36 protein-coding genes and 1 pseudogene are annotated in these 43687 nt (G+C 57.8%); 11 read left to right on the top strand and 26 right to left on the bottom strand.

What is annotated here, in order from left to right:
* A pseudogene (locus HMPREF1022_RS09630) lies at positions 1-479 on the top strand (IS5 family transposase); the annotation flags it as partial.
* A 348-nt stretch (positions 480-827) separates the two neighbouring features.
* Here HMPREF1022_RS09630 and HMPREF1022_RS09635 read toward each other — a convergent pair.
* Positions 828-1577, bottom strand: coding sequence for an amino acid ABC transporter ATP-binding protein (locus HMPREF1022_RS09635; protein ID WP_008681761.1), 750 nt, complete (start codon positions 1575-1577; stop codon positions 828-830).
* A 434-nt stretch (positions 1578-2011) separates the two neighbouring features.
* Between HMPREF1022_RS09635 and HMPREF1022_RS18130 the strand changes: the two genes are divergently transcribed.
* The gene (locus tag HMPREF1022_RS18130) at positions 2012-2362 is read left to right on the top strand and encodes a hypothetical protein (RefSeq protein ID WP_147568355.1); all 351 of its coding nucleotides are present in this window, start codon (positions 2012-2014) and stop codon (positions 2360-2362) included.
* A 338-nt stretch (positions 2363-2700) separates the two neighbouring features.
* On the opposite strand, the gene HMPREF1022_RS09645 is transcribed toward HMPREF1022_RS18130, so the two are convergent.
* The 3 genes from HMPREF1022_RS09645 to HMPREF1022_RS09655 all read right to left on the bottom strand — a co-directional run bounded on the left by HMPREF1022_RS09645 (position 2701) and on the right by HMPREF1022_RS09655 (position 5455).
* A complete protein-coding gene (locus tag HMPREF1022_RS09645; RefSeq protein ID WP_008681758.1) occupies positions 2701-3504 on the bottom strand; it encodes an amino acid ABC transporter permease in 804 nt (267 codons plus the stop codon).
* 246 nt (positions 3505-3750) lie between these two features.
* The gene (locus tag HMPREF1022_RS09650; RefSeq protein WP_008681757.1) at positions 3751-4494 is read right to left on the bottom strand and encodes a basic amino acid ABC transporter substrate-binding protein; all 744 of its coding nucleotides are present in this window, start codon (positions 4492-4494) and stop codon (positions 3751-3753) included.
* A gap of 316 nt (positions 4495-4810) precedes the next feature.
* On the bottom strand, positions 4811-5455 hold the full coding sequence (locus HMPREF1022_RS09655) for an NYN domain-containing protein (RefSeq protein ID WP_009302941.1): 645 nt from the start codon (positions 5453-5455) through the stop codon (positions 4811-4813).
* A gap of 175 nt (positions 5456-5630) precedes the next feature.
* On the opposite strand from HMPREF1022_RS09655, the gene HMPREF1022_RS09660 reads away from it, so the two are divergent.
* Both HMPREF1022_RS09660 and pap read left to right on the top strand, forming a co-directional pair.
* Entirely contained in the window at positions 5631-6965 is a 1335-nt protein-coding gene (locus tag HMPREF1022_RS09660) for an O-antigen ligase family protein (protein ID WP_009302943.1), read from the top strand.
* On the top strand, positions 6958-8472 hold the full coding sequence (gene pap / locus HMPREF1022_RS09665) for a polyphosphate:AMP phosphotransferase (protein WP_009302945.1): 1515 nt from the start codon (positions 6958-6960) through the stop codon (positions 8470-8472). Before HMPREF1022_RS09660 ends, pap begins: the two co-directional genes overlap by 8 nt.
* A gap of 87 nt (positions 8473-8559) precedes the next feature.
* Here pap and HMPREF1022_RS09670 read toward each other — a convergent pair whose 3' ends face one another.
* Positions 8560-9426, bottom strand: a complete 867-nt coding sequence (locus tag HMPREF1022_RS09670) for an FAD-dependent thymidylate synthase (protein ID WP_083823279.1) — start codon at positions 9424-9426, stop codon at positions 8560-8562.
* 173 nt (positions 9427-9599) lie between these two features.
* Between HMPREF1022_RS09670 and trpB the strand changes: the two genes are divergently transcribed.
* Positions 9600-10811, top strand: coding sequence for a tryptophan synthase subunit beta (gene trpB / locus HMPREF1022_RS09675; RefSeq protein ID WP_009302948.1), 1212 nt, complete (start codon positions 9600-9602; stop codon positions 10809-10811).
* A gap of 38 nt (positions 10812-10849) precedes the next feature.
* On the top strand, positions 10850-11776 hold the full coding sequence (locus tag HMPREF1022_RS09680; protein ID WP_009302950.1) for a TIGR01777 family oxidoreductase: 927 nt from the start codon (positions 10850-10852) through the stop codon (positions 11774-11776).
* Between the two features lie 87 nt (positions 11777-11863).
* On the opposite strand, the gene HMPREF1022_RS09685 is transcribed toward HMPREF1022_RS09680, so the two are convergent.
* Positions 11864-13246, bottom strand: coding sequence for a cytochrome c peroxidase (locus HMPREF1022_RS09685; protein WP_009302952.1), 1383 nt, complete (start codon positions 13244-13246; stop codon positions 11864-11866).
* Between the two features lie 501 nt (positions 13247-13747).
* Here HMPREF1022_RS09685 and HMPREF1022_RS09690 point away from each other — a divergent pair.
* Both HMPREF1022_RS09690 and uvrC read left to right on the top strand, forming a co-directional pair.
* Positions 13748-15352 carry an outer membrane homotrimeric porin gene (locus HMPREF1022_RS09690; RefSeq protein ID WP_009302954.1) on the top strand — a complete coding sequence of 535 codons (1605 nt, stop codon included), beginning with the start codon at positions 13748-13750 and terminating at the stop codon, positions 15350-15352.
* 671 nt (positions 15353-16023) lie between these two features.
* Complete coding sequence (gene uvrC, locus HMPREF1022_RS09695; RefSeq protein ID WP_009302956.1) at positions 16024-18021, top strand: excinuclease ABC subunit UvrC; 1998 nt, start codon at positions 16024-16026, stop codon at positions 18019-18021.
* Between the two features lie 584 nt (positions 18022-18605).
* Here the strand turns inward: uvrC and HMPREF1022_RS09700 are convergent.
* The 9 genes from HMPREF1022_RS09700 to HMPREF1022_RS09740 form a co-directional block, all read right to left on the bottom strand.
* Positions 18606-19175 (bottom strand): beta-class carbonic anhydrase, encoded by a 570-nt coding sequence (locus HMPREF1022_RS09700; RefSeq protein ID WP_009302959.1) that lies wholly within the window; start codon positions 19173-19175, stop codon positions 18606-18608.
* A 79-nt stretch (positions 19176-19254) separates the two neighbouring features.
* Positions 19255-20136, bottom strand: a complete 882-nt coding sequence (locus HMPREF1022_RS09705) for a DUF3298 and DUF4163 domain-containing protein (protein ID WP_009302961.1) — start codon at positions 20134-20136, stop codon at positions 19255-19257.
* A gap of 250 nt (positions 20137-20386) precedes the next feature.
* Positions 20387-21223, bottom strand: a complete 837-nt coding sequence (locus HMPREF1022_RS16620; protein WP_009302963.1) for a DUF3298 and DUF4163 domain-containing protein — start codon at positions 21221-21223, stop codon at positions 20387-20389.
* 140 nt (positions 21224-21363) lie between these two features.
* Positions 21364-22584 carry a sodium/hydrogen exchanger gene (locus HMPREF1022_RS09715; RefSeq protein ID WP_008681732.1) on the bottom strand — a complete coding sequence of 407 codons (1221 nt, stop codon included), beginning with the start codon at positions 22582-22584 and terminating at the stop codon, positions 21364-21366.
* 229 nt (positions 22585-22813) lie between these two features.
* Positions 22814-24322, bottom strand: a complete 1509-nt coding sequence (locus HMPREF1022_RS09720; RefSeq protein ID WP_009302967.1) for a tripartite tricarboxylate transporter permease — start codon at positions 24320-24322, stop codon at positions 22814-22816.
* Positions 24323-24603: 281 nt separating this feature from the next.
* Positions 24604-25116, bottom strand: coding sequence for a tripartite tricarboxylate transporter TctB family protein (locus tag HMPREF1022_RS09725; protein WP_009302969.1), 513 nt, complete (start codon positions 25114-25116; stop codon positions 24604-24606).
* 247 nt (positions 25117-25363) lie between these two features.
* On the bottom strand, positions 25364-26347 hold the full coding sequence (locus HMPREF1022_RS09730) for a Bug family tripartite tricarboxylate transporter substrate binding protein (RefSeq protein WP_008681725.1): 984 nt from the start codon (positions 26345-26347) through the stop codon (positions 25364-25366).
* A gap of 97 nt (positions 26348-26444) precedes the next feature.
* Positions 26445-28496 (bottom strand): metallophosphoesterase, encoded by a 2052-nt coding sequence (locus HMPREF1022_RS09735; protein WP_009302972.1) that lies wholly within the window; start codon positions 28494-28496, stop codon positions 26445-26447.
* A gap of 119 nt (positions 28497-28615) precedes the next feature.
* Positions 28616-29371 (bottom strand): GntR family transcriptional regulator, encoded by a 756-nt coding sequence (locus HMPREF1022_RS09740; protein ID WP_008681721.1) that lies wholly within the window; start codon positions 29369-29371, stop codon positions 28616-28618.
* Between the two features lie 373 nt (positions 29372-29744).
* On the opposite strand from HMPREF1022_RS09740, the gene HMPREF1022_RS09745 reads away from it, so the two are divergent.
* From HMPREF1022_RS09745 to HMPREF1022_RS09755, 3 genes are read left to right on the top strand one after another with little or no spacing between them, the layout of a single operon-like run.
* The gene (locus HMPREF1022_RS09745) at positions 29745-30812 is read left to right on the top strand and encodes a zinc-ribbon domain-containing protein (protein WP_009302973.1); all 1068 of its coding nucleotides are present in this window, start codon (positions 29745-29747) and stop codon (positions 30810-30812) included.
* Between the two features lie 10 nt (positions 30813-30822).
* Positions 30823-31167, top strand: coding sequence for a hypothetical protein (locus tag HMPREF1022_RS09750; protein ID WP_009302975.1), 345 nt, complete (start codon positions 30823-30825; stop codon positions 31165-31167).
* Positions 31164-31910: a hypothetical protein gene (locus tag HMPREF1022_RS09755; RefSeq protein WP_009302976.1), complete on the top strand. Its 747-nt coding sequence runs from the start codon at positions 31164-31166 to the stop codon at positions 31908-31910. The genes HMPREF1022_RS09750 and HMPREF1022_RS09755 overlap by 4 nt, the downstream gene beginning before the upstream one ends.
* 453 nt (positions 31911-32363) lie before the next feature.
* Here HMPREF1022_RS09755 and HMPREF1022_RS17370 read toward each other — a convergent pair whose 3' ends face one another.
* The 11 genes from HMPREF1022_RS17370 to HMPREF1022_RS17390 all read right to left on the bottom strand — a co-directional run.
* Positions 32364-33104, bottom strand: a complete 741-nt coding sequence (locus HMPREF1022_RS17370; RefSeq protein WP_156802915.1) for a hypothetical protein — start codon at positions 33102-33104, stop codon at positions 32364-32366.
* A 272-nt stretch (positions 33105-33376) separates the two neighbouring features.
* On the bottom strand, positions 33377-34174 hold the full coding sequence (locus HMPREF1022_RS17375) for a hypothetical protein (RefSeq protein WP_009302978.1): 798 nt from the start codon (positions 34172-34174) through the stop codon (positions 33377-33379).
* Positions 34175-34580: 406 nt separating this feature from the next.
* A complete protein-coding gene (locus HMPREF1022_RS09760; protein WP_232221586.1) occupies positions 34581-35405 on the bottom strand; it encodes a hypothetical protein in 825 nt (274 codons plus the stop codon).
* 8 nt (positions 35406-35413) lie between these two features.
* Positions 35414-38137, bottom strand: coding sequence for a hemagglutinin repeat-containing protein (locus HMPREF1022_RS09765; protein WP_009302981.1), 2724 nt, complete (start codon positions 38135-38137; stop codon positions 35414-35416).
* Between the two features lie 80 nt (positions 38138-38217).
* Complete coding sequence (locus HMPREF1022_RS18135; RefSeq protein WP_156802916.1) at positions 38218-38556, bottom strand: hypothetical protein; 339 nt, start codon at positions 38554-38556, stop codon at positions 38218-38220.
* An 80-nt stretch (positions 38557-38636) separates the two neighbouring features.
* Positions 38637-39032 carry a hypothetical protein gene (locus HMPREF1022_RS18140; protein WP_156802917.1) on the bottom strand — a complete coding sequence of 132 codons (396 nt, stop codon included), beginning with the start codon at positions 39030-39032 and terminating at the stop codon, positions 38637-38639.
* Between the two features lie 17 nt (positions 39033-39049).
* On the bottom strand, positions 39050-39388 hold the full coding sequence (locus HMPREF1022_RS09770) for a hypothetical protein (RefSeq protein ID WP_009302983.1): 339 nt from the start codon (positions 39386-39388) through the stop codon (positions 39050-39052).
* A gap of 128 nt (positions 39389-39516) precedes the next feature.
* Positions 39517-39996: a hypothetical protein gene (locus HMPREF1022_RS18145; RefSeq protein WP_156802918.1), complete on the bottom strand. Its 480-nt coding sequence runs from the start codon at positions 39994-39996 to the stop codon at positions 39517-39519.
* A gap of 428 nt (positions 39997-40424) precedes the next feature.
* On the bottom strand, positions 40425-40916 hold the full coding sequence (locus HMPREF1022_RS18150) for a hypothetical protein (RefSeq protein ID WP_156802919.1): 492 nt from the start codon (positions 40914-40916) through the stop codon (positions 40425-40427).
* 450 nt (positions 40917-41366) lie between these two features.
* Complete coding sequence (locus HMPREF1022_RS18155) at positions 41367-41816, bottom strand: hypothetical protein (protein ID WP_156802920.1); 450 nt, start codon at positions 41814-41816, stop codon at positions 41367-41369.
* A gap of 8 nt (positions 41817-41824) precedes the next feature.
* Positions 41825-43687, bottom strand: a 1863-nt coding sequence (locus HMPREF1022_RS17390; protein ID WP_009302986.1) for a hemagglutinin repeat-containing protein, incomplete at its 5' end; no start/stop codon positions are given.

Here is a 43687-nt window from a genome sequence, read left to right on the forward strand (position 1 = left end):
ACTATTGTTAAGGTTCATCCCGATGGAACAGGGGCCTTAAAAAAACAGGTCCGCAGTCCATCGGAAAGTCCAGAGGCGGCTGGACGACCAAGCTTCATATGGTTGCCGCGAATGCTGAATGCGCGTTGAATTTCAGCCTCACTCCCGGCAACGCCGGCGATGCCCCCGAGGGGCGCAGGCTGCTTGTCCAGTTGGGGCCGATGCCAGCGCCGTGCAGCTTGCTTATGGATGGCGCATATGAGGGTAATGAAACGACTCGCTTGGGACGTGAGTTGGGCTTCACTCCGGTGGTGCCGCCCAATCCCAACCGACTGAAACCGTGGGAGTATGACAAAGAGCTATACAAAAGACGTAATGAGGTAGAACGGCTTTTCAGGAGGCTCAAAGGCTTCCGCCGTGTTTTTACTCGGTTCGACAAGCTCGATGTCATGTTCCTGGCCTTTGTCGTCTTTGCGTTAATTGTTATAGCTCTGAAATAGTGTTAACAGACCCTAGAGCAGATTCGCTTTGAAATTGTGCCGATTTCAAAGCTGACGCTGTCTTCAGACTCTCGTTGCTGTCGTCATCCGTAAGCCGCCCAGCGGCAACGGCTGACGCGCGGCGGGAACGTGGTCCCGCCTTGGCTTCAGGCGCGGGCGTCCGCTCTCGCGGCCGCCAGGGCATTTCAATATTTTCAAAGTTGAAATGTCCTGAATCAGGGAGTGTTGCCTTTTCAGCGAGGAAAACGAGCTTTTTACCACGGGAGTATACTCTCACGGTATTTGGCCGGAGCAAAAAGCGACGTTTGACGAAGCTGGAATGTGAAAGAACCAATTGGGAAACAGCTCCTACAGAATCTGGTTCAGGAACTGCCTGAGTCTCGGATGGCGCGGCGCGGTGAACAGTGTGTCCGGCTTGCCCGCTTCCACGATCTGCCCCTGATCCATGAAGATCAGGCGGTCGGCCACCGTGCGGGCAAAGCCCATTTCATGGGTGACGCAGATCATGGTCATGCCTTCCTCGGCCAGGTTGACCATGACGTCCAGCACTTCGCCCACCATTTCCGGGTCCAGGGCCGATGTGGGTTCGTCAAAGAGCATGATCGCGGGCTGCATGGCCAAGGCCCGGGCGATAGCCACGCGCTGCTGCTGTCCGCCGGAAAGCATGGCCGGGTAGACGTTGGCCTTGTCGCTGATGCCCACTTTTTTGAGCAGGCCCAGAGCGCGGGCTTCGGCCTCTTCGCGGGAGAGATGAAGCAGTTTGATGGGGGCGAGGGTCAGGTTATGGAGCACGGTCTTGTGCGGAAACAGGTTGAACTGTTGAAAAACCATGCCCAGGTTGCGCCGGATGAGATTGATATTGTTCTCACGGCTCATGATGTCCTGGCCCTGCACCGTGATCTCGCCCTTGTCGATTTCTTCCAGGCGGTTGATGGAACGCAGCAGGGTGGACTTGCCCGAACCGGAAGGGCCGATGATCACTACCCGCTCGCCGGGGGCGATATCCAGGCTCACGTCCTGCAAGGCGGGCAGATGGCCGAAATATTTCCAGACGTGACTGATAGTGATGATGGGGTCGTGATCGTTACTTTCCGTCATAGTAGTCCAGCCTGGATTCTGAATGGAGATTCCACCCGGTTGAGAATAATGATTTTTTTTGAAAATCAAATAGTTACATGCAGAAATCAAACTATGGCAATCTGCGCGCCGCAGGCTATTGATATCCGCCTGTGGCGGTATGAATTCTGCTTCGACGATTGTATGGCCGTAGGGATTGGCATATGGGAATGTCGGTGTTTCGTCAAGAAATTGGCCCAAAATCGTATGTAAACCGGCAGTTGGCGACGGATTTTCACTCTTCGCCACAGAGTCAGGAGCAAGAAGACGAACGCTGTGGCTGTCCTTGATAAGGCCGTTCTCATCCCTCTTTGCTTGACAAGTCAATTTTTTCCGTATAACGTATACCCAAAGACAAAAAAGAGTGCAAGACCATGAACGCCACTCGCCGGATTTGCCTTTTCTGCGGAATATGTATGGGGATCATCACGATCTTCCTGCTGACCTGCGGACGAAACGCACCGGCCCGATCCTTGGGGCTTGTAAATTTCAAGCCGTTCATGGCATCCAGCGCCTTTCCCGCACTCCCCACCCTTTCTGTTCCCTTTCGGAAACAGGGGAGCAAACGGTGCCACCGCTCCCTGGATGGCTCAGAGCCGGGATCGCCTGATTCTCCTCTTGTCTCCGGCGTCATCCCTATCATTTTTCATCCCCATTTTTTCACGCGGTTCCTTTTTTCCCATGACATGGGCCATATTCCCGGTCTCCGTGAAATCCGGGGCATGCTGCCTTTTTCCCTTGCTCCTCCTCCCGCTCGTGCCTCCTGAACCCGTTTCCTCCACAAGTCGTCGTACGCTTCTCCTGTACGGATATATTGTGCCGGACGAGCGTGGATGACAAACCTCCATTTCAGGAACGCAAGGAGCACATCATGGATCTCGGTACGAAGGTTCTTCTCATCAGTGGTGGATTTTTTCTCTTCGCCCTTATTCTTGGTCTGTTCGGTAAGAAGATGAACGACGACTAAGCCTGTGCGCCATTATTTTCTGCGCGGGCTGCCTTTTCGGGGTGGCCCGCGTGGTTTTGCATGAAAAAACCTCTGCCGGGATTTTGCCGATCCCGGCAGAGTAGAGCAGGTTGCCTTTAAATCCGTAACGAGGCGTAGTTATTTGCCGTCATAGTAGTTCAGTCTGGATTCCATGATGCTCACAGCTTTGGAGAGCGCAAGGGTGATGATCAGATAAATCAGGGCAATAACCGTGTATGTCTCGAAGTACAGATAGGTGGTGCCCACAAAGCTGCGGGCGCGCTGCATGATGTCGGGCACGGCCATGATCGAAACCAGGGAGGTGTCCTTGAGCATGGCGATGCACTCGTTGCCCACGGGCGGCAGAATGGTGCGCCAGGCCTGGGGCAACACCACGTAAAACATGGTCTGAAAGCGGTTGAAGCCCAGGGAGCGCGCGGCTTCGCTCTGGCCTTTGGAAATCGCCATGATGCCCGCGCGGAAGACTTCGCCCATGTATGCGCCGTAACAGACGCTGATGGCAATGACCGCCGAGGTGATGCCGCTGATCTGGAAAAAGCGGGACAGTGCGTAGTAGATGTAGAAGAGCTGGACCAGGAGCGGGATGCCGCGGATGACCTCCACATAGGTGGAGGCGAGAAGATTGATTGCGCGATTGCGCGAAATGCGCCCCAGGCCGGTCAGCAGGCCCAGGGGCACGGCACAGCAGATGGACATGACCGTGATTTTGAAGGTGACCACCACGCCGTCCGGCAGATAGAGCAGAATCCGCAGATAGGGGTCCGGCCAGAGCAGACAGAGCGCGAAAAGAGCGCACACAGCGCCCACCAGGGCAATGGACCAGGCGTTGATCAGACGCCATTCGCGGGGGTCCGGGATGGACGCCCCGTCCGTGACCATGACAATATTGCCCTTGCTGTGAGTGTCGTTGGGTTCGGGCATGGACGCCGCCGCCTTTTAGTGTGTTTTACGCGTGCAATCGGCGTTTGACGGCAAAAGGAATCCGCCCTGCGCCGATAGCCGCGCGCGGATTCTTCCGAAATCCGCGCAAAGCGGTTTGCCGTTGTCACAGCCGGACCGCTCTTGTTTGTGGTGGGCGCGGGCGGGGGCTGGAGCCGCCCGCCCGCGCGTCAGGGCCGGTAAACGGCGGAAACGCGTCGCTTCCGCCGGAGAATCCGAGAATCCCGCCTAGTTGCTCTTACCCATCCACTTTTCAATCAGCTTGGCTTCCTGGCCGGATTCCTTGACCTGCTTGATGCCCTTGTTCAGCTTGTCCACCAGATCCTGGCGGCCCTTGCGCACGGTGAAGCCGTAGTATTCCTTGTCGCCGGTCTTGAAGGAAAGGTTCAGCTTGCCGGCGTAGTCGGCTTTTTTGTTCACATAGTACATGGCAACGGGGTCGTCGCAGATCACCGCGTCCAGGCGGCCGCCCACCATGTCCTGAATGGCCAGGCCCACGTCGTCGTATTCCTTGAGGTCCGCGTCCACATCGGCCTTGCGCATCACGAAAATGCCCGTGGTGCCGATCTGGCCGCCCACCTTCTTGCCCTTGAGGTCGGCAAGGCTCTTGATGCTCGTGCCCGCGGGCAGCACCACGGCCTGGACCACTTCATAATAGGGATCGGAGAAGTCGAACTGCTTCTGGCGCTCGGGCGTGATGGTCGTGGAAGAGGCCACGATGTCATATTTGCCCGTGGCTACGCCGCCGAAAATGCCGTCCCAGGCGATATTGCGGACGTCCACCTCAAAACCGGCGGCCTTGGCCACCGCGCGGATGTAATCCGTGGAATAACCTTCAGGCTGTTTCTGGGCGTTGAGCATTTCCATGGGCGGCCAGGTGCAGTCACTGGCTACGGTGTACTTTTCCGCCGCCAGGGCTTGGCCGCAGAAAAGCGTCAGCACGAGCAGGGCAAGGGAAACTCCGCGAAACATAGGGCCTCCTTAAGATTGCGAAATCAACGAGACGCGCGCCGCGCGCCGGAACATCCCTCCGGTCACAGGCCGGAGCATGCCCATCTTTAGCCGGGGGCGCAGCCGCCGTCAAGGGCGCTCCCGGCCTGTGCCGCTGCCGGGAGCGCCCTTGACGCGGCACGGCCATGCCCGCTGCCCGCAGGCTTGGGACATGGCCGTTTTGCTGCCGGGAAATCTCCGGCAAACTGCCGTTTGCTTCCTTATATATGCCGCCCGCAGCGGGAAGGCGCGGAGCGGCCGTGGTGTCCGCGGCAAGCGCCGGAACCCGGTGAAGGGCTCAACGGTTGCCGGAGGCAGAGTCGTCCTCTTCCTCATCGTTGTTCGGAGGCGCGGCCGGAGCGGCGCGGGCGGGCAGCTCGGTGTCCTCATCATCGCTGCGGTCGTCCTTGAGGGCCTGCTGCAGGAACCAATCCTCGCGGATGCGCCAGGAAGCGGCAGCGGTATACGCCGGTGAGGAATAGCCCACGGAAAGCACCAGGGTGCGCCGGGCGTGTTCCTGCAGGCGGATCAGCAGGGGGGTGAAGTCCGCGTCGCCGGACAAAATGATGAATTCATCAAAATGGGTGGAATGGGAGAGATCGTCCATGCAGTCCATAACCAGATGGATGTCCGTGCTGGTTTTGCCGCGTGAGGTCAACGGCGGACAGTCCACCACCTGAAAGGCGCTGCGGATAAACGGATTGCGGAATTCCTGATAACGTTGCGGATTCAGATAACACATCCGCTTGAGGATGCGTCGGCGCACGCCCTCGCCGTACAGAATGCGCAGGGCGTGGTTTTCAATCCAGCGAACCCAGCGGTAGGGCGCCGAGCCGAAGGTCCGGGCGGCTTCCGGGTCCGCCTCCAGAAAACGGGTATAGATATTGTCAAAATCCACATATAACGCGCTGAAAACTTCATCAAAACCGGTAAATCGTGCCATGTGCTCCTCAAAACAAGTCATAAAGTGAATACTGCAGATCACAGCATACTAGTGCCATAGCCCCGGCAACACAAGGCCGTATCGGCTTGAATTTGCCGGGCCGGGCGGCTATGCTGCAAATGTGCGGCGCGGCGACGGCATGGGGCGGCCCCGCCGCCGCATGTGAGGAGGTGTGATGCCAAAGATTTTCGCGGCCCCGGCCCTTTGGGCCGCGTCCAGGCTGGAGCCGTGGCGCGCCATGCGCCGGGAACGGCCGGGTGAATTCTGGTTTGCCTGTCTGTTCTGGTCCTTCTGGCTCTCGCTGGCTTCTTTTCCCATCGGTTACGGCATGCGCGAGGTCATGCCGGTGCTCAGTTTTATTTTTCTGCTGCTCTATTACCGCCATGAATGGCGGAACAGCGTGCTGCGCCGTCTCGACGCCCGCCCGCTGTTCTATTGCCTGTGGCTGATGGTCGGCATCGGCGTCTGTTTTTCCACGGATCCGCTTTCTTCCTTGTTGCACGCGGGCACGGGCATCAACAAGGGCTTTATCCTGCCCTTTATCGCCATGGAATGCGTGCGCGGCGAGAAGGACTTGCGCCGCCTGGTCTGGGCCTGCGTGCTGGCCTGCTCCTGGCAGGGCCTGGACGGTCTCTGGCAGGCCTTCACAGGCCGCGACTTCATCATGGGCTATGAACCCAATGCCGGGCGCTTGACCGGCAGCCTGGGCGACTACACGGTGGGCAATTATATCGCGCTGGCCCTGATCCCGGCCTTCGGCCTCTGGTTCATCCTGCGCCGTGGGCTGGACGCCGTCAGTTCCGCCTTTCTGTGTCTGACCGTCTTCTGGCCCGCCTTTTTTCTGCTCCAGGGGGCAGCCAGCCGCAGCGGCGCGCTGGCAGTGGCCTCGGCCTTCGGTTTCTGGGCCCTGCTGCGCCGACGGCGCTGGCAGTGGCGCATCCTGCTCTGGCCCTTGGCGGCTCTGGTCCTGTTCATCCTCTGCCAGCCGCAACGCCTGACGCCGGAAACACTGGCCTCTGACGGGCGCTGGAGCCTTTGGGAACTGGGCTGGCGCGTTTTTTTGGAACATCCCTGGTTCGGCGCCGGCGCCGGGCAGTACAACGCGGCCTTCCGTGCCCTGGGCCTTTCCCCGGCCGAGGACGAGATCACCATAAGCCATCCGCATAATCTCTACCTGGACATGCTCTACGCTCACGGGCTGGTAGGCTTTTGTCTGGGCATGGTCTTTCTGCTGGGCTTTCTCTGGTGGGGGTACAAGCGCATCCGTCCGCGCCTGACGGCGGAATGCGCGGGAAAAAGCCCGAACCTGTACTGGCGGCTGACCGCCTGGTTCTGGATCGGTTTCGCCGGCTGGCTGGTCAACGGCATTTTCGGGCATGACTTTTATCGCATCTGGTGGCTGGGCCTGGCCATGAGCCACCTGGGCGTCATGATCGGCGCGGTGGTCAACGGTTCGGCCCAGAGCTCGGACCCGCCGCCGCGCGAGGTAAAGGGAGAAAGCAATGTTTGAATCGGCATCCCTGGGCAGATCTTATTCTACCAAGGAATACGACGCTCTTAAAGAGGATCTGCGCGGCAGACTGTTCGCCGCGCAACGCGAGGCGCGCGAACACGACGTGCCCGCGCTGGTAATTATTGAAGGCGTGGACGGCGTGGGCAAGGACGCGGTGGTCAATCTGCTGTCGGCCTGGATGGATGCCAAAAACATCCGCAACCACACCTTCTGGCTGGAAACCGATGAGGAAAAAAAACGGCCCGAGGCCTGGCGTTACTGGCGCGCGTTACCCGGCAAGGGCGAAATGGCCGTGTTTTTCGGGGGCTGGTACAGCGAACCTGTCCGGAAGTTCTGCTGCGGCGGCCTGGACGAGAACGATTTCAACCGGCGGATGCAGCGCTGGGCCCGGCTGGAACGCGCACTGGCAGCATCGGGAACCCTGATCGTCAAATTCTGGCTGCATATCGGGAAAAAAGCCCACAAGGAACGTCTGGAACAGCGCCTGAAGCACAAGGGCCACCGCAGCTTCACGCCGTATGACAAGAAGAGTGAGGAAAATTACGAGGCCTTGGTCAGCGCGGCGGCCAAAGCCATAACCATTACCGACCGGGCCTATGCGCCCTGGACTCTCATTGACGCTTTTGATGCCAATTTCCGCAATGTGGCCGTGACCCGCGCCCTGACCAGCGCGCTTTCCAGCGCCGTGGCCGCCCGTAAGACCCTGGCGCAGGACGCGCCTGTTGTGACCGCCCAGGTGTGTCCCGAGGGGGGCAGCGGGCCGGAGCGGGACGATGCCGCCGCGTTCAATGCTCTGGACGCGGTGGATCTGAGCAGCGCGCGTGAGCACAGCGAGTATAAAAAGAAGCTGGCCGCCCTGCAGGAGGATATCTACGCCCTGACCTACAAGGCTTGGAAACACGGCATTTCCAGCACGCTGGTCTTCGAGGGATGGGACGCCGCGGGCAAGGGCGGGGCGATCCGGCGGCTTACGGCGGGCATGGATGCGCGCATTGTGCGGGTGATCCCCATCAGCGCGCCCACGGACGAGGAGCTGGCCCATCAGTATCTCTGGCGTTTCTGGCGGCATGTGCCCATGGCGGGTTTTGTGACCGTCTACGACCGCTCCTGGTATGGCCGGGTGCTGGTGGAACGGGTCGAGGGACTTACGCCGCCCTCCGACTGGAAGCGGGCTTACGCTGAAATCAACGATTTTGAGGCCCAGTTACGGGAACCCCACAATATAGTGGTTAAATACTGGCTGCATATTTCCCAGGAAGAACAGCTGCGGCGTTTCCGGGAGCGGGAAAACACGCCTTGGAAGCAGTACAAGATCACGGAAGAGGACTGGCGCAACCGGGAAAAATTCCCTGCCTACATGGAGGCCGCGGAAGAAATGTTCGCCCGTACCAGCACGGAAGAGGCTCCCTGGCATATCGTCCCGGCGGAGGACAAGAAATATGCCCGTCTGGATGTGCTGCGCATTTACCGGGACACGCTGAAAAAGGCCTTCAAGCGGATTTAGAGCGGATTACTTTAAAAGTTAATCTGCTCTAAGAACAAAACAGAAAAACGACAGGCCCCGATCTGGTAGTGGATCGGGGCCTGTCGTTTATTCTTCCTCAAATTCGCTATCGCTGGGGGGGGCCGCTTCCAGTGTGCTCCCGCTCCAGGCGGCGTTGCTCCAGGCCGCTTCCCCCCAACGGGCGGGTTTGCCTTTCGCGCCCCGTTCCCGCAGCACGGCCAGGGCTTCATCCTTGGTGATGATCCGGCCTTTGCAGCGCGCGTTCTGTAGATTGTTTTCCGGGCAATACCCCAGCTGCACGCAGTTGGGGCCCGCGCCTTCAAACAGGTCGGGCGCGGCCCCTCGGCACAGGCGCAGCATCTTCCAGGCCAGATCCCGGATTTCATGCTGGGCGTTGCGGCAGCAGCGGATGGCGAACCAGTCCAGCAGGGCATGGGCGTTCATGCCGATGATGGCTTTGAATTCCGTGGCCTGGGGTTTCAGATAGCGCAGATTTTCCTCGGGCAGTCCGGCTTCCAGGCCGGCTTCGTACCACTGGCGGGTCAACTCGGCCAGATCCCGTCCGCTGAGCGTGGCGGTGCCCCCGCCGGGCAAGGTTACGGGCGCGGAAAATTCCGCCACCTCGCGTGGGTAGACCACGGAGAAACGCCGTTTGCCGTTGAGCTCCGCCCGGCCCGATTTGATCAGATAAGAGGCCAGGCGCTTGCGTACCAGCTGGGCTTCGGTCACGCGCGAGTAGCCCTCCACGCCGAAGAGAAAATAGTCGAATTCCAAGGCCGCGCGGTGCCCGCTGGATAAAATGTTCCGCACGATCTGTCGGGAATAGGGCGAGGCCGCGATGTCCTCCAGCTCCCGCTCGCTGCGCACGAAGCGGGCCGCCAGATCCGTGTATATTTTGCCGCCGCCCGCGAGCAGCAGCACCTTGCCGTTGCCGGTGTATTTTTCTTCAAGCATGGGCTGTTTCCGGTTGAGGTGCGCCCGCACGCGGCGGGCAGAGAATGGCCGCACTATAGGCAAAAGCCCGAGCAGCGGCAAGGCGCGCGACACGTCCTCGCGCTCCCGCTCTTGACATCTCCTTCGCAAAAACGACAGAGTAAGAACCCATTTTTGCGTAAGGAGAGAACAGCATGAGCCAACAATCCGCCCTCAGCGGCAAACCCGACAGCCAGGGATTTTTCGGCGCGTACGGCGGCCAGTATGTGCCGGAACCTGTCAGGGCGCGCCTGGACGAACTGGCCGGAGCTTTTGACGCGGCTTTGAACGACGCTTCCTTCCAGCGGGAGCTGGAATATCTGTTTGTCCATTATACAGGGCGCCCGAGCCCGGTGTTCCACTGCGCCAATCTCAGCCGCATGCTGGGCGGGGCCCGGATCTGGCTCAAGCGCGAGGATCTGAATCATCTGGGCGCGCACAAGATCAACAATACGCTGGGGCAGTGCCTGCTGGCCAAACGCATGGGCAAAAAGCGGGTCATTGCCGAAACCGGGGCCGGGCAGCATGGCGTGGCCACGGCGGCGGGCGCGGCGCTCATGGGGCTGGAATGCACCATTTGCATGGGCGAAGTGGACATCGAGCGCCAGCACCTGAACGTGATCCGCATGGAAATGCTCGGCGCGCGCGTGCTGCCCGCCAAGAGCGGCCAGCGTACCCTCAAGGAAGCCGTGGACGAAGCTCTGGCCGTGTGGATTGACGATCCGGAGATGTTCTACGTGCTGGGCTCGGCGGTGGGGCCGCACCCCTATCCTTATATGGTGCGGCATTTCCAGTCCGTCATCGGGCGCGAGGCCCGCGCCCAGATGCTGGAAGAGTTGGGCCGCCTGCCCGATGCCTGCCTGGCCTGCGTGGGCGGCGGCTCCAATGCCATCGGCCTGTTCGCGGGTTTTCTGGACGACGCAGACGTGCGGCTCGTGGGCGTGGAGCCCGGCGGGCGCGGCACGGCCTACGGCGAGCATGCGGCCTCCCTCTGTCTGGGCGAGCCGGGCGTGCTGCACGGCTTTAATTCCTATATGATCAAGAATGCGCAGGGCGAGGCCGGGGAAGTCTACTCCATTTCCGCCGGGCTGGATTATCCTTCTGTGGGCCCGGAACATGCCCAGCTCAAGGATATGGGCCGGGCGGAATATGTCAGTGTCACGGACCGGGAAGCCCTGGACGCCTTTTTCGCGCTGTCCCGGCATGAAGGCGTGATTCCGGCTCTGGAGTCCTCGCATGCCCTGGCCCAGGCCATCAAGATGGCCCCGTCCATGTCCGCGGACACGGTGCTGCTGGTCAGCCTTTCGGGCCGTGGGGACAAAGACGTGGCCCAGGTGGCCGAGTTGATGCGCAAGGAGAATGCCTGAGGCGGAGAGGGCCCCGGATGTTCCTTGCGGAGGCGCATATGCGCGTTGTAATTTTAGGCGGCACGGGCTTTATCGGCTCGGCCCTGGTCAAGGCCCTGCTCCGGGCCGGACATGATGTGACGGTGAGCAGTCGCCGCGTCCGTCCCCAAGAGGACGGCGGACCGGCATACGCCCGGTGGGACGGCCAAAGCCCGCAGGCCCTGGCGGAAATCTGCAAGGGCGCGGCGGCTGTGGTCAATCTGCTGGGCGAGAATATCGGCGCCGGGCGCTGGACTGTTGCCCGGCGTGAAGCCATTATACAGAGCCGCGTCCGCGCGGGAGAAGCCGTGAGCGCTGCGTTCGCCCTGCTGGACAAGGCTGGGGATGCGTTGCCGAAAACCCTGATCCAGGCTTCGGCTTCGGGCTGGTACGGGCTCTGGCCCGATCTGGCGACGGCCCCTGACTGCACGGAAGACGCCCCTGCGGGGTCGGGCTTTCTGGCTGAAGTGGTCCGCCGCTGGGAGGCATCGTCCGCACCGGTGGAAGCCCTGGGCGTGCGCCGGGTCCGTATCCGCACCGCACCGGTGCTGGGCAAGGGCGGCGGGGTCTTGGCCAGGATGCTGCCCCTGTACCGCTGGGGTCTGGGCGGCCCGGCGGGCACTGGACGCCAGCCCTTTCCCTGGATTCATCTGGACGATGAAGCCGGGGCCATTGCCTTTTTACTGGAGCATCCGGAGATCAGCGGCCCCTGCAATCTCTGCGCGCCGGAGCAGACCGACGCGGCGGGCTTTGCCCGCGCTCTGGGCGGGGTGCTGCATCGCCCGGCGTTCTTGCGGGTGCCCGCCGTTGTCCTGCGGCTGGCCTTGGGACAAATGGCCGAGGAATTGCTGCTCAACGGCCAGCGCTACGCGCCGCGCAAGCTGCTGGAAGCGGGCTATGTCTTCCGCTATCCCAATTTGGACGGAGCGCTGGCGGCCTGCGTGTAAGCGTCTCGTATTCTCCCGGATATAACAAAGCGGGGTTCAGATCAGTCTGAACCCCGCTTTCATGATCAACGCTGTCAGCTTATAAAGCTACTTGGCCGCCACCTTGCCGGAGAGCATCTTGTGCTCGCCGGTCAGAGTGCGCAGGAAGGCCACGATCAGGTCGCGGTCGCTCTGGGGCACGTCCAGACCGGCGCAATAGACGCCCATGATCCGCACTGCTTCATCCAGCGTGTCCACGGTGCCGTCATGCAGATACGGGCCGGTCAGCTCGATATTGCGCAGATTGGGCACCTTGAAGCGGCGCATGTCCACGTCGCTCTTGGTATGGTTGTAGCGGCCCTTGTCCGAACCCAGCGCTTGGCCGCCGCGGTCGGCAAAGTAGTCCTTCTTGAGATCCATGTACTCGTAGGACTGGCCGCCTACGCTCTTGCCCACATGGCAGGAGGCGCAACGATACGCCTTGAAGCGGTTGTAGCCCTGCACTTCCTGTGCGCTGAGGGCCTTGTCGTCGCCGCGCAGCCACTTGTCGAAACGGCTGTCCGGCGTGATCAGGGTCTTTTCGTACTCGGCGATGGCGTCGGTGATGTTCCTGCCGCTCCAGCCGTCAGGATAGACGGCCGTGAACTCGGCGGTCAGGGCCGCGTCCTGGGACAGACGGCCGATGATTTCCTCCCAGCTCTTACTGCCCATTTCAATGGGATTCATGGGCGGTCCGCCGGCCTGCTCCTGCAGATCAGCCGCGCGGCCGTCCCAGAACTGGGCCAGATTGAAGGCCGCGTTGAACACCGTGGGCGGGTTCACGTCGCCGAACTGCTTGCGCACGCCTTCGGAGAAGCGCTGGTGGTCCGTGCCGCCACGGTCATAAAAGTGGCAACCGGCGCAGGACAGCGTGCTGTCCGTGGAAAGGCGCTTGTCATTGAACAGCTTGTCGCCCAAGGCCACCTTTTTGGCGTCGGTCCTGATCAGGCGCGGCAGGGGCTGCAAGGGCTCGTTGGCGTGTTTGGGCGCGGCGTCAGTGGTGTAGTGGGCCTTGCGCGAAGTCTTTACCCAATCCAAAATGTCCTTCTTGTCCTGGTCCGAAAGGCGGCTGCCCCAGTGCACCACGGCGAACTTGGCCGGAGGCATGGTGTCATTGATGATGACCCACTCCATTTTCGCCAGTACGGTTTCGCCGATGGGTTTGCCCTTGTTCTGGATCAGCTCCACATTAAGGTCCATGGCGCGGATGCCGTCACGGTAGTCTTTTTCAATGATCTGGCGGATGCCCGGCACTTTGGCGTAAAACGGCAGATCATAGCCGCGGGTGTGACAAGCCATGCATTTGTCCTGCACGACCTGGGAAACCTTGGCGAACTTGGCCATGGGCGGCATGCCCCCGGTCGCCGTTTCACTGGTGGGCGCGGCCGGCGCGGGCCCGCTGAGCAGGGCGACCATCCCCAAAGCGGCCGCTGCGACACAGGAAATCCTCATACCCATTCCTCCCTGTTGGTGTGGATTGCAGTTGTGTCCATCTTCACAATCCTCGCCCTTTTGTCAAGAAAAATTATCAATACTGAATAGGGACAAAGCCTGATCAGCACGGCATAGCCCGCGACTTGCGGATATCGTATCCGGATGCCCCCGGCGTGCGTGCGCTCCAGGACAGCCCAAAAATTTTTAAACCGCCCCGAACGGGCGTCATCAGCCCGGAAACAGGCTTTAATCGGGAATATGGATAATCTTTTCCAGGCCGCGCAAAAAAAATTTAAAAATTTTTTTCATCTCGAAAAAATTTAACAAGTTGATTTTATAATAAAATTATTTTTACACTGTTTTTTCTGCCCTAAAGAGTAAAAATTTTTGCACGAATAGACTTGCAATGCAGGCGGGGATTTCTTAAATTCAGCTCGCGGCGGGAAACCGCCCCACAGGCGTTTCCGTTACGACAACCCGTTCCCCCTTACCGGGGAGCAAAAGAAAGGAAGGTTAACCATGAAAAAGATCGCTACGCTTCTGTTGGCGGCGGGCTTGGTGTTCGGTGTTGCCACCGGCGCCAGCGCCATTGATTTCAAGGCCAAAGGCCAGTGGATCATGAGCTTTGACTATGGCCAGAACGGCGGCTTTACCGGCGGTAACGGCATGACCGGCTTCAACAAGGCCAACAAGTCGTACAAGGGCGAGGACGAATTCGAAGCCAAACAGCGCGTGCGCTTGCAGTTGGACGCCGTGGCTTCCGAGTCCCTGTCCGGCACTGTGTTCTTTGAAATCGGCGCCCAGACCTGGGGTGAGAACGGCTCCGGCGGCGCCTTGGGCGCTGACGCCAACAATGTTGTAAAGCTGAAGAATGCCTATATCGACTGGATGGTGCCCCAGACCGACCTGAAGGTACGCATGGGCATTCAGGGCATCGCCCTGCCCAGCATGACCACCGGCAGCAACGTCTTCAATGACGACGTGGCCGGCGTGGTGGCCAGCTACCAGTTCAATGAAAACGTGGGCCTCACCGCTTTCTGGGCTCGCCCCTGGAACGACAACTTCACCGGCTGGAATGACACCGTCCATGGCGATAACTATCAGTCCAACTACATGGACAATGTGGACGTTTTCGCCCTGCTGCTGCCCCTGTCCTTTGACGGCGTGAAAGTGACCCCCTGGGGCATGATGGCCGGCATCGGTCCCAACGCCTTTGCGTCGCAGACTGGTAATGCTGATGATGGTTGGGGACGTAATTACTTCGGCAATGTGTCCGGCACCTCCAACAAGTATGCTGCGGCAGGCATGTTCCCGGCGGGCGGCGCCATGCACAAGGACGGCAAGAGCGCCGCCAAGCGTCTGAACAGCTACGGCACCGCCTGGTGGGCCGGCCTGACCGGCGAAGTGACCATGTGGGATCCCTTCCGCATCGCTTGGGATTTCAACTACGGTGCCGCTCAGTATGACGACAGCCGTCTGAACCGCTCCGGCTGGTTGGCCTCTCTGCTCTTTGAATACAAGATGGATTGGGGTATTCCCGGTCTGTACGGCTGGTATGCTTCCGGCGACGACGACAATCCGGCCAACGGTTCCGAGCGTATGCCTTCGCTCAGCGTGAACAACAATAACAACGGCTTCTCCAACTTCGCTTTCAACGGCAATCCCTATATCGCCCGTGAAGGCATCTTGGGCTATAGCATGGCCGGCACCTGGGGCATCGGCGCCCGCGTGAAGGACGTGAGCTTTGTGGAAGACCTCAAGCACACCCTGCGCGTGAACTACATCGGCGGCACCAACGCCCCCAAGATGGCCAAGTATCTCGCGGGCAACGACGCTCGTGGCTATGATGGCATTAGCGGTGCTGTTAACGGCGTCACCGGCCCCAACATGCAGGGCCTGGGCATGGATCCGCTGTACATGACCACCGAGGACAGCGCCTTGGAAATCGGCCTGACCAACGAATACAAGATGTACGAAAACTTCACCATCATGCTGGACGCCGCTTACCTGGCCACCTGGATCGACCACTCCAAGTCCACCTGGGGCCGTAGCCATATGAACGGCAAGAGCGACCAGGAACGCGATCCGTGGAACGTCAACCTGAGCTTCGTGTACGCTTTCTAAGCTGCCGGTTCAGTCAGTCTTAAAAAAGGGAGCCTTCGGGCTCCCTTTTTGCGTCGGTGGAGTCAGGGGCATTCTGCTCTCCACCTGTTGTTTTATTCTGCCCTTCGGGCATTATGATTTTCGCTTCGCTGCCGTTTTGACCGCCTATCGTTGCTGTCTTCATCCGTAAGGCAGCCTTGCCGCCAACGGTGCCGCCTCTCTCCGCGCCGCGCAATGCCATCCACTGACGATCGTTGAGAAGGAGATGTCCAGCTGTTGGACGCTGACACGCGGCGATTTCGGGACACAGCGAGCCACGCGAGCAAGACCCGTGGGACGCCGCGTCAACGCGCTAGGACATACAGCAGGGGCAGGGGGTTGTAGGGGGCCTGGGGACAGCCGTCCCCGGCCCCCTGCCGCGCGCCGCGCGCTTTAGCCGTAGGCGAGCTTGCGAGCCGTACGGATAAAGACAGCAACGATAGGCGGCCCAAACGCCGGGAGGCGTAAAGCCTCTGTGCCCGCAGGGCTCGGAATACCTCATCCGTATGACAAGCCCACTAAAATAATTACCATTGAAATGTAACCTGTTATAAATACAAAATAATTCCGCATACGAAAAGAGAACGGAATGACCCTGGTCGGCCGAGTGCCAAGGGCTTGGCAGGCAGACGCCCTTCCGGTAAAACCATGGTGTGCAAAAGCCCGACCCTTCCACCATACCGCTCACGCCCGGCGTGTACCTGTACAAGGACAGCCGGGGCCGGATCATCTATGTGGGCAAGGCCCGCATTCTGCGGCGGCGCGTGCTGTCATATTTTCGGCCTGAGGGACTTCCAGCCAAGACCAGGGCCATGCTGGCCCACGCGGTCAGCCTGGAATATCTGACCACCACCACGGAAAAAGAAGCTTTGCTGCTTGAGGCAAGCCTGATCAAGAAGCACCGTCCGCACTACAATATCGTTCTGCGCGACGACAAGCAGTATGTGCTCTTCCGGCTCAACCTCAAGCATCCCTTCCCGCGCCTGGAGGTTGTGCGCCGGGCCCGTCGCGACGGCGCGCGTTATTTCGGGCCGTTCACCTCCGCTCTTTCAGCGCGGGAAACCTGGAAGCTGATTCACCGCGCCTTTCCGCTGCGCCGCTGTTCGGACCGGGCCATGAAAAACAGGGTGCGGCCCTGCCTGTACCACCATATGGGCCAGTGTCCGGCCCCTTGCATGGACCTGATTACGCCTGAGGCCTATCATCAGGCGGTGCACAAGGTCTGCGAATTGCTGCAAGGCCGGGCTGAACCTCTGCTGCGCGGCTTGCGCGCGGAAATGGAGCAGGCCGCCGAGAATCTGGAATTTGAAAAGGCCGCGACCTTGCGCGATCAGATCCGGGCCGTGGAGCGCACGGTGGAGCGCCAGGCCGCGGTTTTGCCCGGCGGCGGCGATATGGATGCCGTGGGCCTGTTCCCGGCGGACAAAGGCCTGGCTCTGGGCATTGCTTTTGTGCGAAGCGGGGCGGTCACCGACGGCCGGGCTTTTTACTGGCCGGGCCTGACGTTTGAGGACGCGCCGGAATTGTTGCGTTCCTTTGTCAGCCAGTATTACAGCCAGGTCACGCCGCCGCCGCGCATACTCCTGCCCTGGCTGCCGCCGGAATTGGAATGGGAGGCGGACGAGAGGGAAGAAGGGGCTGCTTCGTCGGATGCGGAATCAGCGGAGTCCGGCGCATCGTCCGTCGTATCGTCCGTCGTATCGGAGCCGGATGCGACCGCACCGGGCGGGGATTCGGCGCAGGGTGCCCCCAGCGGCAAGGCTTTGCTGGAGCAGGCCCTGGCCGACCGCCGGGGAGGACCGGTACGCATTGTGGCCCCCCAGAATGCCTCGGATAATCAGCTCATTGATCTGGCGCAGTCCAATGCCCGCGAAGAGGCTCGTCGCCGCCGGAATCAGGACGGCCAATCCATTCTGGAGCGGCTGGCCAAAGCCCTGCATCTGGCCGGGCCGCCGCAACGCATTGAATGCGTGGACGTGTCCCACACCGGCGGCCGGCAGACCAGAGTGGGGCTGGTGGTATTCACGGACGGCCAGCCCAGCCGCCCGGATTACCGTACCTATGCTATGCCGGACAGCGGCGACGATTACGCAACTCTGCACGCCTGGGTGGCGCGGCGGCTGGAGAGCGGCCCGCCCTGGCCGGATCTTTTGCTGATCGACGGCGGCCGGGGACAATTGGCCGTGGTGGAGCGGGCCTTGGCCGATGCCGGGCAAACCGGCCTGTTCAGCCTGGCGGCCATTGCCAAGGCCCGTGACGAGCGCGGCCAGGCCGACCGCCGGGCGGGCAACGTGGCGGATCGGATTTTTGTGCCGGGCCGGGCCAATCCCTTGCCCTTGCGCGAGGGTGGACCGGAATTGCTCTTTTTGCAGAATGTGCGCGACGCCACGCATCGCTTCGCCATCGGCCGCCACCGCCGGGCGCGCCAGGGGGCCGCGCTTTCCGGAGAGCTCATGCGCCTGCCGGGCATCGGTCCGGCCACGGCGCGGCTGCTCTGGGAAACGTTCGGCAGCGTGGAGGCCATGCGCGCGGCGAGTCTGGAGGAATTGCGCGCCCTGCCGGGCATCGGCCCGGCCAAGGCGGCGCTGTTGCAGGAAAAGCTCAAAAATCTGGGCTTGGCCCTCATTAAAACGCCGTCCGCGAAAAGCTGAATTTTTTCGGGCAGCAAGGCGCAAAGGAGAAACCGGACGAAGCTGTGCTTTAGCCGTTGTGACGAAGGAGCTTTAGCCGTAGGCGAACTTGTGAGTCGTACGGATAAAGGCAGCAACCTAGCTACGGATGAAGACAGCAATTGGTTACGCAAATATATCTAGGAAAATTGCTGTCGCGCTATCCGTAGCAGTGCTGTCCTTATCTGTACGCCGCCCTGCGGCTACAGCTAAGGCAACACGGCTTCGCCGTGAACGGTTCAGGCAAGCCGCTGGCGCGGCAACGGCCGGCGCATTTTTTAGGATTCTCCCGGCACCAGCCATCCGCCTGCGCTTCGCTCCGGCGGAGTAAAGGTAGCTTCGCCTCTTTTTTGTTCGTTCCCCGATCTATCGGGGAATAAAGACTTTTTAGATGCGTCTGCCCTGCTGCCGTGAACATACCGCAAGGTCAATTTTTTTTGCAACGCCGCTGTACGGAAAAAGGCGGCTTTGCGGCAGGCGCTTTAATGTGGGCTGAGCCTGGGCTGACCCGGCATCGCTCCGCCGGGCAAACGCGGTGGGGAGTGGAGTGTTTCAAGCAGTAAGTGCTAGTCGCGCGAGCCGTCAACCACCAGCCGAACTCTGCCGCTGGCCGGCTGCATCAACAGGCCGTGCACCACGATGTCCGGAGGAAAAGCAGGATGGGTGCGGAGCAGCCGCACCACGCGGCGGACATTTTGTTCCGGATCGGTGTGCGGATCCAGATAGGTTTCCAGAGGGCCGCGCATGGTTTCCACGGCTTCCTCGCCGATGCCGCGTTGGCGCATCTTGTCCAGCAGCACCGCCGAGGAGGCGTGGGTAAAGCCGCAGTCCTCGTGTCCCACCACTATGATCTCCTCAATATTTTGCATGAAGACAGCCACCAGCAGGCTGATGATCATGGTGCCCTCAAGCGTGCCGATGATGTTGCCGGCGTTGCGCAGCACCACGGCGTCGCCGCGTCGGATGCCCAGGGCGGGTTCCACCATTTCCACCAGGCGGGCGTCCATGCAGGTAAAGATGGCGCAGCGCCTGTGCGGAGTCTTTTTCAGAGCCACGGCCGCCGCGCGTCGGGCTTCACCCTCTTTCTCCGTAACGGCCCGATTGTGAGCCAGAATATCCTGCAATAATGTGGTCATGGTATTCCTTATGAATAAACTGTGTTTAAGGGGGACAAAAAAGAAGCGGGGAAGAATTTTCCGGTGACGGCAGGCGTGTTCAGCGGCCCCAGAGGGCCAGGAGGGGACGGGCCTGGAGCAGTTCCTCCAGAGGCATGTTGACCTTCTGCACGCCGGCGGCCCAGGGTGCGACCTGATAGGGCTGGAAGTTGATGCAAATGCCTTCGGGCGTGAGGGTCAGGCTGGAGAAGTTCTCCACCAGGGGCTCAGTGCCGTCTTTGAGCATCTGGGCCGGGCGGCCCGCGCCGAAGCGGCGGGCCAGTTCCTGGCGGGACCAGGCGGACATCAGGTTGAGGGCTGTTTCCGGCGTTTCGAACAGGTCTACCAGGCCCAGGCGCTGGCCTGTGATCAGGCTGTAATTGAGAGTCATGATGTCCAGGTTGCCGTGCGCGCCGCCGGTATAATTCCAGATTTCAAAAGTGATGCTCACGGCCGCGTCGGACGGCCAGGACACGCTGTAGGAGCCCCAGAGCTCAAAAGCCGGGCCGCTCTCGCCGCTTTGTTCCGTGCTGGGCAGGCCGAAGGCGTTGATGTCAAGGTGTTCCTCAAAGGCGTCGGCAATGCCCGTGACCCATTGACGGATGTCCGCGTCAATGTCGCTGCGGCCCAGTGAAGGATAGTTGATGTTGATTTCAGCGGCTCTGGGGTGTCCCGCCGGGCCGTCCGGCAGAGGGCGCTGCAGGAGATGGTCGATGACGCCGGGCCGCCGCGAGCCGGAAATTTCAGCCGCCGCGGCTTCCTTGCCGGAGGAATCTCCGGCGGCCGGACCGTCCGTCGCTCCGATCGCCGCTTCGTCCACTGAAGTCCAGGAGGCCGCGAGGAGCGGCCCGTTTAACGAATCCGCGCCGGGCAGGGCCAGGGCCGTTACGGCCGGAAGACAGAGAAGCAGTCCCGTCAGGAGACAATACAATACGCGAGGCATGGATACTGACCTCATCCGGATGGAGTCCGACCTGACAGGCCGGACTCCATGTCAGTCTTTTAGAGCAGATTAACTTTGAGAATTAACATTCTCAAAGTCTGCGCCGCCCTTATCCTATCGTTGCTGTCGTCATCCGCAAGCCGCCCAGCGGCAACGGCTGACGCGTGATGGAAACGCGGTCCCGCCGCAGGATGAGGGCGCGGGCGTCCGCTTTCGCAGTCGCCGGAGTAAAGCAGCTTTTAAAGTTACTTTACTCTACAACAGGGGCCTGGGGCCAGATCCGGACTTCGGGGCCGGCGGCGGCCAGTTCCGCCAGAGGCATGTCCACGCGCTGCGGCCCGGCGGCCCAGGGCGCGACCTGATAGGGCTGGAACTCAATGCGCAGTCCCTGCGGCGTCAGGGTCAGATTGGCGAAATTGCGCAGATCCGGGGCCACGCCGTCCCGGATCATGTCCTCGTCCGTATCTTCGCCCAAGCTGCGGGCGAGTTCTTTTTGGGACCAGGCGGACATCAGTTGCAGGGCCTTTTCCGGATCCTTGAACAGGTCCGCCAAGTCCAGACGCCGTCCCGTGCGCAGGTCATAATTCAGGCAGGTGATTTCCAGGTTGCCGTGCGCGCCGCCGGTATAGCTGTAGACACTGAAGGTCACGCTGACCACGCCTTCCGACGGGCGCGTGAGCTCAAACAGGCCGGTGAGATCCCACATGCCGTAGCTGCTCGGCTTTTCTCCGTCCGGGCCGTCGGCTTTGCTGACCTCTTTTTCATAGGCGTCGGCCACGTCCGTGGCCCAGCGGCGAATGGCCTCGTCCACGGCGGTCTGATGCAGCACCGGATAATAAAGACTGACCGCCGGATTGCCGTTGCCGCCGCGCTGGATGTGCTCATTGAGCACATCGGGGTAGACGGCCTGCTCGGGCCCGCTGTCCTCGGTGTCCGGCGCGGCGGAATCAGCCGGAGGCGGTGTTTCCTCGGCCGCCCAGGCGGGCGAGAAGGCCGTTGGGATGCAGGCGCAGGCCAGCAGAAGGATCAGCAGCCATCCCGCCGGTGTCGGCGGGATGGCCCGGATATGAGAAAAAGCATGCGGCATGGCGCATCCTCCATGTATATTTAGAGCGTTTTGATATTGAAAATATCTCAGCGCTCTGTGCGGATTTTCCGTGAAAATCCGCACCGCGAAATTATCGCAAAATATTCTAAAGGAGGGGGCCAAATGCCGGGCCCCTCTCCTTAAACTTTGAATCCCAGGCGCAACTGCCAGACCTTGCGCCAGTTCTTGATCATCAGTATCGCGGCCAGGGCCAGATAGACCTGGGCGTAGAAATAATGCAGGCGCAACGGGTCGTGCGGCAGGCCCAGCATAGCTTCCAACTGTGCGTCATACAAGGGCGACAACAACTGGGCCGCGAAGAGCACCAGCAGCCAGAAGGCCTCACGCACGTGCAGACGCAGATCCAGCAGCAGGGCCACCGCGAAGATGGACTGCCCGGCGGTCAGTAATATTTCCTGGAACTGGTGGGTGTCAAGGTTTATGGAGGGGGAAAGTCCGCCTGAGGACACCGCGTACACGCCGGGGATCATGCCCACCAGCAGGGTCCACTGATTGAGCTTGGAGGAGAGCAGGCTGCCCAAGGCCAGTCCGGCGTTGCCCCGGAAGGCGAACATCAGGGCCACGATGAATTCCGGCGCTTCCGAGGCGATGGGCGCGAGCCATTGCACCAGCAGGAATTCATTGACGCCCAGCAGCTTGCCGCTGGCCACCAGGCTTTCGCTGAACGGTTCGGCATTGCAGAGAATCACCAGGGCGGCGAAGAGGAAAATAGCGATCACGGTCCGCAGCCGCTTCTTTTTGGGCAGTTGGGCCAGCACGGCTGCCGGGCCTTCGGGTTCCTCCTCCTCACAGGGACGGCGGGCGATGATCCAGATGTACCAGGCGTAAATGGCCAGAAAAACCACGCCGTCCACCCAGGTCAGCGAGCCCTTGAGCGGGATCAGCAGGGCGTAGAGGGTCGCCAGGCCCAGAAAAAGCACGTCCGTGCGCTTGTCGTCGTGCAGGGCCACGGCCGAATGGTAGCGCCCGGCGAAAATCAGCACGATGGCCGACCAGCCCACGCCGATGAGCAGCCGGTTGGCCCCGGTCATATTGGCGATGGCGTAGTGGGAATAGGCGCTTTCCGGGTGCTGGCCCGCCATCCAGGTGAAGTACATGTCCACCGCGTATTCCGGCAGCACGGCGATAAAGGCCACCACGGCCACGGCCACGGCCTGGGGAATGTCCAGCTGGGCCACTTCACAGGCCCAGGTCAGCAGGAAGGAAGCCCCCAGAATAGCCATGCCCGAAAGCACGGCCACCCAGATCGGTGAAAGGTCGGGATGCGCGAAACGCAGGGCCAGGCCCGGCAGTGTGAGCACTATCGCCAGAATGTAGGGGCGCAGAGCGCGGAGTGACATGGCGTCTCCTTGGGCAAAAGATGTACGGTCCGGGGCGCGGGCCGGAAAACAAAAAAAAAGACCCTGGCATTGCTGCCAAGGTCTCACTGATCGGCGTGGCCGACGACGGCACCAGACCAATAAGGTCATGCTGTTGATGCCGTCCAGGTTTCGGGAACCTAGTTACTCCCCTTGAGTGAGAAGAATGTATCCATGGCCCTCGGAGCTGTCAAGCGGGCTTTGTCCTCGTTTACTCCTCATTGGGCGGTTCGACGGGGGCCGGGCTCTTTTTCCGTTCCAGCCATTCCTTGCGCAGGGTGATGAACAGGGAGAGCGCGGTCAGGGCGATGAAGAACCAGCAGATGGGCGTGCTCCAGAGAATGCCCACATCGCCGTGGGAAATGAGCAGGGAGCGGCGCAGATTGTCCTCAAAGAGCGGGCCGAGGATGAAGGCCACCAGAAAGGGCGCTTCCGCGATGTGGTTTCTGCCCATGTACATGCTCACCAGGCCCATGCAGAGCAGTACCAGGATGTCGAAGGCGTTGTTGTTGATGGAGAACGCGCCGAACAGGCAGATGCAGAGGATGGCCGGAAACAGGACCATCCGGGGCGCTCTGGTGATCTTGTCGGCGCCGCGCAGGCAGAAAAAGCCGGAGATCAGCAGAAAGAGCGAACTCAGGATGATGCCGAAGTAGAGCGCGTACACCAGGGGCAGATTTTCTTCGAAGAGCAGAGGACCGGGCGTGATGTTGTGCATCATGAACGCGCCGAGCATCACGGCCGTGACGATGTCGCCGGGCACGCCCAGAGAGAGCAGGGGAATCAGGGTGGCTCCGCAGACCCCGTTGTTTCCGGCCTCGGCGGCGGCGATGCCTTCCAGTTCGCCCTTGCCGAAATTGGCCGCGCGTTTGGAGTAGCGGCGGGCCTCGCTGTAGGAGAGATAGGCTGCGGGCGCGCCGCCGATGCCGGGAATGGCCCCCATGACCACGCCGATGAGGCTGCCCCGGAAAATGGAGGTGAAGCAGCGTTTGAAATCCGCCCAGGTCAGGCGGCTGTGCCCCATGTCCGCCTGGATGGCGGGCGGCGGGGTCGGCGAGGTGGCCTTGATGATTTCGGGGATGGCGAACAGGCCGATGAGCAGGGGAATGAAGCTGAAGCCCGCCATCAGATTCACGTCGTTGAAGGTCATCCGGCCGGTGCCGAAGACGATGTCCATGCCCACGCTGGCCAGCAGCAGGCCGAAACAGGCCGAGATGAGCCCCTTGAGCAGGGACGCGCCGGACAGCCCGGCCACAATGGTCAGGGAAAAGCAGATCAGGGAAAAGAATTCCGCCGGTCCGAAGCGCAGGGCGAAGCCGGCGATCATGCCGGTGCAGAAAATCAGGGCCAGATTGGACACCATGTCCGCGAAGCAGGAGGAGTACAGGGCCATGTACAGGGCCTGTCCCGCCTTGCCCTGCCGGGCCAGGGGATAGCCGTCCAGCACGGTGCAGGCGGCGGCCGCCGTGCCCGGCGTGCGGATCAGGATGGCGGAAATGGAGCCTCCGTACATGGAGCCCTTGTAGATGCCCAGCAAAAGCATCAGGGAGGTGATGGGAGGCATGTAAAAGGTGAAGGGCAGGGCCAGAGTCACGGCCATGGCCCCGGTCAGTCCGGGCAGGGCTCCGATGATCACGCCGCCGAGCATGCCGCCGAACAGGGCGAGGATGTTTTCCACGGAGGCGATGAGGTGCAGTCCTTGTTGCAGTGCTTCAAGCATGGGCGTCTCCTGGGTACTGTTGCTGAATCGGTTCTTTTGCCTTCCAATTTCGGTGCAACGGTTGAAGCGAGTGCCATTGGGAATACATTTTTTTTGTAAAAAGCCTGTTTTCCTCGCTGGAAAGACAAAAGTCCGCAATTTGGAAGCAGTCCCTAAAGCTGTTTACACTGATGGTTGTCGTGTGCCGTATGCTGTTTTGCGGCGCGGAGTATACTGAATTCAGCGCGGAGCGATGGAACCTTTGTGACAGTACACCGTGCCGGAGCGGGGTGCGCCGGTTTTCAGAGGAAGGATTGCAGAATGCCCAAAGGAACGGGCACGGCGGCGATGCGGACGAAAAAGACGTAAAGCGCGGCGGTAAGGATGCAGTCCGTCAGCAGCAGGCGCAGCCAGTTGCGTTCGCCGCAGAGCCGGGCAAAGGCCGCGTACAGAATAAAACTGCCCAGCACCATGCCCACGTCGTCAATGAAGAAGTAAAAGAGAAAGAGCAGCCCGAAGGCCAGAAGGGTGTGCATCAATGCGCCCCAACTCCGGGGCCCGGCTTTGTCCAGGCTTGCGGGCGGCGCGGCGCAGCGCAGCCGTAAATGCTTCAGGATCGTGTTGGCCGTGAGCAGCAGCGAGGCGCCCAGTCCCGCCAGGGCGATCCAGGAAGGATAGGCCGCCGGGGAAAGCTGGCCGGGGTCATGGGAATGGGGAACCTCGATGCCCAGAGGGATAAGTACGAAATAGACCATGCAGAAAAATGCCGTGAGCGTCAGCCCCAGGATCAGATCTTGCCGTACTGTCGCGTGCATATGGCCTCCTTAAGAGCAATTCGCGTATGAAATAAGTGAATTGCTCTAGTGACCGCGTGAGCGGACACCCGCGCCCAACTGCAAGGAAAAACCGCGTTTTTCCGCAGCATGCGGGCGGCGTAGAGTTTGAAATGTTACACATTTCAAACTCAAAATAATGTGCAGGCGGGGAGGGGCTCCTCCCCGCACGGCGTCCGGAATATGTCGGAAGAGGTCAGGCCGGAAATTTCCTGCCGTGAAAGCTATGTTACCGAATGACCAGGCCCAGGGCCTGCCCCAGTTGTTCGAACTTCCGCACCTGGGCCCGCACAAAGGCTTCGGTTTCGGCCGGGGACAGGATATCGGGGATGGCTCCCATGTTTTCCGTGGGTTCCAGCCACTCCTTGTTGGTCTTGACGGCCTGCAGGGCCTGTACCCACTTGTCCACGGCCTCCTGGGGCATGCCCTTGATGCCGTACAGGGCGTTCCAGCCCAGAATGTTTTCCAGTTCAGGGAAACCGGCCTCGCGCACGGTGGGAATATCCGGATACTTGGGCAGGCGCTTGGCCGTGGTCACGGCCAGGGCACGCAGCTTGCCGCCTTCGCCGAGCTGGTCAAAGGCCGCCGCCAGGTTGATGGCCCCGAAGTCCACATGCCCGCCCAGAATGGCGTTCTTGCCCGCCGCGTCGCTCTGGAAGGGCACGCTCACCGCGCCGTCCTTGCCCAGGCCCACGGCGTGCAGCAGCATATAGGAGGCGATTTCCTGAATGTTCAGGGCTCCGGCCGTGCTGAAGGTCAGCTTGCCGGGATTGGCCTTGACGGCGTCGGCCAGGTCCCGCAGCGTCTTGTAGGGCGAATCCTTGTGAACCACGACCACCAGGGGATTGAGGTCCAGCAGGCCCAGAAAGACAAAACTGTCCCACTTGTACTGAATGGTCTTGTTCAGCGCCGGGATGATGGCGGCGTTGGCAACGCGCCCGATGAGCAGGGTCTGCCCGTCGGGCTTGCTGCGGAAGGCCACTGTGGTGCCCAGCACACCGGCCGCGCCGGGTTTGTTGACCACGACCACGGGCTTGGCGAAGTCGTTCTTGACGGCGTTGGCCAGAATGCGGGCCGCCAGATCGCCCGCGCCGCCCGCGCCGAAGGGGCAGATGATGGAAATGGGGCCCTTGGGGTATTCGGCATGGGCCGTGCCCGTGAAACAGAGAGCCAGCAGGGTTAAAGCCAGAATGCGTGTGAATCGGTGCGACATGACGGTTCTCCTTTACGGCTGGTTTTATTCTGATCCACCCCCGGGTTCATTCTGTCGGTTCATTCCGGGGATGGCTTCCGTGCACATTGAGAACGGGTTAACGCCCCCGCAAAAAATACAGGCCCTCGGACACGGGGCGGAGTTCTTCGGCCGGGAATTTGAAGCCGCTGTCCAGATCCACCGCCGTCACCGCCGCCGTGGAGGTGAAGAGTTCCGGCGGGATGGACAGGGGCGCGCCCACGGCGTCGGGACCGGCCATGTACAGGGCGATGCTCTCGCCGTTTTGGCGGGTCCGGAGCCAGCGGCCCTTGGCTTCCATTTCCTCCACAGGGCCGATGTCTCCCCGGCCTTCGTTGAGCGCGGCGTGCAGATGGCCGATGACCCTGGCGGCCCGCCGGGGATTGCAGGTCTGGTCCAGCACGCCGTTGCGGACGAAATAGCCCCGGTCGATATCCGTAAGGGCGTCGGCAAAAACCGTGACGCCCGTGCCCGCGGCGCAGAACAGGGCCTCGGCCGTGCGCTGCGCCGCCCATGTGTCGTCGCGCATTGCCCCGGCCGGATTGAAGCCGGTCAGGCGCAGATGCAGGGAGGCGGGCAGGCCGCGCGCGGCACAGGTTTTGTGGGCAAAGGCCGTGAGGGTGGGGAGGTCGTCGTGGCTCATGGCCCGGAATACCAGCCCGATGCCTTCCAGCCCCCGGAGCGCGGCCAAGCGGGCGATTCTGCCCGCGTCTCCCGCAGTGAATCCGTGGTTCATGACGTGAAAATAGCGGCCGTCAGGCGCGCGGTTGTCCTCATGCTCCCACATCCGGCTGAGCAGGATGGGCAGCTTCAGTTCGCGTCGCAATTCGCGTAGCCCGGCGGCAAGCCGCGCCAGTTCCCGCTCACGGAAGCTGATTTCCCAGCCGGAGAGCAGGGCGGCGTTGTCCTGAATGAGCTTTGCGTCGCGCGGCGTGGGCAGGCCGTAGGAATAGAGGGTGAAGGTCTGCCCCAGCGGCAGGAGGCCGCGTATGCGCCGCCGGGCCTCGGCGTCGCGCAGGTCCTGGAGGGGGATGCGCAGATGGCGCACGCCCATTTCCCAGAGCGCCAGCAGGGGGTAGTCGTTGCGGACCTGCTTTCTGTCGAATTCATCCAGAGCGCCGCTGGGGGGGATGCCCACGGCTTCGGCCCAGCTCTGGCGCAGATCAAAGCCCAGGGCCGCGTAACGGTTGCGGGCGGGCGCGACCGGAGTCACGCTCATGGGAGGCGTTTCCAGCGGGTCGTCCGGGGCCACGCACGCGCCGTAGGTCCGGACCATTTCACAGAGGTGCCCGCGCTCGTGCACGTGCACCAGAAAATAGCCCAGCTTGGCCGCGTCATTGCGCCCGGCTTCTGTTTCCTCCAGGGCGGGCGGGGCCTTGAACATTTCGCTGTAGTCCTGGCGCACAAAGGAAGTGGAGGGCAGGAGATAATGCCTGGTGGCGCCTTCGTTCAGGTACCAGAAATTATGGACGTGCCCGGCGAACAGGCCTTCCACGCCGCAACGGGCCATCAGCTCAAGCAGCCGGCCGCGCTCCGGCTCCGCGATATTGTCGTAATGCTCGGCCTCGTCCGTTTCGCAGAGAAAGGGCGGATAATGGGTGCAGATGAAAATCCGTTGTCCGGCGTGGGCAAGAAGGTCGTCCTCCAGCCAGCGTTTCTGCTCCGCTTCGGCGGGCAGGCCGCTGTTCATCAACTGCGCGTTGATGACCATCATATGGATGCCGTTGTGGTCAAAGGAATAATAGTCGTCGCCGAAAGTCTCCCGCCAGAGCCGGATATAGTCTTCCGTAATGGAGCCCGCCGGGGCCCAGGGCATGGGTTTGTCGCCGATGTCGTGGTTGCCGGGGGTGAGGTGGAGGGGGGCGTTCAGTTCCCTGACCTGGGCGTGAAAACGCGCGGCCGCCCCGGCATACAGCTCCTTGACGGCGGGAACCGGGTGGATCAGGTCGCCCAGATGGACCACAAAGGCCACATCCCGCCGGTTCAGATCGCGGACCACATGGCGCATGCGCCTGTTGGCCAGCTTGTTGACCGGGAAGGGCGAATTGCAGTCCAATTCATCCTGATTGAGATGTGAATCAGCAATAACGGCAAATGTAAAAAGCCGTTTTCCCAAGTCCTGAGGCTGCATGCTGTATCCTCCCTGCGGGTTGGGCCGTGGCGCGCCGCCAGCGGCGGCGGGGGGAGCGCAAAATCGCATTTTCTGCGCTGCGGCCTCCACGCCTGTTACGGCGGTACAGGCGTGAAATTTCAGTAGGAGCGGGAGAGCTTTCTGCCGGGGACGCAGAAACTCTGCCGGTATTCATAGGGTATCTCGTTGTAGGAGCAGGAAAGCATTTCAAGAAAAAGAACAGGGGAGTTTTCAGGCAGTTGCAGCACAGCGGCCACTTCCGGCAAGGCGGTGGCGGCGCAGCACAATTCACTGGCCGACATGGTGGGCGTGCCGTAATCCTCTTCAATGATCAGGGTCAGGGCCTCGCTTTCAAAGCGGCGCGGGTCCGTGCGCGCCAGTTCCGGAAAGCGCGCGGCCTCGAAATAGGAATGCACCAGCACAAAGGGCCGGTCGTCAATGGAAATGAGCCGTTCCAGCTTGAGCAGGGGCGTGCCTTCCGCCAGTTGCAGATAGCGGCAGATGAAGTCCTGCCCCGGTTCCGTGGAAGAGCGCAGAAAAGTGAAGCGCCGTTCCGGGTCAGGCTCACCGAAGGCGGCGTGGGTGCGGTAAAAACGGTGGTCTTTGCTGCGGATGAAGCTGCCCGCCACATAGGTGCCCTTACCCTGCACCCGGTGGAGAAAACCGGCAATGACCAACTCCTGCAATGCTTTGCGCACGGTGCCGATGCTGACGCCGTACTCTTTGGATAACCGGCTTTCCGTGGGGATCAGGTCGCCCGGCTGCCAGGCTTTGCTTTCTATCTGGCGGCGCAGGCTCTGGCTGATTCTGGCATAGGCGGGCAGGTGATTGTCGGGATTGTGCCGGGATTGGAGGGATGGCTCATGGTATTGCATACGGCTTCCTTGTGCGCGGCGCTTATTGGAATACGCGTGGTCGGATAAATTCATATATATGACTAGTTGACTATAGTTCTGCTTACCCGCATTCCCAAAAACTTGTCAAGGCGAAAATGCGGACCGAGGAATTTTTTTGGCTCTGCCGTGCCGAAAGCGGCCATGGCCGGATCGACCGGCTTCGGGCGCGTCCGTGGCGGACTTGCCAGCGCGCCTGCCTGCGGCTAATAGAGAAGGTACATTCGGCCGCGTGGCGGCCTCCGGGAAGCGCGCTTTCCGGTCTTCAAGCGTCTGGAGCATTTCCAAGCGTTAAATGCTCTATTGAGATGTGCCGCCGTCCATTGGAGTCCGGGCGGCACGAGAGGAGCCAGTAGTGAATATTACCTGCCCGCAGTGCGGCTTCAGCCGAGAACTGCCCGCCGACCGCCTGCCCGCGCGCGCTGTCATTGCCACCTGTCCCAAATGCGCCTGCCGCTTCCGCTTTTCGCCCGAGGACGGGGTGCTGGAAACCCTTGACGCGCCCGCGCCGCGCGACGGGGCCGCGGCGGGCTCGGCAGGGCAGGATGATCCCCTGCCGCCCGGCGCCATTGTGCCGGGCCGCCAAGTACGGGAAGAAGAGCCGGAGCACGCCGCGAGCGAAGCGGAGGGCAAGCGCCGGGAGCCGCGAAGCGAAGACGGCGGCGCATTCGCCGACCGCCCGGATGCCGCGCCGGAACAGGAGGAGGAAGAGGACATCCGCCGGACGGCCAGCCGGGCCTATGCCCGTGAGGCCGCCCGCCTGCGGGAGTCGGAGCAGGATGCGGACCCCCATGCGGAGCATGACTATGAGGCCAATCCCTGGGAAACGGCACCCGGGCATGACGGCTGGCTGGCTTCCTTTTATCAGACGGTCATGCGGGTCATGTTCGCCGCGCCGCGCTTTTTCGGCTCGCTCAACCCGGAAGCGCCGCAACTGCGGGCCCTGTGCTTCTACCTTATTATCTGCGTGGTGCAGACGGTGGTGGAGCGTTTCTGGGGCGGCATACTGCTGGCGATCATGGCCCCCAGCGCGGCCACGGACCCGCAGCTGGAAAAAATGCTGGCTCTCCTGGCCCCACAGAGCAATCTGGCTATGACCCTGCTGCTGCGCACGGCCATGCTGGTTCTGCAACTCTATGTTTTCAGCGGCCTGACCCATCTGGCCTACCGTTTCGTGGCGCCGGACCGGGCCAGCTTTCCCCTGGTTTTCCAGGTCATGGTCTACAGTTCGGCCCCGGCGCTGCTCTGCGTCATTCCGGCGCTGGGCTCCCTGGCGGGCATGGTCTGGGGCCTCGCCTGCATGGCCGTGGGCTGCCGCGCGGCCCTGCGTCTGAACTGGCCGCAGACCCTGCTGGGTTTTGTGCCAGTCTGCATGGTGATGGGGCCCATGATTCTTCAACTGCTGTACGCGGTCCAATCCTGAGGCAATGGGCATGGCCCGGTTGTGGCGACGAATCCACTTTCTCTGGCATGAATTTCGCAAACGTCGGAAATATGGCGCGGCGATCCGGCCCGAGGGCATCCGTGCCCAGGCCGAGGAGCTGGGGCATCTGGCGGAACTTGCCGGAAGAAGCGTCCCCCTGGCCGGACCGGAGGCGCGCCAACTGGCGGAACTGGCGCAGGCCATGGCGCACCTTGCCGACATGACCCGCACGGCGGATTTCTGCCGCCTGTCGGCCGACAGACGCCTTGTCCTGTACGACAACCTGCGCGACGCGCGGGAAAAATTGCTCGCCTCCATTCAGAAGGCGCGCCTAGCCTCGGAGAAACCGCAATGAAATCGTTGCCGCGGCGCGTATGCCCCTGGCTGCCGGGCCTGCTTCCGGTCCTGGCCCTGGTTCTGGCTTTTGCCGCCGGTTGCGCCAGCACCCCGGACGACAGCCGTTCCTCCATCTCCCTGGCCGGAGATTTCAGCACGCCTTTCCAGATCCAGATCGACAATTTCGTGCGCCGTCAGCCGCCCGCCGTCTATGTGTCCCCACTCGGCCCGGCCGGGCACCGCCCGCGCGCGCTTTTCGTGCCCCTGCGCGCCGTGCAGCAGGTTACCAATGCCGTGACCTTCAGCGACATGCTTTCGCGCCAGGTCTGGCAGATCTGGCTTTCGCTCAATGCCTTCGAGGCCCTGGAATACGCGCCCGAAGCCGGTCCCTTTGAACGCTCGCGCGCTTTGGCCCTGGCCCGGCAGCGCGGCGCGGAACTTCTGGTGGGCGGCTATATCAATCACTATATGGACGGCGGCAGCGGCGGCGACAGCTCCCTGTCCCTGGCGATTGAAGTGTATGACGTGAAGACCGGCACACAGCTCTGGTCACTGGCCCAGGGCGGCATGATGGAAGCCCGCCAGGTGCACGATTTTTATCTCTTTTCCATCAAGGAACGCAATCCGGCGGACCCGTCGGGGCTTATTGCGCGCTCTCTGGCCTGGGATATGGGCCGGGTGGTGCTGGCCTGGGTGGACCCGGCCGCCGCGCGTGAGCGCGGTTCCTCGTGGGGCAGCGTGTTCGGTCGGAAGGCGTTTTAGGGGAGGATGGGCGTGTCCGGCGTCAGGCCGGAACCCCGGCCAGCGGGCTGAGATTGCCCCCGGCGGGCACGGTGGAGGAAACCAAGCTATTCCTTACAGGTAACAATAAATCATTTATGGCATATCCTATATAAAATTTTTCATCGTTAAAAAATGATGAGCGCAGTGGTCTATAAGTTATATCATAACCATCCTTAAGCAGATTATAATTTCCTCCTGTTATATAAATGAGTTTATCATTTCCGCTTCTATTGGCTAGTAAAGATTCCTGGCGCGGAATCGCAGCCATAACAAAAGAAAATACATGCTATTACTATTGCAATATGTTGCACAAATTACCTTTCCATTTTCGAACAGAAAAAGAGGCTATCCGAATTGTTTTCATACGTTCGGATAGCCTTCTTCGTGAGAACTGACAATATTACTGAGGCCGACTCTAAGTTTTGCTCATTCTTACTGCGCCTGTTGTGTCGCCGGTGGACCTTCGTAGCCCGGCACTTGCGACAGGCCCGTGTAGTTCAGACGCACCTTGAGAGGCGGTATGGGTTTGCCCTTGTAGGTAAAGCCGCTGATGACAAGAACAGTATTCTCAATGTCCCAGCAATCCAAAGGAAATTTAAATCCAAATGATGGATATGAAAGCGCATCTTTCGGATAACGCTTGAATTGCATAAGCGCTATAGTTTTTGGGTCAGATAAATTATAAATTTTTTGATTTAGTAGGCCTGGATCCTTACATAAAAAACCTTTGTTGAGTGCAATTAAATCTCCTCGAATTATTTCAGTGCCTTTCATCAAAAAAATACCTCGGGTATTAAAATCCACATCCACGGCATTGGTGGAAATTTCAACGCCAAAACATTTCTTTTTGCACAATTCAGCCTTGTTTGTGGGTGCTGATTCCACTCGGTTTCCAAAAAAATCTGCTCCTGTCATCTTCCATGCCCCAAGAACAAGAGGGAACCGTACCCATAGGGCCAACGACACATTAGAACCGGAATATTGAGCATAAAAATAATTAAATTTTGCTCCCCACTGCAGGCCAAGTTTATCATTGTCCGGAAAATATTGAGGCAGATAAGATTTATAGTAATGTTCTGACCTCCATATACCTTTTGGGGGAGTAGACAATTCCCATTCATAGGGTTTGACAGGCATATATTCCAATGAGGCAAAATAGTCAGTCCCAGTCATATAATTTCCACAACCCATCAATAATAACAAAAACATAGAAAGTATATATCGCATCATTTTATATCGTTCTCCTTAAGCTGACTAACTTCGTAACTTCTTTTAATATAAGTATCCTAGTTCTTGCTCCAGTTGGTGACATCAAGGGTGCTGCCCCCCCTCATTCCCGCTTTCGAACAGAAAAGAGGCTATCCGAATTGTTTTCATACGTTCGAATAGCCTCCTTCGTGAGAACTGACAATTTTACTGTGGTGGACTCTAAGTTCTTTTCATTTTTACTGCGCCTGTTGTGTCGCCGGTGGACCTTCGTAGCCCGGCACTTGCGACAGGTCCGTGTAATTCAGGCGCACCTTGAGAGGCGGTATGGGTTTGCCCTTGTAGGTAAAGCCGCTGATGACAAGAACAGTATTCTCAATGTCCCAGCAATCCAAAGGAAATTTAAATCCAAATGATGGATATGAGAGCGAATCTTTCGGATAACGCTTGAATTGCATAAGCGCTATAGTTTTTGGGTCAGATAAATTATAAATTCCTTTATCTAGTAGGCCTGGATCCTTACATAAAAAGCCTTTGTTGAGTGCAATTAAATCTCCTCGAATTATTTCAGTGTCTTTCATCAAAAAAACGCCTCGGGTATCAAAATCCATGTCCACGGCATTGGTGGAAATTTCAACGCCAAAACATTTCTTGTTGCACAACTCCACATTATTTGTAGGTGCTGATTCCACCCGATTCCCCCAAAAATCACCTCCTGTGGTTTTCCATGTTCCAAAGACATGGGGAAACCGTACCCATAAAGCAAGTGGTGCGTTGGAATCGTTGGCATATTTTGCATAGAAGTAATTAAACCACCCTCCCCATATTAATCCATTTTTATCGTCAGCCGGAAAAAACTGAGGCAAATATGATATATCATATTTTGTCCTCTGTGTATTTTTAGGGGGAATGAATATCCCCCAGCTATTGGAACTGACAGGTGTATATTCTAATGTGGGAAGGTAGTCAGTTCCATTCATATACGGGCCACAACCAGCCAAGATCAATAACATAATAGCAGCAAGTGTGTTGCGCATCACTTGCCTCCATTTTTATTTATTCGACGGATTTCAAAACTATGCTTGATATAGGTATCCCAGTTCTTGCTCCAATTGGTGACATCCAGAGTATTGCCCCCAGCATGAACAAAGCTGTACAAGAAGGATGGCAAGATTGTGGCTGGGGGAACCCATTTGGGGACGTCAGCGGGTGAAGCATACTTGCCGTCCACAACTTTTATTTTCATATCGGGATCTCAGAGAAGGACTAGGTGCCGGGCACACAGCGGGAGCCAGAGGCGAGAGTTGAGGACCAGCAGGAACCCGCCTCATTCCTGCCTTCGAACAGAAAGAGAGGCTATCCGAATTGTTTTCATACGTTCGGATAGCCTCCTTCGTGAGAGCTGACAATGTTAGTGGGGGCGACTCTACGTTCTTTTCATTTTTACTGCGCCTGTTGTGTCGCCGGTGGACCTTCGTAGCCCGGCACTTGCGACAGGTCCGTGTAATTCAGACGCACCTTGAGAGGCGGTATGGGTTTGCCCTTGTAGGTAAAGCCGCTGATGACAAGAGTAGTATTTTCAATATCCCGGCAATTCAAAGGAAATTTAAAACCAAATGAAGGATAAGTAAAATTTTTTTCTTTAGAAATGCCTTCTCCAGACGGCAAAATTACTATGACTCTCGAAGATGCATTTGGTTTCATAAGCGCTATGGTTTTGGGGTCAGCCAAATTATATATATCATGGTTTAGGTACGCTGTATCTTTACATAAGAATCCTTTATTGAGCGCAATCAGCTCGCTGGAAATGGTTTCATCGCCTTTCATAATGAAGACACCATGGGTATCAAAATCCATGTTTACTGCATTGGTGGAAATTTCAACGCCAAAACATTTCTTATTGCACGAATTTGCATTGTTTTGCAGGGGAGCTTCTCTTTCGCTATCAAGCCAATAAGACGCAATGTCTTGCCAAACCTCAAAGGCCCCAGTAAGTCGTACCCATAATACAAGCTGTGTATCCTGCTCCCCGGCATATTTGGCATAAAAATAATTAAACCTTGCTGGCCACCCCAAGCTGCCAGCATCTTCCTCTGAAAAGTATTGTGGCAAATACGTTTTGTTTCTTTCTGTCCACATATGTTTTTCTGGTGTATGCAATTCCCAACCTTTGAGGTTGACAGGCGTATATTCCAATGTAGTCTGATACATAGTTCCACTTACATAAGCACCACAACCAGTCAGGAATAATAAAAAAATAGCAAGCATATATCGCATCATTTTCTGCCACTTTCCTTGAGTTGACGAATTTCAAAACTATGCCTGATGTATGTATCCCAATTTTTGTTCCAGTTTGTCATATCAAGAGTGCTACCTCCTGCATGTACAAAGCTGTACAGGAAGGACGGCAAAATGGTAACCACGGGAACCCAAGTCGGCGGGGTAGTGCCTGTAGGCTTGTATTTGTTATCCACAACCTTCATTTCCATATCGTGGATTTCCGAGAAGGACTTGATGCCGGGAACCCATTGATAGAGGAATCTCAGGAAAGGATTTTGGTCCGAGGCCCCATAGTTGACATTTGGGTTGCGTATTCGGTCCCCATTCACTCTGTCAAAATCCAAATCGTCTTTTGTTCTATAATACTCCATTCCCGTATTAGATTCATTCTGTCCTGCACCGGGCAGGAAATTAGCCATAAAACCGTGTTTCTCGGCTACCTCATCATGTCCCTTGGTCAGTTCCCGCAGGATGCTTGAACTGACAAAGACGCTGAAGGCTGTTTCCTCATGTTCGGTCACTTCCTGCGCTTTGCCCGTATCCCGGTTCAGGCCGTCGAGCGTGGCGTCCGGGTCACTGCGCACAATGACAGTGCCCTGTCCCACGGTGGCTCTGTCCACTTGCTCCGTATTTTCGGAAGCGTAATTTCCGGAAAGAGTCACATCACCGAGATCTTTTCTGCCCGTCAGGCTGGTGGTCCCGCCAAGGTTGGCGCTCCACTGCTCGCCGCGCGCATAGTCAAACAGGTCCGTATAGGTCAGGGAGTCGGTATTCAGGGTCAGCTTGCCGCTGTCAGCGGCGATCACCGCCCCCGTGATATCGGTATTGCCGCCGGTATTGACCGTCACTTCCTTGGAACCGATGATGGCCGTCTGTCCCTGGACCCATTTGCTGTCAAACGTGCCGGACCCGGCGCTGACAGTGACATCCGCTCCGTTGCCGGAATTGACGGCCAGGCCGCCGATCTCTCCGGGGAAGAAGGAAGAGATGTCAAAACTGAGGCCGCCGCCCACGCCCCAGGAGGAAGACACGCTGGAACTCGTGTCCTGAAGGCTGGCGACGTTCAGGTTGTTCCCCACTTCCATGCGGAGGTTTTCCGCCGCAAGAAAGGCCCCCTGCACATTGGCGTCATTGCCCGTGCTTACGGATAAATTATTGCCCGCCATGACCAGCGCGTTGGTGTGACTTACGGCTTCGCCAGCGGCTTTCGCGCCGCCCGCATAAGCCGAGGCATAGCCGGAAACGTTCCAGCCCGTGGCCCCAAAGCCGATGCTCGCCCCGATGCCTCCCGAACTGGATGAAGAGGAAAATTTCTGATCCCAGGTGTTTTGCGCGGCAATAATGTTGACATCGTTGGCAGCGGTCAGAGCCGCGTCGCGCCCGGCAATGATCTTGCCGCCTTCTATGTTGATGTTATTTCCCGTGAGCGCATATATGTCCCGTCCGGCGGTGGCGGAAGAGGGGGCCGCCGTGGTGCTCCGGATGGAGTTTTTCTGGCTGGATTCCGACATGCCCAAATCCACGGACAGGCTCACCGTCTGCAAGGCCGCGCTCATGGTGGCGGACATGGCTTGCAGACCCGCCCCGGCTGCGGAAATACCGGTAAACCCGGCTCCGCCCTTGGCGTCGCTTGTTGTCCCCGGGATATGGGTAAAGGCATCGGCGGCGCTGGTGACGTTCTGTTTCAGGGAGATGGTCAGACCGGCCTGCACTTCCTTGCGCCAGGACGACATATTCTGCGTATCCGGGGCGGCCAGCATGTTCCAGTCGCGCCCGGCAATGACGCTTATGTCGTTACCGGCTTCCAGATGGGAAGCCACCTGATTGACGTCGCGCTTGGCCGTGAGCAGCACGTCATTACCCGCTGACAGGAGATTGCCCCTGTTTTCCGTTTGCGATTGATTGCTTCCCTTGCCCGCGTAGTTGTACCCCGCGTTTACACTGATGCCTTGGATGCTGAGGCTGCCCCCTATGCCCACGCTGGATTTACTGCTGGACTGGGCCGAGTGGGAAGTGTCTTGTCCCGGTAGCAAATGAATATCCCTGCCGGCGTCAAGGGCGACATTGTTGCCGGCCGTGAGCAAAGAGCCCTGCGCGGCGATATCCCGACTTGAGACAATATGAAGGTCATTACCGGCCAAGAGTGTTGAGCCCACATTGGCGGAGCTGCCGTTTGAGGATTTTTTGGCTTTTGCCTCATAAAAATTCACACTTCCCCCGCCGAAGAAAAGCCCTCCCCGGGAACTTTTGGACTGATGCCAGGAGTCTCGTAAGTTATCCGCGCCTGCAATCGCGACATCCCCGTCACGGGCCAGCAGCGTTATGTTGCCGCTGCCCACCAGGTTGGAGGCCGTGAGGCTGACGCTCTTGCCCGCGTCCAGGGTAACATTCTGGCCGACGAGGTTGGAGGCCACCTGGGTCAGCGAGGAGTTGCCCTCCTTCTTGGAAGAGGAACTGAGGCCCAGCGCGCCCACAGTGGACTTGGTATGGCTGAAATAGGAACTGTTCTGTGCTGAGGAGACGTTGACGTTGCCGCTGGCGGCCACGGTAAGGTCCTTGAGGCTGGCCAGGTTGGAGCCCACCATCGAGGCGTGGCCGGTTGACGCGGGCGCGCCGGAGGCAGCGGACGCGCCCGGCGTCAAACCGGTGACCCCGGCCAGCAGGCTGAGATTGCCCCCGGCGGCCACGGTGGAGGATTTGCTGGTGATGCGCTCTTTCATTGGGGCGCGAGGAGTGCCATCCTATTCCCATTTCGAGCATAGCCAACAATCAACAACTTTTTCTCCAATGCTGTTTTGAGTCATGCTTGAGCATTCACTGTAACATTAAAGCCAAGAGATTTTTTACAACAAGTAAAGGCCATGGCCCATTCGCAATAATATTCCGCATAGTATAGCTTCTCTCCATTTTCAAAATCAAGAAAGGAGAGATTTTTTCCTTCAAATTTCTCATCCGTTATTTTTATGTTATTATAATATTCATTCAGGCAACGATCTACCTCCACATCAATTTGAGCGCAAGGCATTTGTTGCTTTTGCACACTTGCAGGCAAGTGCGCAGCATAGAATTGACTTTGTATTGCCTCACCACATCCAGCAAGGAGGCAATAGCATATGAATATAAAAATGTTTTTTTTCATATTTATATAGAAAATATATTGTCCATATTCATATTTTTTTGTAACACATATCAAACAATATTTAACATAACTATGTATAATTAATATGCATATCCCATCATTCTTTCTCCAGAACATTCATAAACAACTTTGTTTGAATTATACTTAATATTAAATACAGCAACATATGGAAGTGAATTTCCATATGCATCATCTATTTCATAGCTATAATAGTATGCACATATTGTATCTTCATGTCCTATTTTTTTGCACGTTTTCAATTTTCTACTATCCATATTATAAATAGAAACTCCTTTATAATAACCACTTCCACAGCGTTTCCACTCATCAAGTACCCATATAGAACTTTCCCCGGCCATATCATTTGTTTCTGGAGGAAACCAAATTTTTGTAAAGTCTTGTTGGGTAACACGGCCGATACTGCGACAGCCACAAAGCAAAACAAAGCAAAGCAGAAGAGTATTAAAAATACGCATGACTAACCCTCCTTGCCTTAAGGCTGCGGATTATTGTCAACGGGCGGCGTTAAGTTGGGCTGTTCCGGTTGCTTTTCCTTGCCGCTCAAGGAGCCCCAGAGCTGGGCGAAGGAGTCCGTCAGACCATTAAAACTCTTTTTAACCTCAATCCATTGGTTCCCCCAAAAGCCTTTAGGGTCTTCCCACATTTCATTGGCATCCTTCAGGGCATAGGGAATGCCCTGCATGCCAATAACCTCGTCTACATAACTGAAAGCCGCTTTGTAGTTCATATTGGTGACACTCTGGTTTTCGCTGGTGGCCTTGTTCTGGTTGCGGTTCAGACCGTCCAGGGACTGGCCGGGATTATCGCGCACTATGATTTCCCCGTTGCCGATAGTGACATAGGCAGTGACAATAATATAAATTATCTGTTTTTCATTTCTTGAAAATTATCTCTCCCTATAAAACGAGCAAGGCCTCTCCGTGAAGAGAGGCCTTGCGGTCATGGCCGGATACCGTCAGATGTACCGTGCTCCAGGCGATATTCGCTTGGGAATTTTGCCCATGCACAGCCATAAATACGACCATTTTTGTCTGCATAGATATTGAATACAGTTATATACCAGTCCGTTGTGTCAATACCAGGAATATCTTCCCCATAATAATACGCCCAAATTCTGTTCCCATAGTTGGGAAGAATTTTATAAATTCCGCGCTGAGTGGGGAGAAGGTCCGCGACATTTTTACCTAAGTAATAACCTTGAGTGCATCTGTCCTCTTCGCCCCTGGCTTGAAACGGCCAAGCAGACAGACGGATCATATTTTTAGGCACCCATATTTTGACCTCTTTTCCTTCGCCGTCGCGCGCGGGAGCGTGTGGCGTACTAGGAGACGGTTTTATACCAATACTATTGGCCATATCTTTCACTATACAAGCCGAAAACAGGCAACAGACCGCCACCAATAAAAGAATATTGCGCATGGCGACTTCCTAGTGTTGCGCACTGGCTTGCGGGCCAGAAGCGGACGACGTTGGCGGGACTGCAGGCGAGCTTGCCGCTGGCGCAGAAGGCCCCTCTTTTTTGGGTTCAGGGCGCTTCAAAAATGGAATGCCCTTAGCCAGACTATCCTGGAGATCATTGAAAAAGGTCTTGGGATCAGCAAATAAGTTGAACGTGCCGGTAAGCATGGACGGAACTCCCCAGCCATCCAAGACCGTATTTACATAGCTGAAGGCAGGTTGCCAGTCGATGTTGACATTGGCGGTCTGGGTATGTCATTAAACGCTATTAAAACAGGAAGCTCCTCTTTCTTGGAAGAAGGCCTGAGACCCAGTGCACCGCCTATTGCTAAATGGTACCAAGCTTTTATGTTTTTTATCAGTTGGAAATATAAAACTATTTAGGCGAGTTATTGGACAATGATGCCATCTGTTGTACCATTTTTATAGTGCCACCCTCTCGGATATTTTGCATATGCACAGCCATAAATACGCCCATTTGCGTCTGCATAAATATTAAATACAGTTTCATACCAATCAGTTTTATTAAATCCTGGTATGTCTTCACCATAATAGCAGTAATATGCCCATATCTTGTTTCCATACTTAGGTAGAGTTTTGCATACAGTACGCTCACTAGGTAAAAGAGCATGCGTAATATTTTTCCCTATGTAATCCCCATTTGAGCACAATTTTTCCGCTCCTCTCGCTAGAGTTTCCCAAGTCGCATGAGGAATCATACCATCTTTAGGAACCCACATTTTAACTTCTTGCCCCTCGCCATCGCGTGCAGGACGCGATGAAGCGGAGGGAGGTTCATTGATACATTTATCTACAAATTTTTCGAAACCGCAGGCGGAAAGTAAGCAATATAATATCGCCATAACAAACAGATAGCGCATGACTTTCTCCTAGTGCTGTGCGGCAGTCTGTGGTGCAGACGTGGGCTGATTGCTGCTTTCGGGTTGCTGGTTTTTCGGCCGCTTCAATAGAGGAATCCCCTGTGCGAGCTTATCCTGTAACTTATTTAAAAATGTCTTGGGATCAGCTAAAAAATCAGCAGTTCCTGTAATACCAGAAGGCCATCCCCAACCATTAAGGAAGTTGTCGATATAACTAAAAGCCGGTTTCCAGTCGATGTTTACATTAGCAGTCTGCTCGGCCTTGAGAGCTTGGGACGGATCTCGGTTTAAACCTTCCAATGACTGGCCGAGGTTGTTGCGTATAATGATCTCCCCCTTGCCGATGGTGGCATGGTTATTTATATAATATTCTATATAAGTTATTTTTTCTCTAAAAACTATCTCTTCCCTATAAAACGAGCAAGGCCTATCCGTGCAGAGAAATTATACTCAATTTCTTATTCGCATATACTTACACCTAGTAATTTTTTCATCTTTATCTACATAAATATTGAACACAACATCATATCCAATATTCATCTGCATTGGCGTTAAATTGAATGCTAGTGCATTAACTCCAACATCTGTATCTTCGTCATAATAATAATAATATGCATATATTTTTGTTCCATCTTTGAGTATTTTGTAAACGTCTCCAGATGGTTCATATTTCCCTCCAATATAATCTCCATTCATACATTCATCTATATATCGTTGAACAACATATGCATACATTCCTTGTCTGGCATGCATATTTGAGGGCATCCAAAGTGTAAAACCATCTGAATCAACAAAATTTTCTGGATATTTACCCCATAATCCACTTTTATTATATTGCGGTAAAGGGCCGCAGGCACAGAGCAGTACAAATACACAGAGCAAGGCAATATTTTTGTACATATTGTCTCCTACCTTCCGGCATTAGATGTCGGCGTTGCAGGAGCGCCCTTTTGGGCCGGAGGTGTGACAAACATATTACCCAATGCTTCATGGAGAAAAGCCATCGGATCATTACCTAGCCCCTGCAAGGCTTGTTCAGCCGCTGTGGGTTTCTTCTCTCCAGTCGGTTGGGAAGCCCCATCTTCCTTTTTATCTTTGCCTTTGTTCTTGTCGCCGCCGAACAGACCCGTAAAGATTCTTTTAAAGAAGCCGCCGGGGTCTGTGGAGAGTTCATTCAAGGTATTCAACACATTGGTTGTCCTATTCGGGTTTAGTATGGTGTCCACATAGGTAACGGCTGGATTTAGATTGATATTTACATTAGTTGTCTGTTCAGTCTGCATGGCCTGAGAAGGATCACGATTCAGGCCGTCTAAAGATTGGCCGGGATTGTCGCGCACGATGATCTCGCCCTTGCCGATGGTCGCGTAGGCGGTCTGGGTCGTTTCCTTGTAACTGTAAGAAAACTTGTCCGGTGAGATATTGTGCAAGCTTTCTTCCTTAAACCCCTTCCACCACGTTTGCAGGTTCTTTTGCGTTTCCACTAAATTTTTCATCCAAGGCTTAGCATCAGGATACAACTCATTATTAGGCAAATTACTAGGATTTTTTCCCCCTTGAGATAAGGTATTATTATCCCCCTTATCAATCGGAGCAGATGATGTCCCTCCGGGCTTAAATGTCTGTCCCCATTTGATACCCGCGCTCATGCTGGTTTCCGTAGTCTTGCTGACGATATTCTCATAGCTCAGAGTGCCGGTATCCAGTTTGAGATTGTCGTTGAGAGCGGCAATGATGGCTCCGGCCACATGCGTATTATTTTCCGTGTAGATATTCACGCTGTCGCTGCCCAGGATGGAAGTCTGCTCGCCCACAGCCTTGCCGTTGCTGTTCTGGAAGCCAAAGCCCAAGTTGGCTCCCTGAGTCACGCTGACGTCGGCCCCGTAGCCCACTGTAGCGCTGGCCCCGGCGTTGTAGCTGTTGGTATGGGACGAGCTGGAATCCTTCAGGCTGGTCACAGTAAGATCGCGACCCACAGTCATGTCCACGTCTTTGGCGGTGAGGTTGGCCCCGGCCACGGTAGTGTCCTGCCCGGACACGGTGGTCAGCTTTTCTCCGGCCACCAGTGTGGCATTGTCATGCTTGAGCCCGCTGCTGTCCCCTTGCTCGCCGTTCAGGGCAAGGGAACCATTAACGCCCAACGTATAGCCGCTTTTATTTACTGATGCGCTTACACCCAGACCGGCATTAATACCGCCCTTGTCGCTGGATGAACTTTGCGAGGAATGTGCGGCGTGAATGTTCAGGTCGTGCCCGGCGACCAAGTTCATGTCCTTGCCCGCCTGGGCCTGGGTGCCCTGCATGGTCAGGTCCTGCCCGGCAGTGAGGTTCATATCCTGTCCGGCGGCAAGTTCTGTCGGCACTGCTGTAGTGGCATGGCTTTCGCTGCTGCTCTGGCTGGCATTCACACCCAGTGTCAGACTGGCGGAAGCGCTGGAGTTGGTCAGAGTCTGGCCCACCCCGTTGACGGCCTTGAAGCCGCTCTGCGCCGAATCCAAAAGGCCGTTAGCCTCTACGGCGGTCTTGGCATTCTGGTAGACCTGCTGGGCGTTGCTGGTCAGATTCTGTTCCAGGGTCAGGCTCAGGCCCGCGCGCAGGGTTTTTTCATAAGCGCTGGCGCTGGCCGTGTCCGTGGCTTGGAGGAGGTTGATATCCTTGCCCGCGGCCATGTTCAAATCCTGGGCCGCGGCCAGCCGGGAACCGGCCATGTTGACGTTTTGCCCGGCATTGACCGTGATGTCGTTATTGGCCGTGATCTGGCTGGCCGCATT

It is taken from the genome of Desulfovibrio sp. 6_1_46AFAA, assembly GCF_000224635.1.
GTDB classification, from domain to species: Bacteria; Desulfobacterota; Desulfovibrionia; order Desulfovibrionales; family Desulfovibrionaceae; genus Desulfovibrio; species Desulfovibrio fairfieldensis.

What these genes read in the sequence shown, in the direction of transcription:
- trpB (WP_009302948.1), top strand. Translation starts at nt 9,600, where the DNA reads ATGAGCCAACAATCCGCCCTCAGCGGCAAACCCGACAGCCAGGGATTT.
- HMPREF1022_RS09680 (WP_009302950.1), top strand. Translation starts at nt 10,850, where the DNA reads ATGCGCGTTGTAATTTTAGGCGGCACGGGCTTTATCGGCTCGGCCCTG.
- HMPREF1022_RS09750 (WP_009302975.1), top strand. Translation starts at nt 30,823, where the DNA reads ATGGCCCGGTTGTGGCGACGAATCCACTTTCTCTGGCATGAATTTCGC.
- HMPREF1022_RS09715 (WP_008681732.1), bottom strand. Translation starts at nt 22,584, where the DNA reads ATGTCACTCCGCGCTCTGCGCCCCTACATTCTGGCGATAGTGCTCACA.
- HMPREF1022_RS09760 (WP_232221586.1), bottom strand. Translation starts at nt 35,405, where the DNA reads ATGCTTGCTATTTTTTTATTATTCCTGACTGGTTGTGGTGCTTATGTA.
- HMPREF1022_RS09735 (WP_009302972.1), bottom strand. Translation starts at nt 28,496, where the DNA reads ATGCAGCCTCAGGACTTGGGAAAACGGCTTTTTACATTTGCCGTTATT.
- HMPREF1022_RS18145 (WP_156802918.1), bottom strand. Translation starts at nt 39,996, where the DNA reads ATGCGCAATATTCTTTTATTGGTGGCGGTCTGTTGCCTGTTTTCGGCT.
- HMPREF1022_RS09720 (WP_009302967.1), bottom strand. Translation starts at nt 24,322, where the DNA reads ATGCTTGAAGCACTGCAACAAGGACTGCACCTCATCGCCTCCGTGGAA.
- HMPREF1022_RS09685 (WP_009302952.1), bottom strand. Translation starts at nt 13,246, where the DNA reads ATGAGGATTTCCTGTGTCGCAGCGGCCGCTTTGGGGATGGTCGCCCTG.
- HMPREF1022_RS18155 (WP_156802920.1), bottom strand. Translation starts at nt 41,816, where the DNA reads ATGTACAAAAATATTGCCTTGCTCTGTGTATTTGTACTGCTCTGTGCC.
- HMPREF1022_RS18130 (WP_147568355.1), top strand. Translation starts at nt 2,012, where the DNA reads ATGGGGATCATCACGATCTTCCTGCTGACCTGCGGACGAAACGCACCG.
- HMPREF1022_RS09725 (WP_009302969.1), bottom strand. Translation starts at nt 25,116, where the DNA reads ATGCACGCGACAGTACGGCAAGATCTGATCCTGGGGCTGACGCTCACG.
- HMPREF1022_RS09635 (WP_008681761.1), bottom strand. Translation starts at nt 1,577, where the DNA reads ATGACGGAAAGTAACGATCACGACCCCATCATCACTATCAGTCACGTC.
- HMPREF1022_RS09765 (WP_009302981.1), bottom strand. Translation starts at nt 38,137, where the DNA reads ATGAAAGAGCGCATCACCAGCAAATCCTCCACCGTGGCCGCCGGGGGC.
- HMPREF1022_RS17375 (WP_009302978.1), bottom strand. Translation starts at nt 34,174, where the DNA reads ATGCGCAACACACTTGCTGCTATTATGTTATTGATCTTGGCTGGTTGT.
- HMPREF1022_RS09645 (WP_008681758.1), bottom strand. Translation starts at nt 3,504, where the DNA reads ATGCCCGAACCCAACGACACTCACAGCAAGGGCAATATTGTCATGGTC.
- HMPREF1022_RS09730 (WP_008681725.1), bottom strand. Translation starts at nt 26,347, where the DNA reads ATGTCGCACCGATTCACACGCATTCTGGCTTTAACCCTGCTGGCTCTC.
- HMPREF1022_RS09660 (WP_009302943.1), top strand. Translation starts at nt 5,631, where the DNA reads ATGCCAAAGATTTTCGCGGCCCCGGCCCTTTGGGCCGCGTCCAGGCTG.
- HMPREF1022_RS09650 (WP_008681757.1), bottom strand. Translation starts at nt 4,494, where the DNA reads ATGTTTCGCGGAGTTTCCCTTGCCCTGCTCGTGCTGACGCTTTTCTGC.
- HMPREF1022_RS18140 (WP_156802917.1), bottom strand. Translation starts at nt 39,032, where the DNA reads ATGCGTATTTTTAATACTCTTCTGCTTTGCTTTGTTTTGCTTTGTGGC.
- HMPREF1022_RS09700 (WP_009302959.1), bottom strand. Translation starts at nt 19,175, where the DNA reads ATGACCACATTATTGCAGGATATTCTGGCTCACAATCGGGCCGTTACG.
- HMPREF1022_RS18150 (WP_156802919.1), bottom strand. Translation starts at nt 40,916, where the DNA reads ATGCGCTATCTGTTTGTTATGGCGATATTATATTGCTTACTTTCCGCC.
- HMPREF1022_RS09755 (WP_009302976.1), top strand. Translation starts at nt 31,164, where the DNA reads ATGAAATCGTTGCCGCGGCGCGTATGCCCCTGGCTGCCGGGCCTGCTT.
- pap (WP_009302945.1), top strand. Translation starts at nt 6,958, where the DNA reads ATGTTTGAATCGGCATCCCTGGGCAGATCTTATTCTACCAAGGAATAC.
- HMPREF1022_RS09670 (WP_083823279.1), bottom strand. Translation starts at nt 9,426, where the DNA reads ATGCTTGAAGAAAAATACACCGGCAACGGCAAGGTGCTGCTGCTCGCG.
- HMPREF1022_RS09740 (WP_008681721.1), bottom strand. Translation starts at nt 29,371, where the DNA reads ATGCAATACCATGAGCCATCCCTCCAATCCCGGCACAATCCCGACAAT.
- HMPREF1022_RS09690 (WP_009302954.1), top strand. Translation starts at nt 13,748, where the DNA reads ATGAAAAAGATCGCTACGCTTCTGTTGGCGGCGGGCTTGGTGTTCGGT.
- HMPREF1022_RS17370 (WP_156802915.1), bottom strand. Translation starts at nt 33,104, where the DNA reads ATGACTGGGACTGACTATTTTGCCTCATTGGAATATATGCCTGTCAAA.
- HMPREF1022_RS16620 (WP_009302963.1), bottom strand. Translation starts at nt 21,223, where the DNA reads ATGCCGCATGCTTTTTCTCATATCCGGGCCATCCCGCCGACACCGGCG.
- HMPREF1022_RS09705 (WP_009302961.1), bottom strand. Translation starts at nt 20,136, where the DNA reads ATGCCTCGCGTATTGTATTGTCTCCTGACGGGACTGCTTCTCTGTCTT.
- HMPREF1022_RS09655 (WP_009302941.1), bottom strand. Translation starts at nt 5,455, where the DNA reads ATGGCACGATTTACCGGTTTTGATGAAGTTTTCAGCGCGTTATATGTG.
- HMPREF1022_RS18135 (WP_156802916.1), bottom strand. Translation starts at nt 38,556, where the DNA reads ATGAAAAAAAACATTTTTATATTCATATGCTATTGCCTCCTTGCTGGA.